61 protein-coding genes and 3 pseudogenes (1 of these 64 cut by a window edge) are annotated in these 55543 nt (G+C 62.9%); 42 read left to right on the top strand and 22 right to left on the bottom strand.

All coding sequences use genetic code 11. The features are described 5' to 3' along the window. From H0A72_RS00315 to radC, 3 genes are all read left to right on the top strand, one after another. Window positions 1–567 carry the end of a tyrosine-type recombinase/integrase gene (locus tag H0A72_RS00315; protein WP_023094592.1) on the top strand. It extends 636 nt beyond the left edge of the window, so only the last 567 of its 1203 coding nucleotides appear in the window; its start codon lies beyond the left edge, outside the window; it ends in the stop codon at window positions 565–567. Next, window positions 564–1628 carry a PDDEXK nuclease domain-containing protein gene (locus H0A72_RS00310; RefSeq protein WP_180152766.1) on the top strand — a complete coding sequence of 355 codons (1065 nt, stop codon included), beginning with the start codon at window positions 564–566 and terminating at the stop codon, window positions 1626–1628. The genes H0A72_RS00315 and H0A72_RS00310 overlap by 4 nt, the downstream gene beginning before the upstream one ends. A gap of 340 nt (window positions 1629–1968) precedes the next feature. After that, window positions 1969–2478, top strand: coding sequence for a RadC family protein (radC, locus tag H0A72_RS00305; protein WP_008643200.1), 510 nt, complete (start codon window positions 1969–1971; stop codon window positions 2476–2478). 41 nt (window positions 2479–2519) lie between these two features. Here the strand turns inward: radC and arsH are convergent, their stop codons facing one another. The 8 genes from arsH to H0A72_RS00265 are packed head-to-tail and all read right to left on the bottom strand — an operon-like array spanning window position 2520 to window position 8286. Next, on the bottom strand, window positions 2520–3242 hold the full coding sequence (arsH, locus tag H0A72_RS00300) for an arsenical resistance protein ArsH (protein WP_343060262.1): 723 nt from the start codon (window positions 3240–3242) through the stop codon (window positions 2520–2522). Continuing rightward, window positions 3235–3666 (bottom strand): arsenate reductase (glutaredoxin), encoded by a 432-nt coding sequence (gene arsC / locus H0A72_RS00295; RefSeq protein WP_180152756.1) that lies wholly within the window; start codon window positions 3664–3666, stop codon window positions 3235–3237. The genes arsH and arsC overlap by 8 nt, the downstream gene beginning before the upstream one ends. Before the next feature lie 14 nt (window positions 3667–3680). After that, entirely contained in the window at window positions 3681–4793 is a 1113-nt protein-coding gene (gene arsB, locus H0A72_RS00290; protein WP_008643204.1) for an ACR3 family arsenite efflux transporter, read from the bottom strand. Continuing rightward, window positions 4790–6556, bottom strand: a complete 1767-nt coding sequence (arsA, locus tag H0A72_RS00285; protein WP_008643205.1) for an arsenical pump-driving ATPase — start codon at window positions 6554–6556, stop codon at window positions 4790–4792. Before arsA ends, arsB begins: the two co-directional genes overlap by 4 nt. A 13-nt stretch (window positions 6557–6569) precedes the next feature. Next, window positions 6570–6929: an arsenite efflux transporter metallochaperone ArsD gene (arsD, locus tag H0A72_RS00280; protein WP_008643208.1), complete on the bottom strand. Its 360-nt coding sequence runs from the start codon at window positions 6927–6929 to the stop codon at window positions 6570–6572. Between the two features lie 41 nt (window positions 6930–6970). Continuing rightward, window positions 6971–7468, bottom strand: coding sequence for an arsenate reductase ArsC (locus H0A72_RS00275; RefSeq protein ID WP_008643209.1), 498 nt, complete (start codon window positions 7466–7468; stop codon window positions 6971–6973). An 11-nt stretch (window positions 7469–7479) separates the two neighbouring features. Further along, window positions 7480–7926 (bottom strand): ArsI/CadI family heavy metal resistance metalloenzyme, encoded by a 447-nt coding sequence (locus H0A72_RS00270; protein ID WP_023124804.1) that lies wholly within the window; start codon window positions 7924–7926, stop codon window positions 7480–7482. A gap of 12 nt (window positions 7927–7938) precedes the next feature. Beyond that, complete coding sequence (locus H0A72_RS00265) at window positions 7939–8286, bottom strand: ArsR/SmtB family transcription factor (RefSeq protein WP_020203137.1); 348 nt, start codon at window positions 8284–8286, stop codon at window positions 7939–7941. A gap of 351 nt (window positions 8287–8637) precedes the next feature. Here H0A72_RS00265 and H0A72_RS00260 point away from each other — a divergent pair, with 351 nt between their 5' ends. The 6 genes from H0A72_RS00260 to H0A72_RS00235 all read left to right on the top strand — a co-directional run bounded on the left by H0A72_RS00260 (window position 8638) and on the right by H0A72_RS00235 (window position 14607). Continuing rightward, on the top strand, window positions 8638–8988 hold the full coding sequence (locus tag H0A72_RS00260; protein ID WP_020203136.1) for a DUF2958 domain-containing protein: 351 nt from the start codon (window positions 8638–8640) through the stop codon (window positions 8986–8988). Window positions 8989–9185: 197 nt separating this feature from the next. After that, window positions 9186–9332, top strand: a complete 147-nt coding sequence (locus H0A72_RS22470) for a hypothetical protein (RefSeq protein ID WP_425502556.1) — start codon at window positions 9186–9188, stop codon at window positions 9330–9332. A gap of 703 nt (window positions 9333–10035) precedes the next feature. Further along, window positions 10036–10866, top strand: a complete 831-nt coding sequence (locus H0A72_RS00250; protein ID WP_180152754.1) for a DUF932 domain-containing protein — start codon at window positions 10036–10038, stop codon at window positions 10864–10866. A gap of 80 nt (window positions 10867–10946) precedes the next feature. After that, on the top strand, window positions 10947–12998 hold the full coding sequence (locus H0A72_RS00245; RefSeq protein WP_033476306.1) for a ParB/RepB/Spo0J family partition protein: 2052 nt from the start codon (window positions 10947–10949) through the stop codon (window positions 12996–12998). Between the two features lie 62 nt (window positions 12999–13060). Further along, the gene (locus H0A72_RS00240) at window positions 13061–13270 is read left to right on the top strand and encodes a hypothetical protein (protein ID WP_033476338.1); all 210 of its coding nucleotides are present in this window, start codon (window positions 13061–13063) and stop codon (window positions 13268–13270) included. Window positions 13271–14292: 1022 nt separating this feature from the next. After that, window positions 14293–14607, top strand: coding sequence for a DUF736 domain-containing protein (locus H0A72_RS00235; protein ID WP_023121644.1), 315 nt, complete (start codon window positions 14293–14295; stop codon window positions 14605–14607). Window positions 14608–14670: 63 nt separating this feature from the next. Here the strand turns inward: H0A72_RS00235 and H0A72_RS00230 are convergent, their stop codons facing one another. Then, window positions 14671–14976, bottom strand: coding sequence for a helix-turn-helix domain-containing protein (locus H0A72_RS00230; RefSeq protein ID WP_033476307.1), 306 nt, complete (start codon window positions 14974–14976; stop codon window positions 14671–14673). Between the two features lie 243 nt (window positions 14977–15219). Here H0A72_RS00230 and H0A72_RS00225 point away from each other — a divergent pair, with 243 nt between their 5' ends. From H0A72_RS00225 to H0A72_RS00185, 9 genes are all read left to right on the top strand, one after another. Next, window positions 15220–15570 (top strand): DUF2958 domain-containing protein, encoded by a 351-nt coding sequence (locus H0A72_RS00225; RefSeq protein WP_033476308.1) that lies wholly within the window; start codon window positions 15220–15222, stop codon window positions 15568–15570. A 310-nt stretch (window positions 15571–15880) separates the two neighbouring features. Further along, window positions 15881–16654: a DUF7011 domain-containing protein gene (locus H0A72_RS00220; RefSeq protein WP_033476309.1), complete on the top strand. Its 774-nt coding sequence runs from the start codon at window positions 15881–15883 to the stop codon at window positions 16652–16654. A gap of 83 nt (window positions 16655–16737) precedes the next feature. Beyond that, complete coding sequence (locus H0A72_RS00215; protein WP_003107109.1) at window positions 16738–17019, top strand: helix-turn-helix transcriptional regulator; 282 nt, start codon at window positions 16738–16740, stop codon at window positions 17017–17019. A gap of 26 nt (window positions 17020–17045) precedes the next feature. After that, window positions 17046–17903, top strand: coding sequence for a replication initiator protein A (locus H0A72_RS00210; protein WP_033476310.1), 858 nt, complete (start codon window positions 17046–17048; stop codon window positions 17901–17903). Window positions 17904–18156: 253 nt separating this feature from the next. After that, on the top strand, window positions 18157–18795 hold the full coding sequence (gene parA / locus H0A72_RS00205; protein ID WP_033476311.1) for a ParA family partition ATPase: 639 nt from the start codon (window positions 18157–18159) through the stop codon (window positions 18793–18795). Continuing rightward, entirely contained in the window at window positions 18792–19076 is a 285-nt protein-coding gene (locus H0A72_RS00200) for a hypothetical protein (RefSeq protein WP_033476312.1), read from the top strand. Before parA ends, H0A72_RS00200 begins: the two co-directional genes overlap by 4 nt. Then, complete coding sequence (locus H0A72_RS00195) at window positions 19073–19606, top strand: DUF2840 domain-containing protein (RefSeq protein WP_033476313.1); 534 nt, start codon at window positions 19073–19075, stop codon at window positions 19604–19606. The genes H0A72_RS00200 and H0A72_RS00195 overlap by 4 nt, the downstream gene beginning before the upstream one ends. Then, window positions 19603–20202 carry a S26 family signal peptidase gene (locus H0A72_RS00190; protein ID WP_033476314.1) on the top strand — a complete coding sequence of 200 codons (600 nt, stop codon included), beginning with the start codon at window positions 19603–19605 and terminating at the stop codon, window positions 20200–20202. Before H0A72_RS00195 ends, H0A72_RS00190 begins: the two co-directional genes overlap by 4 nt. A gap of 448 nt (window positions 20203–20650) precedes the next feature. Further along, window positions 20651–22645 (top strand): relaxase/mobilization nuclease domain-containing protein, encoded by a 1995-nt coding sequence (locus H0A72_RS00185; protein WP_033476315.1) that lies wholly within the window; start codon window positions 20651–20653, stop codon window positions 22643–22645. Here H0A72_RS00185 and H0A72_RS00180 read toward each other — a convergent pair. Next, window positions 22634–23086 (bottom strand): MarR family winged helix-turn-helix transcriptional regulator, encoded by a 453-nt coding sequence (locus H0A72_RS00180; RefSeq protein WP_213896505.1) that lies wholly within the window; start codon window positions 23084–23086, stop codon window positions 22634–22636. The two genes, H0A72_RS00185 and H0A72_RS00180, sit on opposite strands and share 12 nt — an antisense overlap. Next, a complete protein-coding gene (locus H0A72_RS00175) occupies window positions 23083–23763 on the bottom strand; it encodes a TetR/AcrR family transcriptional regulator (RefSeq protein WP_227003069.1) in 681 nt (226 codons plus the stop codon). The genes H0A72_RS00180 and H0A72_RS00175 overlap by 4 nt, the downstream gene beginning before the upstream one ends. A gap of 199 nt (window positions 23764–23962) precedes the next feature. Here H0A72_RS00175 and H0A72_RS00170 point away from each other — a divergent pair, with 199 nt between their 5' ends. The 22 genes and pseudogenes from H0A72_RS00170 to H0A72_RS00065 form a co-directional block, all read left to right on the top strand. Then, window positions 23963–25498, top strand: coding sequence for an efflux transporter outer membrane subunit (locus H0A72_RS00170; protein ID WP_033476317.1), 1536 nt, complete (start codon window positions 23963–23965; stop codon window positions 25496–25498). Next, window positions 25495–27066, top strand: a complete 1572-nt coding sequence (locus H0A72_RS00165; RefSeq protein WP_033476318.1) for an MFS transporter — start codon at window positions 25495–25497, stop codon at window positions 27064–27066. The genes H0A72_RS00170 and H0A72_RS00165 overlap by 4 nt, the downstream gene beginning before the upstream one ends. A gap of 7 nt (window positions 27067–27073) precedes the next feature. Beyond that, a complete protein-coding gene (locus H0A72_RS00160; protein ID WP_033476319.1) occupies window positions 27074–28126 on the top strand; it encodes an HlyD family secretion protein in 1053 nt (350 codons plus the stop codon). A 113-nt stretch (window positions 28127–28239) separates the two neighbouring features. Continuing rightward, window positions 28240–28626, top strand: coding sequence for a DUF4148 domain-containing protein (locus tag H0A72_RS00155; RefSeq protein ID WP_080709091.1), 387 nt, complete (start codon window positions 28240–28242; stop codon window positions 28624–28626). Window positions 28627–28773: 147 nt separating this feature from the next. Continuing rightward, window positions 28774–29085 carry a DUF3861 domain-containing protein gene (locus tag H0A72_RS00150; protein ID WP_080709092.1) on the top strand — a complete coding sequence of 104 codons (312 nt, stop codon included), beginning with the start codon at window positions 28774–28776 and terminating at the stop codon, window positions 29083–29085. A 36-nt stretch (window positions 29086–29121) separates the two neighbouring features. Further along, window positions 29122–30066 (top strand): LysR substrate-binding domain-containing protein, encoded by a 945-nt coding sequence (locus H0A72_RS00145; protein ID WP_033476321.1) that lies wholly within the window; start codon window positions 29122–29124, stop codon window positions 30064–30066. Next, a complete protein-coding gene (locus tag H0A72_RS00140; RefSeq protein WP_033476322.1) occupies window positions 30063–30341 on the top strand; it encodes an EexN family lipoprotein in 279 nt (92 codons plus the stop codon). Before H0A72_RS00145 ends, H0A72_RS00140 begins: the two co-directional genes overlap by 4 nt. A gap of 236 nt (window positions 30342–30577) precedes the next feature. Beyond that, the gene (locus H0A72_RS00135) at window positions 30578–32593 is read left to right on the top strand and encodes a conjugal transfer protein TraG (RefSeq protein WP_085371722.1); all 2016 of its coding nucleotides are present in this window, start codon (window positions 30578–30580) and stop codon (window positions 32591–32593) included. After that, entirely contained in the window at window positions 32590–33051 is a 462-nt protein-coding gene (locus H0A72_RS00130) for a ribbon-helix-helix protein, CopG family (protein WP_033476325.1), read from the top strand. The genes H0A72_RS00135 and H0A72_RS00130 overlap by 4 nt, the downstream gene beginning before the upstream one ends. Beyond that, entirely contained in the window at window positions 33048–34118 is a 1071-nt protein-coding gene (gene trbB / locus H0A72_RS00125) for a P-type conjugative transfer ATPase TrbB (RefSeq protein WP_033476327.1), read from the top strand. Before H0A72_RS00130 ends, trbB begins: the two co-directional genes overlap by 4 nt. Beyond that, window positions 34115–34513, top strand: a complete 399-nt coding sequence (locus H0A72_RS00120) for a TrbC/VirB2 family type IV secretion system protein (RefSeq protein WP_033476329.1) — start codon at window positions 34115–34117, stop codon at window positions 34511–34513. Before trbB ends, H0A72_RS00120 begins: the two co-directional genes overlap by 4 nt. Further along, on the top strand, window positions 34510–34782 hold the full coding sequence (locus tag H0A72_RS00115; RefSeq protein WP_008786754.1) for a VirB3 family type IV secretion system protein: 273 nt from the start codon (window positions 34510–34512) through the stop codon (window positions 34780–34782). The genes H0A72_RS00120 and H0A72_RS00115 overlap by 4 nt, the downstream gene beginning before the upstream one ends. A 12-nt stretch (window positions 34783–34794) precedes the next feature. Further along, window positions 34795–37260 (top strand): conjugal transfer protein TrbE, encoded by a 2466-nt coding sequence (gene trbE, locus H0A72_RS00110; RefSeq protein ID WP_033476330.1) that lies wholly within the window; start codon window positions 34795–34797, stop codon window positions 37258–37260. Beyond that, entirely contained in the window at window positions 37257–37982 is a 726-nt protein-coding gene (gene trbJ, locus H0A72_RS00105) for a P-type conjugative transfer protein TrbJ (protein ID WP_033476331.1), read from the top strand. The genes trbE and trbJ overlap by 4 nt, the downstream gene beginning before the upstream one ends. An 11-nt stretch (window positions 37983–37993) precedes the next feature. Next, window positions 37994–38278 (top strand): hypothetical protein, encoded by a 285-nt coding sequence (locus tag H0A72_RS00100; RefSeq protein WP_033476332.1) that lies wholly within the window; start codon window positions 37994–37996, stop codon window positions 38276–38278. Further along, complete coding sequence (gene trbL / locus H0A72_RS00095; protein ID WP_033476333.1) at window positions 38275–39645, top strand: P-type conjugative transfer protein TrbL; 1371 nt, start codon at window positions 38275–38277, stop codon at window positions 39643–39645. Before H0A72_RS00100 ends, trbL begins: the two co-directional genes overlap by 4 nt. 12 nt (window positions 39646–39657) lie before the next feature. Further along, the gene (trbF, locus tag H0A72_RS00090; protein ID WP_033470270.1) at window positions 39658–40362 is read left to right on the top strand and encodes a conjugal transfer protein TrbF; all 705 of its coding nucleotides are present in this window, start codon (window positions 39658–39660) and stop codon (window positions 40360–40362) included. Continuing rightward, a complete protein-coding gene (gene trbG / locus H0A72_RS00085; protein ID WP_033476335.1) occupies window positions 40359–41351 on the top strand; it encodes a P-type conjugative transfer protein TrbG in 993 nt (330 codons plus the stop codon). Before trbF ends, trbG begins: the two co-directional genes overlap by 4 nt. 2 nt (window positions 41352–41353) lie before the next feature. Continuing rightward, on the top strand, window positions 41354–42634 hold the full coding sequence (locus H0A72_RS00080) for a TraB/TrbI/VirB10 family type IV secretion system protein (RefSeq protein ID WP_180152752.1): 1281 nt from the start codon (window positions 41354–41356) through the stop codon (window positions 42632–42634). Next, window positions 42631–42876 carry a DUF2274 domain-containing protein gene (locus tag H0A72_RS00075; RefSeq protein WP_164170767.1) on the top strand — a complete coding sequence of 82 codons (246 nt, stop codon included), beginning with the start codon at window positions 42631–42633 and terminating at the stop codon, window positions 42874–42876. The genes H0A72_RS00080 and H0A72_RS00075 overlap by 4 nt, the downstream gene beginning before the upstream one ends. Before the next feature lie 270 nt (window positions 42877–43146). Then, window positions 43147–43329, top strand: a pseudogene (locus H0A72_RS00070) (transposase domain-containing protein); the annotation flags it as partial. A gap of 54 nt (window positions 43330–43383) precedes the next feature. Continuing rightward, a pseudogene (locus H0A72_RS00065) lies at window positions 43384–43488 on the top strand (transposase domain-containing protein); the annotation flags it as partial. Between the two features lie 254 nt (window positions 43489–43742). Here H0A72_RS00065 and H0A72_RS00060 read toward each other — a convergent pair. From H0A72_RS00060 to H0A72_RS00030, 7 genes and pseudogenes are all read right to left on the bottom strand, one after another. After that, window positions 43743–45551, bottom strand: a complete 1809-nt coding sequence (locus H0A72_RS00060) for a beta strand repeat-containing protein (protein ID WP_180152750.1) — start codon at window positions 45549–45551, stop codon at window positions 43743–43745. A 282-nt stretch (window positions 45552–45833) separates the two neighbouring features. Next, complete coding sequence (locus H0A72_RS00055) at window positions 45834–46163, bottom strand: helix-turn-helix domain-containing protein (protein ID WP_180152748.1); 330 nt, start codon at window positions 46161–46163, stop codon at window positions 45834–45836. Then, window positions 46132–46530, bottom strand: a complete 399-nt coding sequence (locus H0A72_RS00050; protein WP_180152746.1) for a type II toxin-antitoxin system RelE/ParE family toxin — start codon at window positions 46528–46530, stop codon at window positions 46132–46134. The genes H0A72_RS00055 and H0A72_RS00050 overlap by 32 nt, the downstream gene beginning before the upstream one ends. 82 nt (window positions 46531–46612) lie before the next feature. After that, the gene (locus tag H0A72_RS00045; protein ID WP_180152743.1) at window positions 46613–47812 is read right to left on the bottom strand and encodes a tyrosine-type recombinase/integrase; all 1200 of its coding nucleotides are present in this window, start codon (window positions 47810–47812) and stop codon (window positions 46613–46615) included. 264 nt (window positions 47813–48076) lie between these two features. Beyond that, window positions 48077–48520, bottom strand: coding sequence for a hypothetical protein (locus tag H0A72_RS00040; protein ID WP_180152741.1), 444 nt, complete (start codon window positions 48518–48520; stop codon window positions 48077–48079). Further along, window positions 48520–48771, bottom strand: coding sequence for a hypothetical protein (locus H0A72_RS00035; protein WP_180152740.1), 252 nt, complete (start codon window positions 48769–48771; stop codon window positions 48520–48522). The genes H0A72_RS00040 and H0A72_RS00035 overlap by 1 nt, the downstream gene beginning before the upstream one ends. A gap of 376 nt (window positions 48772–49147) precedes the next feature. Beyond that, window positions 49148–49420 (bottom strand): annotated as a pseudogene (locus H0A72_RS00030) (hypothetical protein); the annotation flags it as partial. A 223-nt stretch (window positions 49421–49643) separates the two neighbouring features. Here H0A72_RS00030 and H0A72_RS00025 point away from each other — a divergent pair. Then, the gene (locus H0A72_RS00025) at window positions 49644–50843 is read left to right on the top strand and encodes a tyrosine-type recombinase/integrase (protein WP_180152739.1); all 1200 of its coding nucleotides are present in this window, start codon (window positions 49644–49646) and stop codon (window positions 50841–50843) included. A gap of 49 nt (window positions 50844–50892) precedes the next feature. On the opposite strand, the gene H0A72_RS00020 is transcribed toward H0A72_RS00025, so the two are convergent. Further along, window positions 50893–51168, bottom strand: a complete 276-nt coding sequence (locus H0A72_RS00020; protein WP_180152738.1) for a BrnA antitoxin family protein — start codon at window positions 51166–51168, stop codon at window positions 50893–50895. Then, window positions 51137–51421 (bottom strand): BrnT family toxin, encoded by a 285-nt coding sequence (locus tag H0A72_RS00015; RefSeq protein ID WP_180152737.1) that lies wholly within the window; start codon window positions 51419–51421, stop codon window positions 51137–51139. The genes H0A72_RS00020 and H0A72_RS00015 overlap by 32 nt, the downstream gene beginning before the upstream one ends. Window positions 51422–51682: 261 nt before the next feature. Here H0A72_RS00015 and H0A72_RS22395 point away from each other — a divergent pair, with 261 nt between their 5' ends. After that, on the top strand, window positions 51683–53671 hold the full coding sequence (locus tag H0A72_RS22395) for a hypothetical protein (RefSeq protein ID WP_180152736.1): 1989 nt from the start codon (window positions 51683–51685) through the stop codon (window positions 53669–53671). Between the two features lie 247 nt (window positions 53672–53918). Here H0A72_RS22395 and H0A72_RS00005 read toward each other — a convergent pair whose 3' ends face one another. Both H0A72_RS00005 and H0A72_RS21980 read right to left on the bottom strand, forming a co-directional pair. Beyond that, entirely contained in the window at window positions 53919–54554 is a 636-nt protein-coding gene (locus H0A72_RS00005) for a hypothetical protein (RefSeq protein ID WP_180152735.1), read from the bottom strand. An 844-nt stretch (window positions 54555–55398) separates the two neighbouring features. Continuing rightward, a partial coding sequence (locus H0A72_RS21980; protein WP_246814988.1) for an ATP-binding protein occupies window positions 55399–55543 on the bottom strand: 145 nt, incomplete at its 5' end.

The following is a 55543-nucleotide window of genomic DNA, read 5'->3' as shown; positions in this document are numbered from 1 at the left end:
CTGTTCCGGCAGCTCGACAAGATCGAGGTCGAAGGGCTTGAGAACTACGTCATCCCTCTGGCGATTCGCCTGCAATTCGAGTTCGCCGCCCGCCGCTCCGAAATCGTCACGCTCGAATGGGAATGGGTCGATCTGGAGAATCGGCGCGTCGTCTGGCCCGACAGCAAGACCGGCGGCATGTCCAAGCCCATGAGCGAGGAAGCCTACCGGCTGCTTTCGACGGCACCGAGACAGGAAGGCAATCCCTATGTGCTGCCGTCGCCACGCCATCCGGCGCAGCACCTGACCACAGGCGAATATTACGGCGGCTGGTGCCGCGTGCTCAAGGCGGCGGGTGCGACGCACGTGGGGACGCATGGCATCCGCCATCGCTCTGCGACCGACATTGCCAATTCAGGTATCCCGGTCAAGGTCGGCATGGCGCTGACGGCGCACAAGACCGTCGTGATGTTCATGCGCTATGTCCACACCGAGGACGATCCAGTGCGCGAGGCGGCCGAACTGGTGGCGAACCGGCGCAAGGCGATTACCGGCGCCAAGCAGCCTCCTGCGGAGGCGACAGCATGACCAGGCGCCGGTCATCTGTGGCATCGCCCGCAGCGCCGTCGGCGCTGCTGGGCGACATTCGGGCACTGATCGAGGCGGCGCGTAAGCACGCCGCCTCGACGGTGAATAGCGAGCTGACGATGCTCTACTGGCGCATCGGCCAGCGCATCCACACGCAGGTCTTGGACGGGCGCCGGGGCGCTTATGGCAAGGAAGTCTTGCCTACCCTGGCGGCGCAGTTGGTGAAGGAGTACGGCAGCAGCTTTGCCGAGCAAAACCTGCGCCGCATGGTGCAGTTCGCCACCACCTTCCCCGACGAGCAGATTCTCGTATCACTGATACGAGAATTGAGCTGGACGCACTTCATTGCCCTGATCCCGCTGAAAGACCCGCTCCAGCGGGACTACTACGCGCAGATGGCGAGCGCCGAGCGCTGGAGCGTGCGCACGCTGCGCGAGCGCATCGACTCGATGCTGTACGAGCGCACGGTACTGTCCCAAAAGCCGGGCGAGACGATCGCGCAGGAGCTGGCGACGATGCGCGATGCGCAGCGCATGTCGCCCGCCCTGGTCATGCGCGACCCATACATCCTCGACTTCCTGGGACTGCGGGACACATGGCAGGAAGGCGACTTGGAGGCGGCGATCATCCGCGAAATGGAATCCTTCCTGCTGGAGCTGGGCGCGGGTTTCAGCTTCGTGGCCCGACAGAAGCGCATCCCGATTGACGACGATGATTTCCACCTTGACCTGCTGTTTTACAACCGCAAGCTGCGGCGGCTGGTGGCGGTGGAGTTGAAGGTAGGTGACTTCAAGGCGGCCTACAAAGGGCAGATGGAGCTTTACCTTCGGTGGCTCGACAAGCACGAACGGGAGCCGGAGGAAGCCTCGCCGCTCGGGATCATCCTTTGCACCGGCAAGAAGCGCGAGCAGATCGAATTGCTGGAGCTGGACAAGTCGGGCATCCACGTCGCCGAGTACCTGACCGCCTTGCCGCCGAGGGGCGTGCTGGTGGAGCGGCTGCAACAGGCAACGCAGCGGGCGCAGTTGCAGATCGAGCAGCGCAAGACCGACAACGAGTAGTCCTGCCCCAAGCAGTCGGGCGTCCCGGCGTGCCGCCGTCGGGTTCGCGGGCTGCGCCCCGCGCTTCGTGCCGAATCGCGGCCATCCGGCTTTGACCCCTGACGCCTCCGGCCCTCTCGGGCCTGCGTGCTCCGCTTGCCCCAAAAGCCGACTGTGTGCAGTGGGCGGGTGTGGGCGGTCTTGCTGTTACCTTCACCGTATCACGGCGTTCTCGCCGTCAAGGGCGGCGCGTGCCATGCACGCTTGCGTCCTGGCGGCCGTCTGCGACCCCTGACTGCTTGCGCTGCGCCGTGCTGGCCACGGTTCCGGGCAATTCCGCCCGAGCAACCGGAGCACGACTATGTCGCAACTGTCCTTTTCCTCGTTCGATGCCTCGCTGATGGTGCGCGATGCACAGGGCCGCTACCTGCTGGCGACAGCCGACCAAATTCTGGAGGCCGCACGCCAGGCCATCGAGTACAAGATGCAGCGCGGTGCGTCGTTCAGTTCGCCGGTGGCGGTCAAGGAGTACCTGAGCGCCAAGTTGGCTGGTTTCGAGCATGAAGTCTTCGCTGTGCTGTTCTTGGATACGCAGCATCGCCTGATCGAATACAGCGAGCTTTTCCGAGGCACCATCGACAGTGCATCGGTGTATCCACGCGAGCTGGTCAAGGAGGCGCTGCGGCTCAATGCGGCAGCGGTCATCGTTTCGCACAACCATCCGAGCGGCAACCCCGAACCGAGCGGCGCCGACAAGGTACTGACCCAGCGGCTCAGGGAGGCGCTGGCGCTGGTGGATGTCCGCACGCTGGATCACATCATCGTGGCGGGTGGCAGCACCATATCCTTCGCCGAACGCGGTCTGATTTGACCGAGGGGGCTTCGGCCCCCTTTTTGCTGCGATGGCGGCTCTCAGATCGCTGCTTGATTGACGCGCCGGCTCAGGGCTTCGGCGCTTTCCTTGCGTTCGCTGTAGCGATCTACCAGATATGGCGCCACGTCGCGCGTGAGCAGCGTGAACTTCATCAGCTCTTCCATCACATCCACGATGCGGTCGTAATAGGCCGAGGGCTTCATGCGTCCCGCTTCATCGAACTCCTGGTATGCCTTGGCGACCGAAGACTGATTTGGGACGGTCAGCATCCGCATCCAGCGGCCCAACACGCGCATCTGGTTAACGGCGTTGAAGGACTGCGATCCACCCGACACCTGCATCACCGCCAACGTCTTGCCCTGTGTCGGGCGCATCGCGCCGACCGACAGAGGAATCCAGTCGATTTGGGTCTTCATCAAGCCGGTCATGGCACCGTGGCGCTCGGGCGAACTCCACACCATGCTTTCGGCCCATTGCACCAGTTCGTGCAGTTCCCTGACCTTTGGGTGATCGTGAGGCGCGTCATCCACCAACGGCAGGCCCGAGGGGTTGAACATCCGTGTCTCACCGCCGAGCGCGCTCAGGATGCGTGCCGCTTCTTCGGCAGCCAGGCGGCTGAACGAGCGTTCGCGCAGCGAGCCGTAAAGCAGCAGGAAGCGCGGCGCGTGGGTGGCACGCTCAGGTGCCATCAACCGCTGGGCATCGGGTTGCTGGAACAGCGCGGTGTCGATATTGGGTAGGTCGATTCTGGATTCAGACACGGTGGCCTTCCGCATTCACGACGGCTTCGCCGTCTTCCTTGCTGAATGCACCGCGCTGCGGCTGGGGCAGGATGCCCAGCACCGCTTCCGAAGGTCTGCACAGCAGTGTGCCCAGCGGCGTGACCACGATGGGGCGGTTGATGAGGATGGGGTGCTGGAGCATGAAGTCGATTAAATGTTCGTCGCTCCATTTGGAGTCATCCAGGCCCAATTCCGCATAAGGTGTGCCTTTCTCGCGCAGCACCGCACGCACTGGCACACCCATCGCAGCGATCAGCGTTTTCAGCGTTTTCAGCGTCTCGCGGTCGGGCGGTGTTTTCAAGTATTCGATGATGGTCGGCTCTTCGCCGCTGTTGCGAATCAAGCCCAGCACGTTGCGCGACGTACCGCAGTCGGGGTTGTGATAGATGTTGATCTGGCTCATGCCATTGCCTCGGTTCAGGGATTCGTGGGGTTGGCGGAATACATGCTGGCGCCCTTGAGCCGCCACCGGCGGCCCAACCGCAAGGCGACATGCACCAGCAGGATGAGCACCGGCACTTCCACCAGCGGCCCGATCACCGTGGTGAAGGCGACAGGCGAAGCCAGGCCGAACGACGCAATAGCCACGGCGATGGCCAGCTCGAAGTTGTTGCCTGCGGCAGTGAAGGCGATGGCGGTGGTGCGTGGGTAGTCGGCCTGGATCAGCCGGCCCATAAAGAAACTGATGAGGAACTGGATCACGAAGTAGAGTGTCAGCGGCACGGCAATCTTTAGCGCGTCCATCGGCAGGCGCACCACGTCGGCACCTTTGAGGCTAAACATGGCCACGATGGTGAACAGTAGCGCCGCCAGCGTGATGGGACTGATCCGCGGCAGGAATGCACGCTCGTACCAGTCCTGGCCCTTGCGTCGAATCAGCGAGCGCCGGGTCAGGTAGCCGGCCAGGAACGGGATGCCCAGGTAAATCAGTACCGCCTCGGTGATCGTCCAAAAGCCCACGTCAATGACGCTGCCTTGCAGGCCGAACACAGGCGGCAGCACCGACAGGAAGAACCAGGCATAGGTCGAGAAGAACAGGATCTGGAAGATCGAATTGAAGGCGACCAGGCCCGCGACATACTGGTTATCACCACGCGCCAACTGGTTCCACACAAGCACCATAGCGATGCAGCGTGCCAGTCCAATCAGGATCAGGCCGGTCATGTATTCCGGCTGGTCGCGTAGGAAAATCACCGCCAGCACGAACATCAGCACCGGCCCGATGATCCAGTTTTGCACCAGTGACAGCAACAGCACGCGCCGGTCGGCGAAGACCTCGTGTAGCGTCTCGTAGCGCACCTTGGCCAGCGGCGGGTACATCATCAGGATCAGGCCGATGGCGATCGGGACGTTGGTCGTGCCGATCGAGAGCGCATTGAGCGCATCGGGCAAACCGTCGAAGAACGTACCCAATGCAACACCCAGCGCCATCGCGGCGAAAATCCAGACGGTGAGATAGCGATCTAGGAAGGACAGGCGCGATGGCGTGTTCAGCATCGAATGCCCGCTTTGGGGGCTGTCGTGATTCATGAGGTTTTCCTGTTTGCCAAAGCCCGCAGACGCTCCACTCCCACCGGCTCTTCGGTCAGAAGCGGCACGACAGCATGGCGTCGGGCATGTTGTGTGGCCACGGCGTCGATTTCCCGCAACTCGTTGCGTGCACGCTGGCGCAGCAGCGGGGAATGCGGATGTGCGGCCGCCACGCTGTTGTTAACGATCCAGGCCCACGGCTCGATGCCCGCGCGGCGCAGGTCGTCTTGCAGGTTGGCCGCTTCCAGCACGGGCGTGGTTTCGGCCAGGGTGACAATGAGCACCTTGGTCTGCTTCGGATCTTGCAACTGCATCATCGGCGTCGTGAAATGAACGCCCGTCTCACCCATCTGCCGGGCGATGTCGCGGTGGTATGCGCCGGTGGCGTCGAGCAGCAGCAAGGTGTGGCCTGTGGGCGCGGTGTCCATCACCACGAACTTTCTGCCCCCTTCGCGGATGGCACGGGAGAATGCCTGGAACACCGCGATTTCCTCGGTGCAGGGCGAGCGCAGGTCTTCTTCCAGCAAGGCGCGGCCTTCGGCATCGAGCTGCGCGCCCTTGGTGTCCATCACATGCTGGCGATAGCGTGCCGTGGCTTCCTGGGGGTCGATGCGGCTGAGAGCCAGATTGGGAAGCGAACCTTCCAGCGTGTCGGCCAGATGCGCAGCCGGGTCGGAGGTGGTCAGATGCACGGGCAGGCCCCGGCCCGCCAGCTCCACGGCAATGGCAGCGGCCAGCGTGGTCTTGCCCACGCCGCCTTTGCCCATCACCATGACCAGACCGTGCCCATCGGCAGCGACTTCATCGACCAGGGCGGATAAGTCCGGCGCATTGATCTGGTCGGGCAGCTCGATGGCATCGGCGCCATATGTGGCGTCGGTATCGACCAGCAGATGGCGCAGAGCGTCGAGGCCCACGAGGTTGAACGGCTTGAGCGCGATCTGATCCCGAGGCAACGCCTGGAGGACAGACGGAATGGCGGCCAGCGTAGCCTGCTCTTTTTCGTAGATGGCAGCGGCAAGCGTATCGGTTTCGGCCTCGCTGGCAGGAAATACGCCGTTGATGACCAGGTGTTGCTGTGACAGGCCGATAGCGGCCAGTTCTTCATGGGTGCGGGCCGCCTCGCGCAGCGTGGGGCGCTGCGCACGGGCAACCAGCACTAGACGAGTGCGCAAGGGATCGGCCAACGCCTCTACCGCAGCCTTGTACTGACTGCGCTGTTTTTCCAGGCCCGCCAGCGGCCCCAGGCACGACGCATCGCCTTTGCCTGCTTCCAGAAAGCCACTCCATGCGCCCGGCAGTTGCAGCAGGCGGATGGTGTGGCCGGTAGGGGCTGTGTCGAAAATGATGTGCGCGTAATCCTGCGTCAGCGCCGCATCGGTCAGCAGGGCCGTGAACTCATCGAAGGCGGCGATTTCCGTGGTGCAGGCACCCGACAGGGATTCTTCGATGCCATCCACTACCGCATCGGGCAACACGCCTCGCACTGGGCCGACTATGCGGTCACGGTACGCTTGCGCGGCTGCCTGCGGGTCGATTTCCAGTGCCCATAGATTCGGCACGGCGGCAATCATCGTGATGTGGTTTCCGATGCGTTCGCCGAAAACCTGCCCCACGTTGGAAGCCGGGTCGGTACTGACGAGCAGCACACGCTTGCCCTGGGTCGCCAGTTGCACGGCCGTTGCGCAGGCGATGGAGGTCTTGCCGACGCCCCCTTTGCCGGTGAAAAACAGGAAGCGAGGCGGCTGGGTCAGGAAGTGCATGGGATCTCCTTGTTCAGCAGCAGCGGCCGCCAGAGCAGCAGGCGTTTTGGGCTGGCGAGGCTTCGGGCGCCTCGATGCCAGCCCAGCGGGTCAATTCGCTTCGGCTGGGGTAGCGACCGGCCAAGGCCACCTCACCATCGACCAGAACCAGGGGCAGCGCCTCTTGGCCCGAGCGTTGTAAAAAGCCTTTCACTGTCGGGTTTTCGGCGAAAGCGAGGGGTTGCTGTGCCAGGTTGAAGCGTTCGACCTGAGCACCGTGTTGCTTGGCCCAATCCACATCGGCGGCGAAGTTCACCAAGTTTTGATCCACTTCAACGCCACATACGCCGGTGCTACAACATAGCGCCGGGTCGAAAATCTGGATGCTTGGCATGGGGTGTCCTTTCAAATTGGTTGTTGATGAAGTGACGCTCTTCACTCTTGGCCGATGTTTCGCAACTCGCGTTGCAGCGACATGGCGTCCAGGCGTTGCAGTGGCAGCGAGAGAAACAGCTCGATGCGGCGGCGCAAAATCAGCGCGGCATCCTTGAACGCTTTGAGTCGTTGTTCTTCGCTACCTTCGACGGCTGCCGGATCGGGCACGCCCCAGTGAGCCGATACCGGCTTGCCCGGCCAAAACGGGCAAGCCTCGCCGGCGGCGTTGTCGCAGACGGTAAAAATGAAGTCGAACACCGGCGCCCCCGGCGCTACGAACTCATCCCAGCTTTTGCTGCGGTAGCCAGTCGTTGGCATGTGCAGCCGCTCCAGCGTGGCGAGCGCCAGCGGATGCACTTCGCCCTTGGGCTGGCTACCTGCCGAGTACGCCCGAAAGCGCCCTTGGCCCAGTTTGTTGAGGATGCCTTCGGCGAGGATGGAACGTGCGGAATTGCCCGTGCAGATGAACAGTGCGTTGTATGCGGCCTCTGTGGTCATGGTGTGCTTTCTCAACAGCAGGAAGAACGGGGGCTTGCTGTGCAGCAAGCCGGTGCGGTGATCGGTGTCGTGACTGAAGCCGCTTCATGGAAGACCGGGATGCTGCCTAACGTGTGGAAGTGCTCCCAGGCAATACCCTGCGGGTCGGTGACCCAATGCTTCTCGCTGCGTGCGTAGCAGCAGGTGGTCGTGCCTTCGTCGAGCAACGCCATGTCGGCGGCTTGTGCGCGGAGTTTCAGGGCGGCCAGTTCCTCGGCGTCGTCGGTCTGGATACCCAGGTGGTCGATGCCCGGCTTGCTGCCGCGCGTGGAGATGGCGAAGTTGACCGGCGGGTCTTCGAGCATCCACTTCGCGTAGTCGCCTTCGACGCGCGCAGGCTGCGCCGCGAATAGTTGGGAATAGAAGCCGATGCTGCGGTTCAAGTCATCGACGTGCAGGTGGACGTGGAAGCGCTTCATGGAGAGTTCCTTTCAGCAGGAGGCACAGGTGGAGGGAGATTCAGTGACTTCGCATACGCCGCCCTGGCAGCAGTGCTCGGTCATGTAGCCAAGCAGACTGTTCATCTGCGCGAAGTCAGCGCGATAGATCAGGTTGCGCCCTTGCTGTTCGATGGTGACGAGGCCAGCGTGAGCCAGCTCCTTCAGATGGAAGGACAGAGAGTTGCGGGCCACGTCGAGCTGGTCGGCCAAGACGCTGGGCGTCAGCCCCTCGGGGCCTGCGACGACCAGGGCGCGGAACACGCGCAGGCGTTGGGTGTGGGCCAGGGCGCCGAGGGCGGAAACAGCTTGATCTTCGTTCATAGTTCGATAATACAACATTTATTGAATCATTGCGCAAGAAACCAGCAAACAGAACCTCGTAGCGCCCCGGCGTGCCGCCGTCGGGTTCGCGGGCTGTGTCCCGCGCTTCGTGTCGAATCACGGCCATCCGGCTATGCCCCCTGGCGCCTCCGACCTGGGTGCTCTGCTCGCCTAAAACCGACGCATATGGAGGTGCAAGGGAGGCGGTCTTGCTGTTCCCTTCATCGTGCCACGGCGTGCTCGCCGTCAAGGGCTGCGCGCCGATGGCGCTTGCGTCCTGGCGGCCGTCGTTGACCCCTGACTGCTTGCGCTGCGCCGTGCCACGGAAGGGTCGGGCAATTCCGCCCGGCAACCCTTCAGGAGTTCACCATGAACAACGCACTCATCACTGACGAGCAGCGCATCGTGCTGCTGGCCAACGGCCGCGAATCGCTGGAGAACCCGGACTTCGATCCGGCGCCCGTGGTCAAGCTGTTCACGCCGGATAGCGGCGCGACCTGGCTGCTAACCGAGATTGATCCCGACGACCACGACCACGCCTTTGGTCTTTGCGACCTGGGCCTGGGGATGCCGGAAATCGGCTGGGTCAGCCTGGGCGAGCTGGCGACGGTGCGCGGCGGGCTGGGCTTGCCGATCGAGCGCGACCTGTCTTTCCGCGCCGAGAAGCGGTTGAGCGCCTACGCACGCGATGCGCGGCTGGCCGGGCGGATCGCTGTCTGACTCGGCCCTGGGAGCGCCGCAAGGCGCTCCTTGTGCTTTCTCAACCTTTGCAGGAGATCCATGCCATGAGTAGCCATCACGACTAGATCATCGAAATCACGGCGCAGCACGATGCGCTCAAACCGTTCGCGCCGGAGAACGGGCAGCCGCTGTGCTTCAAGATCGGCGACGCGGTGATCTACACCAACGAGTTTGGTGTGCAGTTCTGGCGCCGCGTCACCGGGTTCTACCAGCCCACCGAGCCTTCGGGGTTGTATGCGCGTGGTAGGCGCTACTACCTGAACTCGACTTCGCCGTGGATGCCGGTTGCGGAATCCAGCCTGTGTCCTGACGACTCGGCGTGATGCCTTCGCGCCCCTGACGGGGCGCTGCGCTTGCCTCCAGGGGAAAGCCCTGCGGGCCACCCCCGCCGCGCGATGCTTAGCGCCCCTCAAAGACCGCCGAACCGGCTACGCGGGATCGGCCAGACCGAAGCAATCACCGGCACAACTGGCTCTGCTTCCCGATGCTTGGCGAATGAGCTTGTGCATCGAGCTTTGAAATCCGGGCGTCCCCGGCCAAGAAACATGGCCGGTCGCGCTGTCGTGCTGCGCATCGAACCCCCTGCGGGGTTTCGCCCCTGACGGGCTTCCATCGTTCCCTCGCTCCGCTCGGCTGACGCCTCCGGCCCGGCTTCCAGCTTCGGGCCTGCGCGCTTCGCTTGCCGTGCGGTTCGGCACACAGGGAAGGCCGTTGCCTTGTCGAGCCGTCTCCCCTGACTTCATCACCTTGTCCGCGACTGTAGCCCGCGCCCGTGCGCCGTCAAGGCGCGCAGGGCCGTGTCCTCGGCTTCGCCTGCGGGCCGCACCAACCCTGCGCTTGCCTCCTTGACGGCACCCGTTCGCGTGCTCCTGACCGTCGCGGGCGATGAACTCAGGAAAGACGGTGGCAACAGGGCCAACCGGGTTCCTCGTGCCGACCGCACCGAACAACCGAAAGGCTGGGCTCCGAATCTAGGAATCCGGTGTGCGGTTTGAACAGCAAACCCTTTTCGTCAGGAGAAAGACCATGCAACTCGCATCCCGTTTCGCTTCCCATTCCCCAGCACTGCGCAGCGACTACCCGCTGTCCGATGACCAGATTCGCAGGGTGGCCCCGTCCATCTTCGCGGATGCCCCGCATGAGAGCCGTTCCGAGCGGTACAGCTACATCCCCACCGCCACGGTGCTGACCGAGCTTCGCAAGGAGGGGTTTCAACCCTTTATGGTGACGCAGACCCGCGTGCGCGATGAAGGCCGCCGCGAGCACACCAAGCACATGATCCGCCTGCGCCACGCCAGCCAGATCAACGGCGCGGAAGCCAATGAAATCGTGCTGCTGAACTCGCACGATGGCACGAGCAGCTATCAGATGCTCGCCGGAATGTTCCGGTTCGTTTGCAGCAATGGCCTTGTGTGCGGCGACACCGTGGCCGATGTGCGCGTGCCCCACAAAGGCGACGTGGCCGGTTCCGTCATCGAAGGCGCTTTCGAGGTGTTGAGCGGCTTCGAGCGCGTGAAGGAATCCCGCGACCTGATGCGCGGCATCACGCTGGACGATGGCGAAGCCGAAGTATTTGCCCGCGCCGCGCTGGCCCTCAAGTACGACCCCACCGACAACAAGCCCGCGCCCATCACCGAATCGCAAATCCTGATGCCGCGCCGGTTCGATGACCGCCGCCCGGACTTGTGGAGCGTGTTCAACCGCACGCAAGAAAACCTGACCAAAGGCGGATTGCATGGCCGCAGCGCCAACGGACGCCGCCAACGTACCCGCCCCGTGCAGGGCATTGATTCCGATGTGCGCCTCAATCGCGCCCTCTGGATGCTGGCCGATGGCCTGCGCCAGTTGAAAGCCTGAATCCCCACGCGGCAGGGGCAGGCAGCAGCCCTTGCCGCATCCCTCTCTGCTGCATCCCTGAATCGTTAGGAGTTATCACCATGAACGCCGTAGCCCAAACCGAAGCCCGCGCCATCGAAACCGTCGCACCGCTGGAAATGGCCGACCCGTCCAAGAATCTGATCTTGGTTTCCCTCTCGCAGTTGCTGCCGCGCCGCTCCAAGCGCAACGCCCGCAAGATGCCGCGCCTGTCCATCCCCGAACTGGCCGCGAGCATCGCCCGTATCGGCCTGCTGCAAAACCTGATCGTGATCGCATCCGCCAATGGCGAGCATTACGAGGTGGTGGCCGGTGATCGCCGCTTGACCGCCTTGAAGCTGCTGGCGAAGAAGCACCGCATCCCCGCCGACTACGAAGTGCCGTGCCTGCTGGTGGCCGATGGCAGCGCCCGCACCGTCAGCCTCGCGGAAAACCTGATGCGCGAACAGATGCACCCCGCCGACCAGTTCGAGGCGTTCGCTGCGCTGGTCAAGGAAGGCCGACCCATCGAGGACATTGCCGCCGACTTCGGCGTGTCCCCGCTGGTGGTGCAACGGCGCTTGAAGCTGGCCCACATCGCGCCGCGCTTGATGGCCGACTACCGCGCCGGAACCGTCACGCTGGAACAGTTGATGGCCCTGACCATCACCGACGACCACGCCGCGCAGGAAGCCGCGTTCTATGGTGCGCCGGAATGGCAGCGCGGCCCATCCGCGCTGCGCGCACGCCTCACCGAGCGCGAAATCGACGCCACGCACGCGCTGGTGCGCTTCGTCGGGCTGGACACCTACCGGCAGGCAGGCGGCGGCATCCGCCGCGACCTGTTCGCCGAAGGCGATGCCGGAACCTACCTCACCGACGCCGCAGTGCTGGAAACGCTGGTGCGCGAGAAGCTGGCAACGCTGGCCGAGGACGTGCGCGCCGAGGGCTGGGCATGGGTGGAGGCCGTGCCGCATCTGGCCTACGAGGAACGGCAGGCGTTCCAGAACGCCCCGCGCCATCGCCGCGAGCCGACCGCCCGCGAGGCCCGCCGCATCGCCTCGCTGGAAAACCGCCTCGAAAAGATCGACGCCGAACTGGAAGAAGCCTGCGACGCCGAGGACGAGGTCAAGGCCGAGAAGCTGGAACAGCGGCGCGATCAGGTGGTCGGGGAACTGCAAGACGCGGAGGACGCCTTACAAGGCTATGCGCCCGAGGTGCGCGAGGTGGCCGGTGCCATCGTCACCATCGACCGCAACGGCGAGGCCGTCATTCATCGCGGCCTGCTGCGCGAGGCCGAGGCCAAGGCACTGCGCACGCTGGAAAAGCTGCGGCGCGGTTTCGGCAACGCGGAAGGCGAAGCCGACAACGACGAAGGCCACGACGCCGACGACGCGCCCAAGGCCGCGAGCCTGTCCGACCGGCTGGCGCAGCGGTTGAGCGCCCACCGCACGGCGGCGCTGCAAATCGAAGTGGCACGGCATCCGCAAGCGGCGCTGGCCGCGCTGGTGCATGGCATGGTGCAGAAGGTTTTGCAGCCCGACGCCTACGGCGACGACCTGCCGCTCGGCGTGCGCCTCAGCGTGCAAGACCGGCTGGAAGGCATGGCCCCGGATTGGCCGGAATCGTCCGCCGCCGTGGCGCTGCGCGAACTGCAACAGGTGGCAGGTGCTGGCTTGCCGCAGGACAGCGCCGAACTGTTCGCCGCACTGCTGGCGAAGTCGCAAGACGAACTGGTCAAGCTGCTGGCCGTGTGCGTGGCTTCCACGGTGGACGTGGTGACGCCCCGCGCCACGCCGCACCAGCCCGGCGCGGAACTGGCGCGGGCCGTGGGCCTCGACATGGCCGCGTGGTGGCAGCCCACCGCCGAGGGGTATTTCCGGCATGTACCGAAGGCCGCGATTCTGGAAGCCGTGGAGCAGTTCGCCCCGACGCAAACCGCCCGGCTGGCGAAGTTGAAGAAGGCCGACATTGCCAGCGAAGCGGAACGGCTGGCCGATGGCACGGGCTGGATGCCCGCCATCTTCAAGGCCGAAACGCCGGAAGCCACGCAGGCAGAACCGCAGGAGCAGGACGACGCCCCGGAGGATGCCGAGGCAATGGCGGATGAACCCGCCGAGGCGCTGGCCGCTTGACTCGCGCCGAAGGCAAGCGCCCCGGCCTCGACCGGGGCGCTTCGCTGGAAGGAGAACACCCCATGACCCGCACGACCACCAGCCGCCCACGCATGGCGGCGATCTACGCCCCCGGCGCGGTACGCGCCCGCCGCTGGCACGGCGACGGCGACGTGCGCGGCTACCGCCCGCCCTCGGGCTGGTCAGCCCGCGCCGACCTAACCGACATTCACCCCATCACGGGCCGCGCCTTGCCGCGTGCCGTGTGGTGGCTCATCGAGACGAAGGAATAACCCGAACAGCACCGCGCCCAGGCCGTTCCGTCCTGGGCGCGGTGAAACGCAAATCCGGGCGCGGCAGTGGCCGCGCCCGGTGTTCAAGGCCAACAGCCGCACCAGAACGTCGCCGCCTTCGCACTGGCTCAGGCGGCGGCGTTGATGCAGCCGGGTATCTGGCCCGGCAACGTCATGCGCGCAATGCGTGGCAACGGCGTCAGTTTCGAGTGTGCCGCGTGCATGGCCCTCAGCTTGGAAATGGCCTGGGCGTGTCGGTGCGATGCGCCGCCGGGCTTTCGGGCTTCGCCCCGTGCCGTCTTTGCCGTCACGGCCATTCGGCTTCAATCCCTCACCCCTTCGCGCCTGCGGCGCTGCGCGCTGCGCTTGCATCCAGGGGAAAGCCCTGCGGCCTATCCCCGCCGCGCACAGCTTGGCACCACTTGATGCAGCCGAACCGGCTGCGCCGGATCGGCCCGGCCAGCGCCCCGCCGCAATAGACGGCGCGCTGGCGAACACGCTGGCGCTTGCTGCGGCAGGTTGTGCAAATGCGTGCCGCCCTCAACGCTGGCGGTTCCTGCCTGTCACGTCACGAAGGACGGTTCACGGACAACCCGCCCGGCATCGCTATGGAGCTTCCACGCCACGCCTCAAGACCGGCACCGCAAGGTGCGGCAGGGGCGTTCTCTCCTGTCGTCGGGTGGTTGACCTGGCCCGCGTCAGCGGGCGAGCCGGAGCAGCCTTCATGCGGGGATGCCGAGCCGGCCCCATCTCCTTTCGGAGCGGTTCGGCCCAAGGCGTCCTTGTCTCGTTGTGAATCCTGGCGGGGGCGCAGCTGCGCCTCGGGCTTCATGACTGCAAGCGTCCGGCGAAAACAATTTCCCCGCCGCTGCGCGGCTTCCTCGCGCAGCAAACTCTTTTCACCTTCCGGTTCTCCACTGCGTTTCGACCGCAAGCGGTGCAGCCAGCCCGTCCCCCGCCGACCGGATCACAACAAGGACGCGATGGGCGCGAACCTTGTTCAACCGAAAGGAGAAAACATCATGGCCAACATCGGCACCTTCACCGCAGACAAAGACGGCTTCACCGGCACGCTTCGCACCCTGACGCTCAATGTCAAGGTCAAGCTGGTTCCCAACGACAAGGGCAGCAGCGAGAACGCTCCCGACTTCCGGCTCCAGGCCGCCGGTCACGACATCGGCGCGGCATGGAACAAGAAAAGCGAGGCCGGGCGGGATTACAAGTCCGTGAGCATTGACGATCCTTCGTTCCCGGCGCCAGTCTATGCCCGCCTGATCGAAGGCGAGGACGGCACGCACGACCTGATCTGGTCGCGCAGCAAGCCCCAGGCGGCGTGACCGCCGCAGCGCCCCGCCCATCGCGGCGGGGCGCTGTGCTGCTGATCGCAGCACATCACCGCATCACGCACGCGGCTTCGCCGCGTCGCGTTCGCTCAACACCGCCTCTAGCTCCTGGCGCACCTGCGCCAGCAGCTCGTCGGCCTTGCTCGGGCTGTTGCCCGCATAGGCCAGCGTCAGCAGCGTGAGCGGGTGGATCTCCATCACCTCGCACAACTCCGCCAGCTTGTGGAAGGTCGGGCTTTTCAGATCGCGTTCGAGGGTACTCATATAGGTGCGGCTGGACACGTCAGAGAAGGCTTCCTGGCTCAAGCCACGCGCCTTTCTGATCGTCTTTAACGCCTTTGCCAATGAATACCCAGCCGCCACCTATGGTTTCCCTTCAAAAACCAAGATGACAGCCCATTGCGCCCTATAGGACTACAATCTATAGTGTTCATTTGGTGTTGTTCTCCGTTTTCGTGCCTTTACGGAAATCCGCATCGGCGGGTTCCAGTAAAGCCACGGAACCGCATCCGTGCTTGCGCACGAAGGCGCAAATCCGGTTTGGCGGTTCTGCGCTTCGCCGTGAAACCGTGTTCGTGCAACATTGGATTTGTGGGATTGCCGACCATGCCCCAGCCACTCACCACCGCCCCGGAGCGCGCGCAACTGCTCGCCAACGGCGAGGCCCGTGCCGCTGGCCGGGCCATCGACCCGGTGCCCGTGGTGCGGCTGTTCACGCCGGACGCGCATGTGACCTGGCTGCTGGCCGCGCTCGACCCCGCCGACGGCGACACCGCCTGGGGCCTCATTGACTTGGGGTTAGGGATGCCGGCACAAGGCACCGTCAAACTGTCCGACCTGGCATCCATCGTCGGGCCGCTCAAGCGGCCCGTACTGCGTGACCTCTATTTCCGGCCCAAGCGCACGCTGTCGGAATACACCCGCTTGGCCGAGCAGGACGGGGCCATCCCGGACTGAACCCCGCGCACTGTGACTATTTCAGTCTGGTGTCATACCGGGCAAGTCTCAATCGGGATTCTTGCGGCATAGCCGCGCCAGTCTGATCCAAATAGACATGATGCCCCGCGCGGGCTGCGGCAGGCTGGACGGTACGGCGTCCCACGGCCGGGGCGCTGCTGCCCCGCCATTGAGACGACTACCGCAACGCATCGGAGCCAATCGGTCTTGACAGCCCCATCCATCTTTTTAACCCATGACGTTCTGACGATACCGATGTAGCGCGTAGTTCTTCCGTGGCGGCCCGTCCTGTTCGCAGGGAGGTTGCGTCATGGTCGATCGCAGCGCCGAGCCTTGGTATCCGACTGCCGCGTACCTGTACGCGCTGCACTTGGACGACCTTGCGCTCGCCTGGGAATACCTGCGCAGGCACCCCGACTACCGGCTCGACTGGCTGCGCCGTCATCGCCGGCCGCAGGCGGCACAGGACGCGGCACATCGCTGGGGCTTGCGCCTTCTGGAAGACCCGGTGCTGGATGCGCGCGACGCGCATCCAGCCTGGCTGCCCGGCCACGCTGCCGTGGTGCAGCTCTATCCCGACGCCGACCCGCCGCTCGATGCGGCGGTCTTTGCCTTCTGGCACATCCCTGGGCACAAGCAACTGCTGCATGACGGTAAAGGGCTGGCGCTGATCGCGCGCAGCCCTGGCCGATGCGCGCGCTTCGCGCTGGCGCCTGGCCTGGAGGACGGCATGGCTGTCGCCTATGCCCACCGCGGCGGCGCTACTGCGCTTGCACGCGGGTATGTGCCCAGCTCAGACCTGGCCGATGCCAAGCCCCGGCCGACACTCGCCGCGCTGCTGGAACTGCACACCTTGCAGGCGCTCGACGCAGCCCTGGCGGGCGCGTCCTTGCGCGAAATCGCCGAAGGGCTGTTCGGCGCCGATGCCGTGGCGGCCGACTGGCACGCCGACGGTGATCTGCGCGCCCGCGTGCGCCGTCTGGTACGGCGCGGCGATGCGCTGATGCGCGGCGGCTATCGCCGCCTAGCACAGCTTGCGCCGCTTGAGAAGGGACGTTTTGCAGCCGACGCAAAACGTCCCTGATCGAAAACCCCTCGTTTCTTGAGACTGCCTCTATCCGGTCGCGCTGTGTGGCCGGGCGTTTTCAAACGATGGAGGTTCACACCATGCGTCCCGCTCCCTTGCGGCCTGCCGCCACTGTCTCGACCGCTGCCGCGCAGCCGCAGCGTTACCTCACCAACGACGAAGCCGCCGAGTACCTGCGCCTGTCGCCGCGCACGCTGGAAAAGCAGCGCGTGATCGGCGGCGGCCCACGCTTTCGCAAGTTCGGCCGGCGCGTCATGTACGCCGTGGCCGACCTTGATGCTTGGGCCGCCGACCGCAGCTTCGAGACGACTTCCGATCCCGAGTACGCCGAGCACCACTCGGCGGACAGCCGTGCGCGCTGATCGCTGGCGCGCGTCAGGCCATCGCCATGTCCAGCCCCGCGCTGCCCGTGCGGCAGCGGCCGATGCAAGAGCGCGAACAGCTCGACCTGTTCCGCGCCTTGCCGGGCGACATGGCGCCGCGCGACAGCCAGGACTTGATGGCCTTTCCGTTCTTCTCGCTGGCGAAGTCTCGGCGCGTTGCGCCAATCGACTTCCGGGCCGGCAACGTCACGATCCGCGTGGAGGGCACAGCCGAGCACGGCATCGCCACGATTTGGGACGCGGACGTGCTGATATGGGCAGCCTCGCAGATCGTGGAAGCCCGCGACGCGGGCCTGCGCCCGTCGCGGCTGATGCAGGCCACGCCCTACGAGATCCTGCGTTTCATCGGCCGCGGCACGTCGCTGCGCGACTACCAGCGCCTCAAAGCGGCCCTGGATCGCCTGCAATCGACGACGGTAGCCACATCCATCCGCGAGACGACCGGGCGGCGCCTGCATCGCTTCTCATGGATCAACGAATGGAAGGAACTGGCCGATGCCAGCGGCACGCCGCTGGGCATCGAACTGATCCTGCCGGACTGGTTCTATGCGGGCGTGATCGACGCCGCCCTGGTGCTGACCATCGACCCGGCGTATTTCCGATTGACCGGTGGCATAGAGCGGTGGCTGTACCGCCTGGTGCGCAAGCACGGCGGCAAGCAGGAACACGGCTGGCAGTTCGACTTTCAGCACCTGTACCGCAAATCGGGCAGCGTGGCGCGCTACTACGACTTCGCCGCCGACCTGCGGGCATTGGTCGGGCGGCAGTCCTTGCCCGGCTACCACTTGGGCATCGAGCACGTCTCCGGGCTTTCGTCGCCGCTGCTCACGTTCCGGCCCGTGCCGTCCACGGCACGGGGATAACTGCGGGAGAGCCTGTGGACGGACTCGTGCTATCGGGCAACAGAAGTATCGTGCTATCAGGCAACGAACTATCGTGCTATCAGGCAACAAAATCGGCCGCAAACCCGCGCCAGCACTGGGTTTCCGCGCCCTCTAACTTCCCTAACTTAAATTCTCTAACTTTTAGTAGGGAAACGCCGCTGCGGTGGATAACCGCCGCGCGGCCACCAACGCAGCAGCGACAGCCGGGCTTTCCAGCAAGGAGGGCCAGGCCATGATCGTCGCGCTGCTCAATCAAAAGGGCGGCGTGGGCAAGACCACGCTCGCCACCCACATCGCCGGCGAGCTGGCGATGCGCGGCCAGCACGTCGTGCTGCTGGACGCCGACCCGCAGGGTTCATCGCTGGACTGGACGCAACGCAGAAGCCAGCAGGGCTTGCCACGGCTTTTCAGCGCCGTGGGCCTCGCACGCGAAACGCTGCATCAGGAAGCGCCAGAACTCGCCAGGCGGGCCGATCACGTCGTCATCGACGGGCCGCCGCGCATCGCCGCCTTGGCGCGCTCCGCGCTGCTGGCGGCCGAGCGCGTACTGATCCCGGTGCAACCCAGCCCGTATGACCTGTGGGCCAGCGCCGAGATGGTCGCACTGATCCGCGAGGCGCAAGTCTTTCGGCCTGCGCTGCGCGCGGCCTTCGTCATCAACCGGCGCGTCAGTACCACCGTGATCGGGCGCGAAGCGCGCCAGGCGCTCGCTGACCAGCCACTTCCTGCGCTGCGCGCGGAAGTGCATCAGCGCATCGTGTTCGCCGACAGCGTGGCCGCTGGCCGGCTTGCACGCGAGACGGCGCCGGACAGCGCCGCCGCACGGGAAATCACCGCCCTTGTGGATGAACTGCTGCGGTTGACGACATGACAGCGAAGCCACCACCGAACAGCAAACGTGCGGCAAAGCGCGTCGGCATCGGCGCGCGTCCGCCCGCGAATCCGCACGCCGAGGCGTGGATTCGGCAAGGCGATGCCGATGCGCTGGGCAAGGGCGACCTCTACACGGCCCGCCTCACCCTCGACATCACGCCCGCCATGCGGGCACGCATCAAGGTATCGGCCTTCACGCAAGGCGTGACCGTGGCCGACCTGCTGCGCGGCCTGCTGGAGCGGGAGTTTCCCGAGAACCACAGGGAGAACACACCATGACCGCATCCGCTTCGCCTGCCGCCGTCGCGGCCACGGCTGCGCTGGCTGCGCCTGTCGGCCAGCCCGCCAGCGCGCCGCTGACGCGCGTGGCGCTGGCCTACATCGAGGCCCGTTTCAAGCTCTACCTGCGCTTCGGCGAACCCGCGCGCACGCACCAGCTCGACCGCTGGCGGCGCAGCGCGGTGTTCCTGCCGGGCGCGGTGTTCTGCCGCGTGCGCTGGCAGTCCAACGATTTCGGCACCGTGCGCTGGCAGCTCATGGTGATGCAAGCCTGCACACCGCTGGACGCGGCGCAGCGCATCCCCGGCGTGCAGCCCGGCGCGCGCCTGCTGCTGCACGCCGAGGGCGACGGGCAAGTGCGCGCCGTGCTGGAGCGCATCGACGCCATCGAGGCGCTGGGCATCGCGCCTGTCGCCGTTTCGCCCGCGTACTGGCGCACGCTCGCCAACCGGCTCGCCGCGCGCCTGCCGCTGCCCGAATACACCGCCGAGCGGCACGCCGCCTGGCTGACCGGGAGGGCGCTGCCATGACCGCCGTTTCCACTGGCGGCACCGCGCCGCGTCCTCGCTCGCACGCCCGCTCACGCTTGCGCGCTCGCATCGTGCTCGCGGGCCTCGCCGCCTGCGGCCTCGCTGCGCTGGCCTGGGCGTCCTTCGTGCAGCCGCTGCCGCGCCTGATCTACAACCCGTCCGACAGCGTTCCCGTAGGCTGGTATCGCGTCGATCCGCTGCACCATCGGCCCGGCTCGCTGCCACGTCCGTTGTCCGTGGACAGCATCGTCCTGACCACGCTGCCGCCAGACACCGCCGCGCTGGCCGCGCAGCGCGGCTACCTGCCGGCGCGCGTGCCATTGCTCAAGCGCGTGGGTGCAGTCGCGCCACAGCACGTTTGCGTTTTCGATGCGCTGGTGTGGATCGACGGCGTGCCGGTGGCTGCCGTTCGGCCCGCCGACCGGCTGGGCCGCCCGCTGGCATCCTGGCCGCAGTGTCGGCAGCTTCGGCCTGGTGAACTGTTCCTGCTCAGTGTGACCAATCCGGCGTCGTTCGACAGCCGGTATTTCGGGCCGGTCAGCGCATCCGCCGTGATCGGCGTCGCGCGCCCGATCTGGCTGGAGGCCCGCCCATGATGGCCGCCGACTCGCTGCACGTTGCCGTGCATCTTGTCGTGCCATCGGGCGTGCCGATCCCGTGGCTTTCCGCATGTCGTCGCGCGTGCAGTGCAAGCGCCGATCCTTCGTATCGGGCGCCGCATTTCGCGCTGCATTCCCATGTGCAGGCGTCTTGCCTCGAACGCGCCCGACCTATGGCCGTCGCCGCGTTCGCCGGCGCGCTGGCTGCTCGCGCAGCAGCGCCGCCGGGCCGCCGCTGCCCGGAGCGCCAGCGAGGGGCAAAGGCGGAAGGCAAGACAAAAGGACGCGGCACCGGGCCGCGTCGAAAGCCAGTCTGCACGTGGGGTTGGCGCGGCACGCAGCGGCTTCGCCGCCGTGCCGCGTGGGGCGCGAGGCCCGCGCCAATGCAGGCATGTCCGCGTGCTTCGCACGACAGGACACGCCAGAGCTTGCAGGAAGCGCAGCCATGAGCGGCCGCCGCGACGACGATTTCCGCGTGCGCCCCAGCGCCCCGAAGAACCGGGGCAAGGGCCAGGGGCAGAGCTTCGTTTCCAAGGTGCTCAAGCAGGCGGGCAAGGCCGGCAGCGGCAAGTCCACGGTGCGCCGTCCTGGCGCGACGGGTGGCACCGGCCAGCGGCCCGGATCGCGCTTGGGGCGCGGCCATACGGCGGCGCGCTTTGCCGGGGCGAAGCTGACGCCCATGTCGCGGCGCGTGACCATCAAGACGCTGCTGGTCAATCACCAGCGGGCCAGCTCGCAATCGCTCGCCAAGCACCTGCGCTACATCGAGCGCGACGGCGTGGGCCGCGACGGCGAGCCGGGCCAAGCCTATGGGCCACAGACCGACACCGCCGACCTCGACGCCTTCAAGGAGCACTGCGCCGACGACCGGCACCATTTCCGCTTCATCCTCTCGCCCGAGGATGGCGCGGAGCTGGAAGATCTGCGCACCTACACGCGGCACCTCATGGGCCGCATGGAGGCCGACCTGGGTACCGGCCTCGATTGGGTGGCGGTCAACCACTGGAACACCGACAACCCGCACACGCACATCGTCGTGCGCGGGCGCGACGACACCGGCAAAGACCTCATCATCGCGGGCGACTACATCGCCGATGGCTTCCGGCACCGGGCCTCCGAACTGGCGACCGAATGGCTGGGGCCGCGCACCGAACTGGAGATCCAGCAGACCTTGGGGCGCGAGGTGGAGCAAGAGCGGTGGACGAGCCTGGATCGCACCCTCAAACGTGAGATAGGCGAGGCCGGCGGCGATGGCCTGGTGCATGTCAAACGGCTCAACGAACCCCGGCTGCAACGCCAGCGCCTGCTGCTGATCGGCCGCCTGCAACGCTTGCAGCGCCTGGGCCTGGCCGACGAGACGCAGCCGGGCACCTGGGCCATCCATGCCGATGCGGAAAAGACCCTGCGCGCCCTGGGCGAGCGTGGCGACATCATCCGCACGATGCAGCGGGCCATGCGCGGCGAGCCGCGCGAGCTGGCCGTGTTCGAGCCGGGGGACGATGGCCGAACCATCCTCGGCCGCGTGGCCGCGAAGGGGCTGGCCGACGAGCTGCGCGACCGGGGCTATCTGGTCATCGACGGCGTGGACGGCAAGGCCCATTACGTCGCGCTCAACGCCCACGATGAGCTGGCGAACTACCCGACTGGTGCCGTAGTGGAGGTGAAAGGCTCGGCCGACGTGCGCGCAGCCGACAAGAACATCGCCGCGCTGGCGAGCGATGGCCTGTACCGCACCGACCACCACCTGGCCGTGGCACAGGGCCAGGCCGTCCCCGGACGCGACCCGCAGGAGGTCGTGGCCGCCCATGTCCGCCGGCTGGAGGCCCTGCGCCGTGCCGGCATCGTTGAGCGCGTGGCCGAAGGGCTATGGAAGGTGCCGGGCGACCTGCCCGAGCAGGGCCGCCGCTACGACGCGCAGCGCCTGGGCGGCGTGGCCGTGGAGCTGAAATCGCACCTGCCTATCGAGCGGCAGGCCCGCGTGATCGGGGCCACCTGGCTCGACCAGCAGTTGATCGGCGGTGGCTCGGGCCTGGGCGACCTGGGCTTTGGTGGCGAGGCCAAGCAGGCGATGCAGCAGCGCGCCGACTTTCTCGCCGAACAGGGGCTGGCCGAGCGGCGTGGTCAGCGCGTGATTCTGGCGCGCAACCTGCTGGGCACGCTGCGCAATCGGGAACTGGCGCAAGCCGCGAAGGACATAGCCGCCGATACCGGCCTGGAGCATCGCCCGGTGGCCGACGGCCAGCGTGTGGCTGGCATCTACCGCCGCAGCGTCATGCTCGCCAGCGGGCGCTACGCGATGCTCGATGACGGCATGGGTTTCTCGCTGGTGCCGTGGAAGCCGGTGATCGAGCAGCGGCTGGGGCAGCAGATCGCCGCCACGGTACGCGGTGGCGGGGTGTCGTGGGAGATTGGGCGGCAGCGCGGTCTATCAATCAGTTAGTGCCAACCCATGTATTTCGCTTTGTTTGAACGCCTCCGTCAGTTCCGAGAGTGCGGATTGCCAATGTGGATTCAACTCACGCATCACGTTGATCCCACGTTCAGTCAAGACAATTTCGATAACTCTACGATCTTGCGTGCGATCCACACGCTCCTGTGTCGCTCTTTGAATCATGCCCTTGTTGTCGAGACGGTCCAACAGCCTGGTCACCGAAGCCGAATCGACTGCCAGATTGCGAGCCAAATTGCTGGGCGTAGATGCTGGAGTGACTGACACATGGTGTAGTGCCATCATCTGCACGGCGGTCAAACCAAACGGAGCAGCCATGCGATTCAGCACTTGATTCCTGGCCGTGGAAAGCCGCGTGATGGCTGTAGAAAGCTCCATCACCCGAAGGGCATCGCTTGCTTTCCCCGTTTCGGTTGACCGATTCGGCATCATGATCGGGAACGTTTACTGGTCGCTTCCTCGCCTCGGCCGTAGGCACGCATGAATGTCACCACGGCTGCGTTCGCCCACTGGTCAATCTGCGCCGAGGAAGGCGCGGCATCCGGATGAGTCAGGCACTGAAGCTGAGGCTCGCCCCGAACCAGGTTGATGAACAGATTGGCGGCCGTCTCGCGGCCAATCTCGCCAAGATCGACCTCACCGGATGCCGCCGCATTGGCCAGTTGTTCGGCCACCATCGTCGTCATGACCTGCGGGCCGGCCAGGTAGAACGTCCGTGCCAGCCTAGGGAAGCGCTGCCCTTCGGCGATGACGACGCGGAATAAGGCCAGCCCGCCAGGGGAAAGCACAATGTCCAGATAGGCCTTGGCGAGCATGGTCAACGTCTCCCGCAGCTTTCCGGGGCGGAACTCGATGCCATGCACCGTGTTCGTGAATGACGCACATTCGGCCTCGATCACCGCGGTGAAGAGGGCCTCCTTGTTTGCGTAGTGCGCGTACACCGTGGACTTGGACACCCCAGCCTCGCGCTGGATCATGTCGGTGGTTGCTGCGCTGAACCCATGGGTCAGGAAGACGTTGCGCGCAGCGCGCAGGACGGTGAGAGCCTTGGCGTTCAGCTCGTTGCTGCTCGGCGTCGGGGCGGTCATGGCTTGGTTGGTGCGTGGCATCTGCTTGGCCTGGAAGTTTTGACACGGTGGCTTGATTTCGGTATAGTACCAAACCGCTCGGTACGAATCAACTTAGCCAACCATCTCATGGGTAGCTGCGCTTAGCAGTTACTGAAATCCCCTGTGAGTTGGTGGCCTAAATTTTGTTGTCGTAGTAAACCGAGCGGTTCGGTACTATTCGCATATTGGATGAGCCTTCATGACGTCACAACCGCTGCTCTCACAACTGCTGCGACAAGCAGGCACGGCGCTCTGCACGATCTCCCTGGTCGGCTGCGCGGTTGGTCCTGACTTCGTGAAACCCGACGACAGGCTCGCAGCCGTCCAACTGTCGCCCAGGGCGGACTACACGCAGGCTCAGGAAACATCCGCCGCGAGCTTCCCATCTTCATGGTGGACGTTGTTCAACGATGACGTGCTGGCGGATCTGCAAGTCCGTGCGCAGGCGGGCAACCTGAACCTGCAGATGGCTTCCGAGCGCATCGAGCAAAGCCGGGCGCAGTTGGGGATTGCCTCCTCGCTGCTGCTGCCCAGCGTGGGTGCCTCGGCGGGCTATTCCCGCGAGGCCCTCAGCGAGCACGGCAAGTTTGCCGCGCTGGGCGCACCGACGAGTGCGAGCGACTTCTGGCAGTTGGGGTTCGACGCCAGTTGGGAACTTGACCTATGGGGCCGTGCGCGGCGATCGCGCGAAGGTGCTGCGGCCGCCTTCGAGGCCACGGTGTATGAGCGCGAGGCGGCACGGGTGGCCCTGTCCGCCGAGGTGGCCCGCGCGTATCTCCAGTTGCGCGGTACGCAAGCGCAACTGGACATCACCCGGCAGAACCTGGATGTCGCCGATCGCACCCTCCGCCTTGCCGAAAGCCGTGAGCGCAATGGTGTCGCCACGCGCTTTGAAACCGCCTCGGCGCGCGCGCAACTGGCAACGGTCGAGGCGCTGGTGCCCGAACTGGTCCAGCGCCGCAACACGCTGATGAACGCCTTGGCACTGCTGCTGGGGGAGCAGCCGCGCGCCCTCGATGCGCAGTTGCTTGAAGCGATGCCCCTGCCGTCGCTTCCTTCCAATGTGCCGGTGGGCCTGCCTTCCGAATTGGCGCACAGGCGACCGGACATACAGCGCGCCGAAGCCCAACTGCACGCTGCGACGGCGGCCATCGGCGTCGCCAAAGCCGATTTCTACCCACGAATCGGCCTGAAAGGCAGGGTCGGCGTCGAAGCCTTCGAGTTCAACGACCTCGACAGTTGGGATTCCCGGTTCTTCTCCGTCGGCCCGACGGTCTATCTTCCTATCTTCCAGGGCGGGCGTCTGAAGCAGCGCCTTGCGCTGAACGAGGCACGGCAAAGAACTGCCGCCATCGCCTACCGGCAGACAGTGCTGCAAGCCTGGCATGAAGTGGACAACGCCCTGGACGCCTGGGCTGCCCAGCAGAACCGCCATACTGAACTGCTGGTTTCGTATGAACAGAACAAGCAGGCGCTGCATGCTGCCGAGCGCGGCTATCAGGAAGGTGCTGCCGACTACCTGAATGTCCTGGCCGCGCAGCGTGGCGTTCTTGCCAGCCAGACCAGCCTCAATGCCAGCGCCACCAACGCCGCGCTCACCCTGGTCAATCTCTACAAGTCGCTGGGCGGTGGCTGGGACCCCGACGCACTCACATCCGAGCGGCAGGCCGGCGGCGATGCGCCCCTGACGACCGCCGCATCGTCGGCCATCTCGCAACCCAAGGTTGAGCAATGAGTGCCGCAGCGTTACAGCCGACAGCGGCGCCGCCCGCACCTGCTGCTGCGGCAGCCCCGCCGAAGCGGGCGATTGCCGGGCTGGTCGGCATCCTCATCGCCGCCATGATGGCCGGACTGAACAACCGCGTGGGCGCATTGGCCCTGGCGGACGTGCGCGGCGCGCTGGGTTTCGGTCTGGACGATGCCTCCTGGCTCACCACCGTCTATAGCGCGGGTGAAGTGATCGCCATGCCGTTCTCGGCATGGTTCGCCATCACCCTCTCGGTGCGCCGATTCGAGCTGTGGATGATCGGTGTATGCACCTTGCTGGCGGTGTGCATCCCCTTCATCCATGACCTCGATCTGCTGCTGGCCATGCGCTTCCTGCAAGGCATCGCCAGCGGCACGATGATTCCCGTGCTGATGATGGCGGCATTGAAATTCCTGCCGCCTCACATCCGGCTGCACGGACTGGCGCTGTATGCGCTGACGGCCACCTTCGCGCCGAACCTTTCGATCTGGCTGGCGGGGCAATGGACCGATGGCCTGTTCGATTGGCGCTGGGTGTACTGGCAGATTCTTCCTCTGGCCGCCATTGCTGCCTTGCTGATCGGGTGGGGTCTGCCGAAAGACCCGATCCAGACAGACCGTTTCCCGCAGGCCAACTGGCCCGGTATGGCTTTCGGCGTGCCGGCATTCGCCCTGATTACCGTCGCCTTGGATCAGGGCGTGCGGCTGGACTGGTTCAATTCACCCCTCATCGTCGTCTCGCTGGTGGCTGGGCTGACGCTTCTGGGGGCCTATCTGCTGACGGAGTGGTATCACCCGGCGCCGTTCATCAAGTTGCAGATGCTCAGCCGCCGCAACCTGGCGCTGGGTTTCACCCTGTTCATCTGCCTTCTGGTTGTGCTGACCTCTGGCGTGATGTTGCCGATGACCTTTCTCGGGCCGCTACAGAGCTACCGACCACTTCAGATGGCACCGATCGGTCTGGTCGTCGCGCTGCCTCAACTGATCCTGGGTTCCGTGGTGGCGCTATTCCTGTACCGGAAATGGGTCGATGCCCGATTCGTGTTCGCGGGCGGCCTATTGCTGATCGCCCTGGCGTGCTTCTTTGGCGCACAACTGACTTCTGACTGGAACCGCGACCAGTTCGTGCTGACGCAGACGCTGCAAGCCTTCGGCCAGCCCATGGCTGTCGTCTCGCTGCTGTTCCTGTGTACCAGCGTCGTGCACCCCAGCGAAGGCCCGTATGTGTCGGGAAACATCAACACGCTGCGCGCCCTGGGCTCGGTATTCGGCGGCGCAATGGTCGGGCAGCTCGTGACCGTAAGGCAACGGTTCCACGCGGAAATGCTGCTGGATCACGCCGCGTCCGTAGGCAACTCCGTTCCGCTTGTCCCGGAGCCCGCTCAACTGATGGGAATCATCGGCCAGCAGGCATTGGTGCTGTCGGTCGCGGATGCCTACCGCGTGCTGGGCGTTCTGGCGCTGGTGATGGTCCCCTTCGTATTGCGGCTGACCTACATTCCCGCCCCCGATTTGCAGCCCGCTGCCCCTCATTCCACATCGTCGTCCCAAGGATAGTTCCACCATGGCCATGCCGAAGAAAGCCAAGATCACCAGTGCCCTGCTACTGCTCGCAGTGGCAGTGGGCTGTGTCATTTATCTGAATCGCCCCGAATCCAGCGCATCGACCCAATCCACGGACGACGCCTATGTACAGGCCGACTTCACCCTCGTCGCACCCCAGGTGTCGGGCGTAATCGGCAAGGTGCTGGTCGAAGAAAACCAGCCAGTGAAGGCTGGCGATCTGATCGCCGCGATCGACGATCGGGATTTCATCGTTGCGGTGGATGCGGCAAAGGCGCAAGTCGCTGCCGCCGAGGCCAGCGTCGCGGGGCTTGCCGCACGTGTGGCGCAGCAGGAAACAGCGATACGTCAGGCGCAGGCGGCCGTCGCGGTGGACGACGCAGAACTCAAGCTGGCAGAGGCCAACCAAAAACGCTACCGGAACCTCGCTTCAGACGGATCAGGCTCGATCCAGGCACAGCAGCAGGCCGAGGCGCAGTTGGCCATTCGGCTGGCCAGCCGCGACAAGAACCGCGCGGGCCTGCAAGCGGCGCGACAGCAGACGGACATCCTGAAAGCCGATCTTGAAAAGGCCAAGGCTGCACTTTCCCAGGCGCAGGCGGCGCAAGCCGCTGCGGAGTTGAAGCTCTCCTATACCCAAATCACGGCGCCCATCAACGGCGTGATCGGTCAGAAGTCGGTGCGCGTCGGCGCATTCGTGAATGCCGGCAAGCCATTGGTGGCGGTGATCCCGCTCGACGCGGTTTACATCACGGCCAACTTCCGCGAAACGCAATTGGCGCGTGTGCAGCCAGGGCAATCGGTGGACATCAAGGTGGACGCCTTGCCGGGTGCCGTACTGAAGGGGACCGTGGAAAGCCTGGGGCCCGCCAGTGGCGTCAGCTATTCGGCCGTCGCGCCGCACAACGCTACGGGCAACTTCACCAAGATTGTCCAGCGCCTGCCCGTGCGTATTCGCATCGACCCAGATCAGCCTGACGCCGAGAAATTGCGTGTCGGAATGTCGGTAACTCCAACGATAGAAATAGGGGGTGGTCATATCGCATCTAAATGAATGCCGTAATCATCGAACGAAATATGGAAGATCGACTTGCTATCAGACCCCAACTTTCAGCGAGCCTGAAAGCGAATCGATATTTGTCTGTGCATTTACACGGAGGTTGAATCATGAAAGCACAAACAGCGCTAATCGGTTTTGTCATTCTGGCAAGTTCGTCCCTATGTTGGGCAGGTTCCAGCAACCAAACCACAGGAGGTCAGTCACTAACCCGCGAACAAGTGAGGGCTGAACTGGAGGAGGCACGCCGCCAAGGTCTGCTGATGGAAGGTGATGTTTATCCGGTCGAGATACCGAAAACAGGCCGCAGCAAAACGCGCGCAGAGGTGCTGCAAGAGCTTCAGGAAGCTCGTGAGCAGGGCTTGCTGTATCTCCATGAGGGCGAATATCCGGGCAAATTTCAGCGTGATACGGGTCCGGGGAAAACACGTGCCGAAGTGTTGCGCGAACTTGAGCAAGCGCGCCAAGACGGCACCTATGTTGTGAATGAGCCTTGATGCCGGTGAGGTTGCAACTGTAATTCAAGAAACGGGTGTGCAAGTGCGCACCCGGGTCCGAGGCACCCATGGAGAGCGGAAACCAAGGGTCTGCCATGTCGGCCTATGAAACCCAGCTTCAATTGCTAACAGATGGGACTACATGACATGAAGAGACATCGCTATCGCTTGACCGTGGAGCATATTTCCGATTCCAGAGGTGGCCCTGTTCACAACAAGCCGCTGCAATTTGAAGTCATGAACCACGACGACATCATCGCCGTCGTAACGTGGCTTCGTGAAAGAGGAGATTTCAGCGACAAGGAATCAGCAGCGGCCCTTGGTGTCGGGCTGAAACTGCTTGGAGGCGTCCTGCTAGATAACAAGGACAACCCGCTGTTCTCTTCATTTCTGCCGCACCTATATCAGTTCGTGAAAGAGCTCAAAGCGGGAACAACCGACAGCCAAGGAAATGATTGATTCGGCTTCTTAGCGCGACACGGGGTATGAATCACTATGGAGCTTCGTCACCTTCGATACTTCCTGGCTGTGGCCGAAGAACTCCGTTTTGCTCGTGCAGCGGAGAAGCTACATATTGAGCAATCGCCGCTGTCGCGAGCCATCAAGGAATTGGAAGAAGAACTCGGTGTGTTGTTGTTTGCTCGAACCACGCGCAGCACACGACTAACTCATGCCGGAACACTGTTCTTGGAGCACGTGCGCCGCGTGCTGGCGGCCTTGGAACAAGCACGAGACAGCGTGAAGGCAGCGGCCAACGGCTTTCATGGGCAGTTGCGTGTGGCGCTGTCCGATGGCATCACGCCGTCGCGCCTATCTGCCTTGCTCGCGCTTTGTCGCCAGGAAGAGCCCGAAGTAGAAATCCGCTTCTTCGAAGTGCCGCTATCGCAGCAGATCAAAGGGCTTCATAACGATCTGTACGACGTGGGATTTGCCCAATCCAACGAGGTTGGCGATGGCATCGTCGCCATGCCTGCCTGGAGCGATGCGCTGATGGTGGCGGTGCCTGCCAGGCATCCGCTGCTGGCCCACAAGCGCATTCCATTAGACGAACTGCTGCGCTATCCGCTCGTCTTGTGCGATCCGCAAGTATGCGAAGGCCATGCCAAGCATGTCGAACGGGTGCTGCGCCGTACCGAAATGGAACCTCTGATCGCAGAGCGCGTCGCGTCCTGCGATCTGATGATGGCCTTGGTGTCGGCCGGGTTCGCGCTCGGGCTGGCTGGCGCTGCGCACATTGCCGCCAGCCGTGAGCCAGGTGTCGTGGCCCGACCGCTGGCGTTGCGCGTGCCGCCGTTGACGACCTACTTGCTCCACCTTGACGGCGATCCGTCCGACGAACTGGCGCGGTTCATTGAGCGCGTGCAGACCATCGAATCGCTGGAGCCTCCCAGGCCCATACGAGGTCGCAATCCCGATCAATCGGAGGAACTAACGCCATGAAGAAGATCGTCTCGTTCTTGCTGGTGGCCGCGTTGACTGCCTGCGGCCAGTCTGAAACGCCACAGAAGCCCGCTGATTCCGCAGCCAACATCCCGACGGTGGAAGAACTCGCGGCTAACCCCGAGCGGCTCAAGGAACTGCGCCAGCAGTGCAAGACCGAGCGCCCCAAGCTGGGCGACGTGCTGTGCAACCGGGTGGCCGAGGCCACGCGCAAGCGGTTCTATGGCGACGGCGAAACCCCGTACACACCGCCGAAAGAAGCGCCCAAGTTCTGATTGTTGGCGGTTCGCCGCATCACCTTCATTTTTCTGCCCGACACGCCGCAGCGCGCCCGCGCTTGCGGCGTTTTTCGTTGGCTCGCTACCGCGCTAATTCTTTCTTTTTCCTCGATCTTTCTGCTTAAAACGGTCTTTGACCGGCACTGACCCGGCACCGATCCTGACGCCTGCGGCACGTCCTTGTGCCGCTTTTTCCATGAGGAATCAGCGCAGGAGAAATCGGAGGCCAGGTCATGCAAGGGACGAACGTGCTGTTCGGTCAGATCGCCGTGGTATTCGGCATCGTGATCGCCGGAGTGTGGGGCGCCACACAATGGACAGCAGCCGCCCTTGGTTATCAAGTACGCCTTGGCTCGCCCTGGTTCGATCTTCTTGGCACGCCGATCTATCACCCGTGGAAGCTGTTTGAGTGGTGGTTTTCTTACGGCGCCTATACCCCGGAAATCTTCGACACCGGCGGAGCCATCGCTGGCAGCAGTGGCATGGTCGCCGTGGCCGTCGCCATTGCTATGTCGGTCTGGCGCTCGCGGCAGGCACGCCTTGTCACGACCTACGGATCGGCCCGCTGGGCGAACGCGCAGGACATTCGCAAGGCGGGACTCACGCAGCCGGCCGGCGTGTTCCTCGGTCAGCACGACCGCCAGTACCTGCGCCATGAAGGGCCAGAGCATGTCCTGACGTTCGCGCCCACGCGCAGCGGCAAGGGCGTCGGCCTAGTGGTGCCCACGTTGTTGAGCTGGCCGGCTTCGGCGGTCATCCACGACATCAAGGGCGAGAACTGGCAGATCACCGCTGGCTGGCGCAGCCGTTTCAGCCACTGTCTGCTGTTCAACCCCACGGATGCGAAGTCGGCGGCCTACAACCCGCTGCTGGAGGTGCGGCGCGGCGCGCATGAAGTGCGCGACGTGCAGAACATCGCGGACATTCTGGTTGATCCCGAAGGCGCGCTGGAGAAGCGCAACCATTGGGAAAAGACCAGCCACGCGCTGCTGGTCGGCGCCATCCTGCATGTGCTCTACGCGGGCGAAGACAAGACGCTGCGCGGCGTCGCCAACTTCCTCAGCGACCCGGCCAGCCCGTTCGAGCTGACCTTGCACCGGATGATGACCACGCCACACCTCGTGAACGAGGAAGGTGGTGGCCCGCATCCGGTCGTCGCTTCGGCCGCGCGCGAAGTGCTCAACAAATCGGACAACGAGCGTTCCGGCGTGTTGAGCACCGCCATGTCGTTCCTCGGCCTGTACCGCGATCCCACGGTGGCCGAAGTCACGTCGCGCTGTGACTGGCGCATTGCCGACCTCATTTCAGCCGCGCATCCGGTGTCGCTGTACCTGGTGGTGCCGCCTTCGGACATTAGCCGCACGAAGCCCTTGATCCGGTTGATCCTCAACCAGATCGGGCGACGCCTCACCGAATCGCTCGACGGGAGCGACGGCATCGAGCGCCGCCACAAGCTGCTGCTGATGCTCGACGAGTTCCCGGCCCTGGGCCGGCTCGACTTCTTCGAGACGGCCTTGGCCTTCATGGCGGGCTACGGCATCCGCAGCTTCCTCATCGCGCAGTCGCTCAACCAGATCGACAAAGCCTACGGCCAGAACCATTCGATTCTGGACAACTGCCACGTCCGCGTGACGTTTGCGACCAATGACGAACGCACGGCCAAACGTATTTCCGAGACGCTGGGCACCGCCACCGAACTGCGCGCACAGCGCAACTACGCGGGCCACCGGCTCGCGCCGTGGCTGGGGCACCTCATGGTGTCGCGCCAGGAGACGGCCCGCCCGCTGCTGACGCCGGGCGAGGTGATGCAGCTACCGCCGGACGAGGCCGTGGTCATGGTGTCCAGCGTGGCCCCGATCAAGGCCCGGAAGCTGCGCTATTACGCCGACGCCAATTTCAAGCGGCGCGTGCTGCCGCCGCCGGCGCTTGCGGGCGGACAGTACGCCGACGCGCCGCCGCTGCGCCCGGACGACTGGAGCGGGCTGGCGATTCCTGCCGTGCCCGCCGCGCCTGCGGCCGATGCCGCCGAAGGCTTCGGCGCGTCGGCCGACGACGGCGGCCCGCGCCGTCAGCCCGAGCTAACGGAGGCCGTCGCCTACGCCCCCGAGCTGGCCGCGCCCGCGGCCGACCTGGCGTTGCTCGATGACGACGACGACCTGCCGCTTCCCCTTCCTCGCCAGCTTGATCCGGCCATGCAGCGCGTGGCCCGGCTGGCGTCCCTCGATCCCAACGACGGCATCGACCTATGACCTACCGCCTGAATCTCTTTATCCAGCCCGAGCACGCCAAGCGGCTCGATGAACTGGCCGCCAAGAAAGGCGTGTCCAAGTCCAGCATCGTCGCCGCTGCCTTGGCGTCCTGGCTGTCGCCGGACGCGGCCGACCAACGTGAGGCGGCGATCGCCAAGCGGCTGGATCGACTGTCGCGCCAGGCCGAGCGCATGGAGCGTGACCAGAGCATCGCCATCGAAACGCTCGCGCTGTTCGTCCGCTACTACCTGACCGTCAGCACGCCGGTTCCCGAGGCGCACCAAGAGGCGGCCCGCGCTCAGGGCAAGGCGCGCTTCGAGCAGTTCGTGGAGCAGCTTGGCCGCCACCTGCTGCGCGGGCGCAGCCTGGTGCGCGACGTGGTGGAGGAACTGCACCCCGACCCGGTGCGGATGGAAGACGCGGCGGCAGCAGCCCAGGCGCGGGAGCGTGCGTCATGAGCGCCGTTCCGCAACTCCCGCCCGAGCCACGCTCATCCGCTGCGGCTTCGCTCGACCGGCGCATCCAGATGCTGCGCACGGCAATGGGGCCGCTGATCGCCACCGCGCTCGAAGACCCCGACGTGGTGGAAATCATGCTCAACCCTGATCGCACCCTTTGGCTGGATCGCCTGTCGTCGGGCCGCGCGCCTATGGACGTAGAGCTGCCCGAGGCCGATGGCGAGCGAATCATCCGCCTGGTCGCCGCCCACGTCGGCGCGGAGGTGCATCGCGGCCAGCCGCTGCTATCCGCCGAACTGCCCGAAACCGGCGAACGCTTCGAGGGCATCTTGCCGCCCGCTGCGCCGGGGCCGGCCTTCGCGCTGCGCAAGCGCGCCATCGGCGTGATCCCGCTGGAGCGGTACGTCGTGGACGGAATGATGACCGCCGCCCAGGCGGGCTTTCTGGTGCGCGCCGTGCGCGAGCACCAGAACGTCCTGATCGCCGGGGCCACCAGCAGCGGCAAGACCACGCTCGCCAATGCCTTGCTCGCCGAAATCGCCGCCACCGGCGACCGCGTGCTGGTGCTCGAAGACACGGTAGAGCTGCAATGCGCGGCCCGCGACCACGTGCCGCTGCGCACGCGCGCAGGCGTGGTGTCCATGACCGAACTGGTGCGCTCGTCCATGCGCCTGCGGCCGGATCGCGTCGTCGTCGGCGAAGTGCGCGGTGCCGAGGCGCTGGATCTCATCAAGGTGTGGGGCACGGGCCACCCCGGCGGCATCGCCACGATCCACGCGGGTTCCGCGCTGGGCGCACTGCTGCGCATCGAGCAACTGATTCTCGAAGTGGCGGTGAACCCGCCGCGTGCGCTGATCGCCGAGGCGGTCAACGTGGTGATCCACATCGCCGGACGCGGGCGCAAGCGCCGCATCGAGAGCATCGCCCGCGTCGTCGGCTTTGACGGCGTGGGCTACCAACTGGCGGACGCGCTGGAGACGCCGTTTCCCGAACTGCCGCCATTTCCCAACGCCGCACCCGCTGCGGCGACTTCACCATCCCTCGACCTTTCTGGAGAACTTCCATGACGACGCACGCCCATGCTTTCCGTGTTTCCGTAAATCCGCATTTCAGCCTGTCCGGCCCCGATGGCCTCTCGCGGCTGCACAGCCTGGCCCGTCCTGCGGCGCAAGGGCTGATGCTGGCCGCGTTGCTGCTGTTCCTGGCCGGAACCGCGCAGGCCGCCGGTTCCTCGATGCCCTGGGAAGGCCCGCTGCAATCCATCCTCGAATCCATCCAGGGGCCGGTGGCGCGCATCGTGGCCGTCATCATCATCATCGCCACAGGCCTCGCGCTGGCCTTCGGCGACACGTCGGGCGGCTTCCGAAAGCTGATTCAGATCGTGTTCGGCCTGTCCATCGCGTTCGCAGCTTCGAGCTTCTTCCTGTCGTTCTTTTCGTTCTCGGGCGGGGCTGTCGTATGAGCGGCCCGGATAGCTTCGCGGCCGGGTTCGAGGTGCCTTTGCACCGCTCGCTCACCGAGCCGATCCTGCTGGGCGGCGCGCCGCGTACCGTGGCGATCGCCAACGGCACGCTGGCCGCCGCCGTCGGGCTGGGCCTGCAACTGTGGATTCCGGGCGTCGTGCTTTGGATCGTCGGCCATTCGCTGGCGGTATGGGGTGCGCGCGTCGATCCGCAGTTCATGGCCGTGTTCGCCCGGCACATCAAGCACCGCCCGCTGCTGGACGTGTGAGGGGATGCCGCCATGCTGAACCTCGCCGAATACCGCCAGCGTCCGGCCTTGCTCGCCGACTGGCTGCCCTGGGCCGGACTGGTCGCGCCGGGCGTCGTGCTGAACAAAGACGGCTCATTTCAACGATCGTTCCAGTTCCGCGGCCCCGACTTGGACAGTGCGACACAGGGCGAATTGATCGCCACAGCGGCGCGGCAGAACAACGCGCTTCGCCGCACCGGCTCTGGCTGGGCCTTCTATATCGACGCCGAGCGGATGCGGGCATCGCGCTATCCGCAGTCCTCGTTTCCCGAGCCGCTGTCCTGGCTGGTGGACGAGGAGCGACGTGCGGCGTTCGAGGAGTCGGACAGCCATTTCGAGAGCATCTACCACTTCACGCTGCAATACCTGCCGCCGGAGGAGTCGCGCGCCCGGGCCGCCAAGATGCTCTACGAGAACACGCCGACGAATGGCGTGGACTGGCGCGAACGGCTGCAATCCTTCGTTGCGGAAACGGATCGGGTCTTTGATCTGCTCGATGGCGTGATGCCGGAAGTCTCCTGGCTGGACGACAGCCAGACACTGACCTATCTGCACTCGACCATCTCGACGCGACACTACCGCATCGGCGTGCCTGAAGTGCCGTTCCACATCGACGCACTGCTGACCGACTCGCCGCTGGTCGGTGGCCTCGCGCCCATGCTGGGCGACCAGCACCTGCGCGTGGTGTCGGTGCGGGGCTTTCCGACCTCGACCTGGCCGGGGATTCTGGACGACCTCAACCGCCTGGGATTTGGGTATCGCTGGAGTACGCGCTTTCTGTGCCTCGACAAATCCGAGGCGGAACGGGAATTGGGGCGTCTGCGCCGCCAGTGGTTCGCCAAGCGCAAGAACGTCATCGCGCTGCTGCGCGAAACGATCTTCCAGCAGGAAAGCCCGCTGGTGGATACCGACGCCAACAACAAGGCCGCCGATGCCGATGCCGCCTTGCAGGAGCTGGGCAGCGATCAAGTCGCCTTCGGCTACCTGACGGCGACCGTCACCGTCATGGACGAGGACGCCGGCGCAGCCGACGAGAAGCTGCGCATGGTGGAGCGCGTCATTCAGGGGCGCGGCTTCGTCACCATCCCCGAAACGCTCAATGCCGTGGATGCGTGGCTGTCCTCGCTTCCGGGCAACGCCTATGCGAATGTCCGGCAGCCGATCATCTCGACCCTCAATCTGGCGCACATGATGCCGGTGTCCGCCGTGTGGGCTGGCCCCGAGCGCAATGCCCACCTCGACGGCCCGCCGCTGATCGTCACCCGCACCGATGGCGCGACGCCGTTCCGGCTGGTGACGCACATCGGCGACGTGGGCCACACGCTGGTCGCCGGCCCGACCGGCATGGGCAAGTCGGTTTTGCTCGCCACGCTGGCGATGCAGTTTCGCCGCTATCGCGGCTCGCGCATCTTCGCGTTCGACATGGGGCGTTCGATGCGCGCCACCATCCTCGGGCTGGGGGGCGAGCACTACGACCTGGGCATGGATGGAGAAATCGCCTTCCAGCCCTTGGCCCGCATCGACCGCGAGGGCTACCGCACCTGGGCCGCCGAATGGATCGAGGGGCGCTTGCTGCACGAAGGCGTGGCGGTCGGCCCGGACGAGAAGGCGGCCATCTGGTCGGCGCTGCAAAGCCTTGCCGGTGCGCCGGTGGAGCAGCGCACGATGACCGGGCTGTCCGTGCTGTTGCAGAGCAATGCGCTGCGCCAAGCGCTCGCGCCTTATGTGCTCGGCGGCGCGCACGGCAAGCTGCTGGACGCCGATCACGACCGGCTGGGCATGGCTGACGTGCAGTGCTTCGAGATGGAGGAGCTGATGCACAGCAAGGCCGCCGTCATGGCCGTGCTGCACTACCTCTTTGCGCGCTTCGATGAACGCTTTGACGGTGCGCCCACGCTGCTGATCCTCGATGAAGCGTGGCTGTTCCTTGATGACCCGGTGTTTGCCGCGCGCATCCGCCAGTGGCTCAAGACGCTGCGCAAGAAGAACGTCAGCGTCATCTTCGCCACGCAGTCGCTTGCGGACATCAAGGATTCGAGTATCGCGCCCGCGATCATCGAAAGCTGCGCAAGCCGCATCTTCCTCGCCAACCCACAGGCGACCGAGCCGCAGATTCGCACGATCTACGAGGGCTTCGGCCTCAACAGGCGGCAGATCGAGATCGTCGCCACCGCGCAGCCCAAGCGCGACTACTACTACCAATCCCGCCTCGGCAACCGCCTGTTCGACCTCGACCTGGGGCCGGCGACGCTGGCCTTTGCGGGCGCTTCCACGCCGCAAGACCAGCGCGCCATTGATGAAGTTCTTGGCCGCGTGCTGCTGGACGCCGGCACGCCCGGCTTCGCGGGCGCCTGGCTGCGCCATCGCGGCCTCGATTGGGCGGCTGACCTGCTGCCCTCGTTCCCCGGCCTCGCGCCGGGTTCCCTCGCTGACCAACCCCTGGAGAACCTGCCATGAAGAAGCGCCTTGTCGCCGCTGCCATCGCGGCCATGCTTTGCACCGCCACCGCCCATGCGCAATGGGTCGTGATCGACCCTACGAACCTCGTGCAGAACACGATGACCGCGATCCGCACGTTGGAGCAGATCAACAACCAGATTCGCCAGCTCCAGAACGAAGCGCAAATGCTCATGAACCAGGCGCGCAACCTCGCCAGCTTGCCGTCCAGCGTGGTCGGCCAGTTGCGCGCCAACCTGGCAACGACCGAGCGGCTGATCGCTCAGGCCCGAGGATTGGCCTACGACGTGACGAATCTGGATCGGGAGTTCGCCCGCCTGTACCCGGAGCAGTACGCCGCCACCGTCAGTGGCGACCAGATGTACCGCGATGCCCAGGAGCGGTGGAAGAACACGCTCAACGGCTTGCAGACCACCATGCAGATGCAGGCGCAGGTGTCGCAGAACCTGGGCGAAGACGAAAGCGTGCTGGCCGATCTGGTCGGCAAGAGCCAGTCGGCGCAAGGCGCGTTGCAGGCGATGCAGGCCATGAATCAGTTGCTCGCCTTGCAGGCCAAGCAGTCGATCCAGTCGCAGCGGCTCCAGATCACGCAAGACCGGGCCGCCTCGCTGGAACTGGCGCGGCAGGCGGCGGCCACCGAGCGCGCCCGCGAAGTGCGGCGGCGCTTCCTCGGGGAAGGCACGCCGTACACGCCGCAGTCCGTCAACTTCTACCGCGACTGACGGGGGCCGACATGCGATGCGTCCTCGTCCTTGGTGCCGTGCTGCTGGCCGCTTGCGGCGAGCAGCCGGCCGACAACCTTGCCGATGCCTTGGCCGCCGATCCCGTGCGGCTCAAGGCATTGCGCGCGCAATGCGCGGCCGACCGGCAGGCCACGGGCGAGGACGCTTGCCGCGCCGCCGCCGAAGCCTTCCGGCGGCGCTTCTTTTCCGGCGAGGCCGGGCCAGATGAATACCAGACGCTGGCCGACCTGCCGCCGATCCCGCCCAGCTTCGAGGAACCGGAGGGCACGCCATGAATGACGTGACCATCATCGACCAGTTCCTCAACACCTTCGCCACCTACATCGACTCGGGTTTCGGGCTGCTGCGCGGCGAAGTGGCGTTCCTCACGGCCACGCTCATCGTCATCGACATGACGATCGCCGGCCTGTATTGGGCCATGAGCCACGCCACCGGCCAGGGCGAGGACGTGATCGCCAAGCTGCTGCGCAAGGTGCTCTACGTCGGTGCCTTCGCCTACATCCTCAACAACTTCAACTGGCTGGCCAGCATCGTGTTCCGCTCGTTTGCGGGATTGGGCATCACCGCCACCGGCTCGGCCATCACGATGGAGAACTTCTTGCAGCCGGGCCGGCTTGCCAAGACCGGCATCGACGCCGGAGCGCCGATTCTGGAACAGATCGGCGAGATGGCGGGCTTCCCCGAAGTGTTCGCCAATCTCGATCCAATCGTGGTGATGTTCCTCGCGTGGCTGGTCGTGGTGCTGTGCTTCTTCGTGCTGGCGATCCAGCTTTTCATCACGCTGATCGAGTTCAAACTGACCACGCTCGCAGGGTTCGTGCTGGTGCCGTTCGCGCTGTGGAACAAGACCAGCTTTCTCGCCGAGAAGGTGCTGGGCAATGTCGTGGCCGCCGGCATCAAGGTGCTGGTGCTGGCCGTGATCGTCGGCATCGGCTCGGGCCTGTTCTCGCAGTTCCAAGTCCATCCCGCCGAGCCGAACATCGACCACGCGCTGGTCATCATGCTGGCCTCGCTCACCTTGCTGGCGCTGGGGATCTTCGGCCCTGGCATCGCCACGGGCCTCGTGTCCGGTGCGCCCCAGCTCGGCGCGGGCGCGATGGCTGGTGCCGCTGTCGGCGCAGCCGGAACGGCGGTGGCTGTGGGTGCGGCGGCTACTGGCGTCGGCGGTGCGGTGGCCGCTGGTGCCCGCATGGCCCCGGCCGCCGCCAAGCTGGCCGGCAGCGGCGCGCGTGCCGCCACGTCGGCGGCTGGCAGCGCGAAGTCGGCGTTCCAAGCGGGTTCCGCCGCAGCAGGCGGCGGTGCCAAGGGTGCGATGGCCGGCTTGGGCAACGTCGCCAAGACCGGCGCGCAGTCTGCCGGACGCGCTGCCGCATCCCGCGCTTCCGCTGCTGGGCAGCGCATGGCCGCACCGTTCCGCGCCGGCTGGAACGGCGACGCCGGCGCGTCAGCCGGTCAGACCGCCACCAGCGAAGCCCCCGCAGGCGCTGCCGCTGCACAGCCCCCCGAGCAGCCTGCCTGGGCCAAGCGGCTGCAACGCCGCCAGCAACTCACCCACGCCGCGACCACCACCGCCCACACGCTGCGCGGTGGCGATGGCGGTGGCTCCGGCCAGGGGCCGAGCCTGCGCGATTCCGATTCATAAGGAGAACTGACCATGCGATTCAAGAAGCCGCAGGTGCGCTACGCCGACACGCCGCAGCCTGCCACGCCGTACCAAGCCGCCGGCCAGGTGTGGGACGACCGTATCGGCTCGCCGCGCGTGCAGGCGAAGAACTGGCGCTTGATGGCGTTTGGGTGCCTGACGCTCGCGCTGCTGATGGCCGGCGGCCTGGTGTGGCGCTCGGCGCAGTCCATCGTCACACCCTACGTCGTGGAGGTGGACAACGCGGGCCAGGTGCGCGCCGTCGGCGAAGCCGCTACGCCATATCGGCCCAACGATGCGCAGACGGCGCACCACATCGCGCGCTTCGTGACGCTGGTGCGCTCGCTGTCCATCGACCCCATCGTCGTCCGCCAAAACTGGCTGGACGCCTACGACTACACGACCGACAAAGGCGCAGCCGTGCTCAACGATTACGCGCGGGTCAACGACCCGTTCGCGCGCATCGGCAAGGAGTCGGTGACGGTGCAGATCACCAGCGTCGTGCGCGCCAGCGACACGTCTTTCAACGTGCGCTGGACGGAACGCCGCTACGTCAACGGTGCCGCGGCGGGCTTGGAGCGGTGGACGGCGGTGGTGTCCATCGTGCTTCAACCGCCGCGCACCGAAGAACGCCTGCGCAAGAACCCGCTGGGCATCTACGTCAACGGCCTGTCGTGGAGCCGCGAACTGGATTCTTCCGAAGGAGCAAAACCATGAACCTGTCTTTCCGCTTTCACGCTTTGCCGTTGATGCTTGTTGCCCTGGCGGGCTGCGCCACGCAGGGCAAGCCGCCGCCGACCATCTCGCTCGATGAGCCGGTGCAGGCCCAGCCGCTACCGGAGCCGCCCGCGCCGGTGGAAGTCGTGGCCGTGCCCGAAGTGCTGCCGATGCCGGCGCAGTTGATGCCGGTGCCGGAAGCCGAGGACGCCAAGCCCGCGCCCGAGCCGGCCGACGAGAAGGTGCGCGTCTCGCGGGCCAATGCCGAGGCCCGCGTCGCGCCGACGCGCGAGGGCTACGTCAACGCGATTCAGGTGTGGCCCTTCACCGATGGCGCGCTCTATCAGGTCTATGCGGCCGTGGGCCGCGTGACCGTGGTGTCGCTCCAGCCCGGCGAGGAGCTGGTGACGGTGGCCGCCGGCGATACCGTGCGCTGGATCGTGGGTGACACGTCCAGCGGCAGCGGTGCCGACTTGCGCGTGAACGTGCTGGTGAAGCCCATCCGCTCGGGCCTGAAAACCAATCTGGTCATCACCACCAGCCGCAGGACGTACCTGCTGGAATTGACTTCCACGGACAAGACATGGATGGCGTCGGTGTCCTGGGAGTACCCGCGCGACCGGATGCTGGCCTTGCAGCGCCAGGCGCAGGCGGCCAGCGCCGCCGCGCCGGTCGATAGCGGCCTGTCGCTGGAGAACCTGCGCTTCCGCTACGCGATCAGCGGCAGCAATCCGCCGTGGAAGCCGCTGCGCGCCTTCGACGATGGCGCGAAGGTCTATATCCAGTTTCCCGCCGGCATCGCGCAAGGCGACCTGCCGCCGCTGTTCGTGATCGGGGCCGAAGGTGACGGGCAACTGGTGAACTATCGCTTCCGCTCGCCGTACTACATCGTGGATCGCCTTTTTGGCGCGGCCGAGCTGCGCCTGGGCGGTGACAAGGGCGACGTGGTGCGGATCGAGCGCACGGATGGCGTGGCACGGAGGAACTGACAATGAGCCAGGACGACACCCCCGACCTCGCCACGCCGCAGGCGGGCAAGGTCGCGCCCGAGGCGGTGGCGCTGCGCGCCCAGCCGCGTCCGGTCACGCGCCTGAACCGGCGCACGCTGGCCATCCTCGCCGGCGGCCTGTCGGTCGCCGTGCTTGGGGCCACGATCTGGTCGCTGCAACCGCAGCGGCGCGGTACGGGCGAGCAAACAGAGCTTTACAACGTCGATCGCGTCTCGAAGTCCGAAGGGCTGGATGCGCTACCGACGGACTACTCGAAGCTGCCGCCAGCCTTGCCGCACGATGTACCCGAGCTGGGGCCGCCGCTGCCGGGCGATCTCGGCCCGGCCATCGTGAAGTCGCAGCAGCCGGTGACAGCCGCCTACGCGGCTCCCGGCCACGACCCGAACGATGCGCTGCGCAAGGAAGCCGAAGCTGCCGCAGCATCGTCCGTGTTCTTCCGCTCGGGTGCGCAGGCGGCCGCGCCGGTCGCGCAGTCGCAGGCCGCCACCGCGCCGGGCTTCGCCGCCAATGCGGCGTTCGACCCGATGGCCGCCGGGCCGGCCTCAACGGCGGCCCAGCCTGCCGATCCGACCGCCGTGCAGAACCGGCAAGACCAGAAGGAGGCTTTCCTGAAAGGCGGCTCTACGGAAACCCGCAATTCCGGCAACCTGACCCTGCCGGCTTCGCCGTATCAGGTCATGGCCGGAACGGTGGTCGCCGGAGCGCTGGTGACGGGCATCAAGTCGGACTTGCCCGGCGACGTGATCGCCACTGTGACAGAGCCGGTCTATGACACGGCCACCGGGCGTTTCCTGCTGATCCCGCAGGGTTCGCGCATCCTGGGCAAATACAACAGCCAGGTCAGTTACGGGCAGAGCCGCGTTCAAGTCGTCTGGAATCGGATCATTCTGCCGGACACGTCTTCGTTGACGCTCGACAATCTGGCCGGCGCAGATCCGGCCGGCTATGCCGGCCTGGAAGACGATGTGGACTACCACTGGGGCCGCATCTTTGCCGGTGCGGCGCTGACGACCCTGCTGGGCGTTGGCGCCGAGCTGGCCGCGCCGGAGAATCGACAAGATGGCGATCGCGTCATCATTGCCGGGCGTGACAGCTTACAGGACACGGTGAATCAAATCGGCCAGGAAGTGACCCGGCGCAACCTCAACATCCAGCCCACCTTGACCCAACGGCCCGGCCTGCCGGTGCGGATCATCGTCAACCGCGACTTGGTGTTACGGCCGTACCAGCCGCTATTCTTCAATCGGGGGACTTCACGATGAGCACAACCAAGAAGCTGCGGCTGGGGCCGCTGCCCAAGACTGAAAGCGTCAAGCTCACCTTTGCCTGCCCGGCCAGTCTTAAAACCGACCTCGACCGCTACGCCGCGCTGCACGCGCAGGCGTATGGCGAGGCAGTCGATGTGGCGACGCTGATCCCGCACATGCTGGAAGCGTTCATGGCGGGGGATCGGGGATTCAGAAAAGGAGGGGCAGGCAAGGCCGCCCCTCCGAAGCCGAGTTGACGATGCGGACGCCTCTACCATCCGCCCACGATGAAAGCGCAGCCCAAGGGCTGCGCTTTCGCTTTGAGCGGTGGCTTGCGATAGGCCGGGCTATGATGGCGGTGCGACCTTGCCCGCTCCGCCGCTCCTAGGCTTGCTACCGCGAAGCGCCTATGCGGCACCTAGCTCAAAACGCGGTAAGAGCACACCGAGGCCGAAATCTGGCCTAACCTATTGCCCCACAAGACCTTTCGTACCGTTGCATGTCCGCACTAACGACTTGACAGCGGACATTTTTTATTCTTGGGCTCGGATGCCGGTGGTGAGCGCGCCGCCACGATGTACAGCCTGCTGGGCACGGCAAAGCTCAACGGCGTCAATCCCGAGGCGTATCTCGGGCACGTCCTGGAGCGTATTGCCGACCATCCCGTCAATCGGGTCGACGAACTTCTGCCCTGGAACGTCAAGCTGTAAAGCGCAAAAGACTCAGCATGCTGTCGTCAAGACGGTAATAGCCGGGCCGTTACTCCGTATGCCTATCTGAAGGATGTGCTCACGCGCCTGCCGACGCATCCAAATAACCGGATCGAAGAGCTCTTGCCGCATAACTGGGCACCGCTCACCACCGCCTAAAAGATATCGGCCGCTTACGCGGCCGAATCAATGTGGGATGCCCGGACGCTTACGGAGCAACGTCGTTATTCCATTCGTGCTGAGACTCAGAATGCCGAAATCGGCTTCATTCGACAGCGCTGCAGAACAAAATCGGCTACTTCAGCCTTGTTTCTAAGCGGTTTTCTGCTGTTTTCCCCTGGACCCTTCCCCTTGCGGGAAAGAGCTCAGGTTCTTGTCACGGAAAACTTTACTTAGTTACCCAAGATCTCGCCTTAGATAAATGCGATATCGCTTGCGTCCAGCGTACCTGTTACGCCAGTGATCTTAACTAAGTGATCTTCGCCTGCTGTAAATGCAGCAGTTGCTGTCACACCATTGACCAACAGATAGGTGTTAGCACCGTAGGAAAACTGCGCCACGTTACCAGCTGCATTCGCGATGCCCAAGACAACATCAGCAGCTGCAGCCAAGTCAGCAGCAGCAGCAACTGTAGCCTGTTGAGCCTCGCTCAAAGAAACGATAGCTGGCCCTGCAGTAACCGCTGCAGCAGAAACGTCGAATGTAAGCGTATCAACTTGACCGGCAACCACTGCAGTACCCAAATTAAGGTCAGTGATGGTGTTAAAGCTCGTTGTGGTCGCACCAAGGCCGAAACCAAAAGAGTCGTTACCCGCTCCGCCGGTTAGAATGTCTGCAGCAGTATTAGCGGCTAGCGCAGTAAAAGCCCCAGCAGCGATCGTTGCCCCAGCACCAGAAATCAAGTCGTTGCCTGCGCCACCGTCGATAATATCAGAGGCAGCACTACCTTGAATAGTATCAACGCCGTTAGAGCCGGTAATCTTAACACCAGTGGTTCCGCCTGCAGCGATTGCAACGCTCAAACCGGCTGCAGTTGTTGCAGACAACACCAATCCTGAAGCGTCTACCTCACGAATAGTATTGGTCAAGGCTACGCCATCAATATCCAACGCCAAGTTACCCGTCACAACAATCTTGTTCAAAGCGGTCGAAGTGTTTGCAATGTCAATTTCGTTGCCTGTTGCTGTACTGGTAGCCGATTTGGTGCTATTGATATTGAGAAAATCAACACAGACGGCATTCAGCACCCCATAGTCGGTTACAGCAGCACCGCCACCCGCAACTGTATCATTCAACTTCAGATTCAACTCATCGGAATCATGGCCCGCCAGAGTTGCGTCAATAATTTGAACAGCTAGGACGTTAGTCGCAGCACCAGCGTCGGCATTAATCTCAACAGATACGCCAGACGTCACTTGAGACAGTGTTGCTGTACCAGCAGCGTTATTTCCACCGGCGAATACGAAGCTATTGATATTGTCGAAACGGCTGGCATCGACATTGCTTGTCAGGGCGTCGGTGACTTTGAGAACTTCCAAATTAGCCAGATTTGCGTTGACTTCAGCTTTCTCTGTCGCCGTGTAACCATTAACAGTAGTGATGCTCGCCTGCGTTAGTTCCAGTGTGTCAGTACCATCGCCACCATCAACTTTGTCAGCTTTGGTAAACAGAGCGCCAAGGTTAATCGTGTCATTGCCCTTACCGCCAGTAACAGTAATATTATTCGCTGCAGTAGTGGCATTCAATGTGATATTACCAGTAGCACCGGAGGCATCAACTTTCGTCAGCGCTGCAAGACCCTCGGTAACAGTCAGGTTTTTATCACCAGAAATATTTAAAGTAGCAAGCTTAGTACCAACCGAATTAGCTAGCGTAATGGCGCTGTTAGCGCCATTGGCATTCAGATTTAACGTAGCAAGAGCGGCGCCACGGACGTCCACGGTACCGGCAGTAACGTTATTCAGAGTAACACTAGCGGCGGCATCAGTAGCACCATAGATCAAGTTCTGACCAAAAGTAGTATTGGAAATCTTCAGATCCTGAGCTGCTTTCAAAGTCAGAGTCCCGAGTGCGGTCTGACCATCAAGCTCGATGCTTTTCAGGTCAGCAATCGTCGAAACGTTGTCTGTAATTGCAGCGCCGCCCTTAACATACAAGTTCTCAACGCTCGTCAGCTGAGGCAAGGACAAGGAAGTAGCTGCGACCGCTGCGTAAAGCTTCAACGTGTCGTTACCCGCGCCACCATTAATCTGATCACCAACTGTAGCAGTCAATGCAGAACCAGTATTGTCACCGATAAATGTGTCGTCACCGGTCGTGCCAGTCAGGTTATCAATATTCGCAGTGAGCGTAAGATGCTCATAAACCTAACATACTGAATATAAATATTTTTTCATATCCCACCCAACCATATCAGCACATAAAAAAGCACAGCCGCCTCATTGCCCCCGTTTTTACGGGGTGCATGCTCGTATCAGCATATCAGCAACTGGCACGGGTATGGCTTAAACAAAGGCATCAATGCCCTTGTGGTCGAGGATGCTGAGCAGCTTTTGCGACGGACCACCGGGCCGTTTGTCGCCCGCCTCCCACTGACGAACCGCAGAGAGGCTGGTATTCAGCAGGGACGCAAGAACGGACTGGCTTAGCTGGTAACGCTCGCGCAAAGAGCGGATTTTCTGGGCATCATAGTCAGTAACAGGCTCCAGGCACATCAAGTCGTATTTGCGCATCCTGCGCTGGTCAATAAACCCATGCCTGTGCAGATCAGCGGCCGCTTCGTGCACGGCTTCCATGATGGGGCTACGTGCTGGTGTTTTTTGGGTCGTGCTCATGACAAATCTCCTGTAAAGCACCATCAGAAACAAGGGCGGTCAATTCGACCGCTGTTTTGCTCAGATAGTCATGCGCCAATTCCTGCAAGGCTTCTTTCTCGGCATCGCTGATATTGGCGCGTTCGTTTTTTGGAAACCCAAACATGAAGAACCAGCGGTCACCTTTGTTTGTTGCCACCAGGGTTCTCATCCCGCCGCTCTTGCCTCGGCCAGGGGTCGCAATCCTCTTCTTGACCACGCCAGCGCCCAGGTCAGCATCGATTAGCCCTTGTGACATTTCATGGACGGCCTGACACAGCATGGCATCTGTCAGCTCAGTCTTGCGCATCCAGCGGACAAAATGTCGCAATTTGAAAACCCGATTCATGTCGCAATGGTACCACTTAGTGTATTGTTTTTCAATAAAAAGGCCCGCCGAAGCAGGCTATGAATCATGGGGTACATGCTTATCAGGCGAACAAGCCAGTGGCCTGGGCGGCGGCATTGGCGTTGTGCCTTTTCCGGCCTTCGGTCAGGTGTAGATAGCCTGCAGTGGTTTTCAGCTGCGTATGGCCCAGGGCATGCTGAACGTCAACGATATCGGAGCCGCTGTCGAGCATCATGGACGCATACGTATGCCGCAGGTCGTGCATCCTCAAACTCGGCAAGCCAGCGGCTTCACGGGCCGTCACCCAAGCGTTGCGACAGGAATGATAAGGCTTGCCAGTTTTGGGGTTCGGGAAGACCCACTCCGACTCGCTGGCTTCCAACCGACCTCGCAAAATGGCGAGCACGCCAGCTGATAGATGCAGGACGAAGCCCTTCTTGGCCTTATCTTCTTCCGCCGGAACGCTCAGTGTCGCTCGAGCCTCGTCAAACCACGACCAGCGCATCGCCAATACGTTGTCCCGGCGAAGACCGGTAGCACCCATGACGCGGATGATATCGGGAAGGTCAGCATTCTGCGACTCTTCTGCTGCCTTGAGTAGCGCCTTCAGTTGCCCCCGCGTCAGGAACTTGCCCACGATTTTACGTACCGTTGTCAGCTGGATGGCATGAGTGGGGTTTTCTTTCACGTTCGTGCTCTTGGTACGGATGGCTTCGTTGAATATGTGGCGAACAAGAATGAGGATGCGCTTGACTGTGCCCTCGGACAGTGTGCGCGTTGACGATTTCGCCCAGCGACCACCCGACACCTGCTTCTCGCGCAACCGACCGGCAAAATCCACGATCTCGTCACCGTCCACCTCGTTCATGCGGCGTTGGCCGAATTCAGCCTGGATGTGGTTCCGGTAAATCGAAGCATGGGTCTCGTACGAACGGCTTTCAATTTTCACTTTTGGAAGAAAGGTCTTGAAGAAAAACTCGTCCATTGTCGGAGCCTGTACCATGCGGCCCCGGGGCAAGCCTTGGTTTTTTTCCTTCAGGTTCGCCAGGAAGGCTCGAGCCAGGGCACGAGCCGCATTGGAAGAAATCTCACCGACACCCCCCAGCTTTTCCTGCCGCTGCTTCTTGAATTCGTTCCTGTAAAGCACAACAAAGCTCATGTTGCCAGTGGCTGTTTTTTGTACAGCAAAGCCGGTCTGCTCAGTGTCGAAAATCAGAAATGACTTTTTGCCCTCGGGTACAACGGCTTCTTTGACGGCTTTTTCGGTAATGTGAAGTTTCATTTTCAAGTGTCCTGTACCGCACACCTAGCCAGTACGGCTGACCTTCGGATAACCCTTCTCGGTCGGGCTGAGCGGTGCGAAGCGCTCGAACTTGAAACGTCTAGTGATGCAGTCCAAAATTTAAAATTTTGCGCAAGCAAAATTTCTGAATTCCGGTGTTTAGTCGTAAAAAAACCACCTAGAAATCGAGGTGGTCAGGGTGGAAAAATCAATTAAATCATCAGGTTATTATTTAAGACTTAAAGTCGCGGCAAAGTCTTAAGCCTAAAATGACGGCACTTCAATCAGCTTCAGCCATACATCTTCAGCCGTCAGGGGATGTCCAGAAAGCACCAATGCAAACAAAGCAACTTCTCCAGACGTGTTGGCCAGTTCGGGCCACCGCCTCCGGGCCTGTCCGATGAGATCGCTGCGCGACTCATCGGACACAAAAGACGATAGCGACAATTCACCACTCAAGAAATAGGCCTGCCAGACGCCAAGGCCCAGGACGCCCGCAGCGATTTCGATATGTCGCCGTGGCAAGTCAGCAAGGCCGCTACCGCACAGCCAGGCATCGCAGAGCTCATCATCAAGCAGTTCTAGCGTCCATGCGAGGCCTCTCAGCCCCCAACCCTGAGCCATGGCGTGTGCGGCCAGCCGTTGACCCAGCACATCATGATTGAGTGCCAGCAACGGCATCCACCGGGACAAGTCATCCTGAGTCATCAATGCAGCCTCCCGTCAGCAAGGCGTTCGGCATCCACTTGATGGTCATCGTGCTCCATCTTTTCAACAGCCCGCTCTATACCAGCCAACAATGCGGGCAATTGCCTTGGCGGAATTCTCCCCGCATTTTTCGCATCGTCATAAAGTGAACCCAGCAGCACCTTGACGTTATCGGGCGCATCAAAAAATTCCGGGGGAACGATTGGCCCGAGAACAAGGTCGTCTTGCAGAAACGGACTCCTGGGCATCAAGTCATGGGCCTTAGCGTCACTCCTGGGTATCGAAAAATCCGCCCTTTGTAACTTTCCGGAAAGTAGCCAAATGGCTATTGGAGGTAGTACGTGATACCTAGCTCTCTCGCGAGCTCGTGACGCGTTTGACCCCGTTCGTCAGCTTTGCGATGCAGCAACCAAACGAGCCTTGGTCGCGTACTGCCCTGCACAGGGTTCTGAGCTTCCTCATCCGGCAGTGAGCCTTTTCTGATGTCGTTCATCGTGGTGTCCTCATAAGAAGTTTCCTGAAATGAAGGCTTTGCTTTGCCTTCCTCTCTGTGTAGTCACCACGCGCTTGTCGCACTTGGCCGAGCCCACGCGCCTGCGTTCGCGAGGCGTGTCTCGTTGCCCGGGGTCATGTGCCGAAAGCAGTTTTGTCGACAAAACTTGGAATCTTTATTTGTTTGCGCGCGATCGCGCGCGAAGGGGTGGTCGCTACACGCTGAAAAGCGCGTGTAGCGGTCGTTTCGCCCAGTTTGGTTCGTGCCGAAGCGTTCTGCACAAAAAACGCGCTCAATTCAACTCCAACGTCACCTTCTTTTTCTGGGTCGCTGATGTTGGCGCGTTCATTCTTGGAAAAACCAAACATGAACAACCAGCGACCGCCTTTATTAGTCGCGACCGGGGTTCTGAAGCCACTAGCCTACAAGCGCACGCGACGCCACGTCGCTTGGGAGTGGTTTTTTTACGACTAAGCACGCGAAATCAGAAATTTTGCTTGCGCAAAATCTTAAATTTTGGACTGCGTCACCAGAGGTATCAAGTTCCAGCGCTTCGCACCGCTGAGCCCGCCTCGAGGAGCACCTCGGGACAGCCATATCGGCTAGGTGTGCGGCACAGGACACTTGAAAATGAAGCTCCACATTACCGAGAAAGCCGTCAAAGAAATCAGCGTTCCTGAGGGCACGAAGCATGTGCTTATATTCGACATGGAACAAATAGGATTTGCTGTCCAGAAAACCCGAACCGGCAACATGAGCTACATCGTCATGTACCGCAACGAGCTGAAAAAGCAACGGCAAGAGAAATTGGGCAAGGTAGGGGAGATTTCAACCAATGCCGCCCGGGCCTTAGCCCGCGCTCGTGTGGCAAGCATAGAGGAACAGAAGAAAGGTCTTCCTCGTGGCCGCCCCATGGTTGCTCCGACCATGGACGAGTTCTTCTTCAAAACCTTTTTGCCCAAGGTCAAGCTGCAAAGCAGGTCATACGAAACGCACTCCTCCATTTACCGAAATCACGTTCAGTCGGTATTCGGAGCCCGCAGGCTCAATGAGATTGACGGTGACGAGATCGTGGCATACGCAGGCATGCTTCGTGAAAAACCTGTCTTGGGCGGGCGTTGGGACAAAACATGTACCAAGCGCCTCGCTGAAGGAACGGTCAAGCGGATTCTTATTCTTGTCCGTCATATCTTCAACGAGGCGATGCGGGACAAAGGCAACCATGTGACAGAGAACCCTACCCACGCCATTCAGCTAACCACAGTACGAAAAATCGTCGGCAAGTTTCTCACGCGTCAGCAACTGGCTTCTTTGCTACAAGCCGCCGGGCAATCCGACAACACAGACTTGCCAGAAATTATCAAGGTGATGGCGGCGACGGGCTTGCGCCGGGAAAATGTACTGGCGATGCGGTGGGCATGGTTTGACAGTGAACGCGCCACCCTCGGCGTGCCGGCTGAGGCAGACAAGGCGAAAAAAGGTTTTGTCCTGCATCTGTCTTCCGGCGTACTGGGCATTTTGCGTCGGCGCCTGGACGAGTCCGAGTCTGAGTGGGTGTTTCCGAATCCCAAAACCGGACTGCCCTATCACTCGTGCAGGAATGCCTGGGTGACGGCACGCGAAAGGGCTGGGTTGCCCGGCTTGCGCATGCACGACCTGCGCCACACTTACGCGTCAATGATGCTCGATAGTGGCTCTGATATTGTGGATGTGCAGCAAGCCCTTGGCCATACGCAGCTTAAGACAACGGCTGGCTACCTGCATTTGACCGAGGGCCGGAAACGTCGAAATGCAAATGCCGCCGCTACGGCGACAGGGCTCTTTGCTTGAGTTGCTGCACAATCTGATCTTTAGCTCGCTTCGGCGAGCTTTTTTACACCTACGCCCGATGGTGGGATCGTAGCCAATCACGCAACGCATCATTCATACGCGTTTGCCAACCAGGGCCGTCGGCCTTGAACGCTTCAAGGATGTCAGCGTCGTACCGTACGGCAGTCTGTACCTTTCGGGGTGATTGCTGCGGGCCACGTGCACGGCGTATAGCTTGCTGAAAATCAGCCGGCATATCGGACAGCCTCTTGGCTGATTTGAAGTCTTCCGCGCCCCACTCTGGGGCGTCGTCATCAATGCGGGTTGGGTCGGGTTTCTTGTTCATAAAAACGCACCTCTCTGGCGTTGGCCTTGCGCAGGCTGATAACCCGCACGGCATTGCCACGTAAAGAAAAGGCCAAAAAATAGAGCCTGTTGTCAATGAGACCGAACGCCTGGTATCGAGGTTCCCCGTAGTTGCGGCGGGTATCGGGCCTGATGACTGCTGTGTCGAAATCGAACCGCTCAGCCATATCGAATGGTAGCCCGCGTTCCTGAGCGTTTCGCTCGCTCTTGGCTGCGTCGAATTCGATGTTCATGGCTTTATTGTAGATGCAATTAGATAGTATGTCTATCAGCACCCCGTTTTCGGCCAGATGCTGGCCTACTATCCAGCCTATTATGGAAAACGCTTGTACGCTTGTACGAGAGGTGTCATGGTAGGAAGCGAGTGGTAAGCGTGGCGCTGTACTTGTTTGGCTGCTTGCACCGACCCTGCAATGAAATAAATCTTTTTATTATTAGCAGGTTAGAGTGATGACCAACGCACGCTCACTGTCAATGCGGACGCTCCGGGTGCGGTGGCGCCTGCGGTCAACACTCTTGGCACCAGTGGTGACGACGTTTACAACGCCGTTGATACTACGCTCAACTCTGCTGACTCCCTCGATGGGCAAGGTGGAAACGATACGCTGAATGTTCGCGCAACTGCTGCTGCGACCGCGACGCCTGAAATCAAGAACATTGAGAACATCAATATCTCGAACCTGTCCGGAGGTCTCTACACGCTCAACCTGGCAAGCGCCTCGGGCGTGGAGCGTGTGGCTTCCACGAATCAATCAGGTGCAGGCTCGGTTACTGAAGTCACTAATATTGCAGCAACTGGCGTTACTGTTCGTCTCGATAATGCCGACCAAACCAGTGACTTCAACTTTGCTGGTGCAGCTACGCGTACCGGCACATCGGACGCTGTGTCGGTAGAGATTGCTAACGGTAGCGGCAGTGCTACAACGGCAGCCACTTTCCGTATTACTGACGGTGCGGGTGCTGGAGCAGTAGCAGACGCTACATTCGAGAATGTAAATATCCTCACATCCGGTGCAGCATCGTTTGTTAACACGACATTGGGCAATGCGAGTTTTCGCGTGGTTAATGTGTCTGGTACGGCCGATATTGGAGTGGCCGTCGCCGGTGGAATTCAAGGTTACGGTTTGAGCTTGACCGATACGGGCGCAACGGCTACCAACATTCGCACCATTGACGCTAGCGGAATGAACGGCACCGGTGGTTTGAGCATTGACGCTGGGGCCAGCACGCAAAGCACTTTGAAGTTTACAGGCAGTGCGTCGAACGATCGAGTGGTCGTGAATGGTGGGGTTGCTGCTGCAGCGAACACGATGTCGCTTAACGGCGGAGAAGGTTCGAAAGACGTGCTGGCCGTCAACACGAATACCACTTTTACCGCAGCCGGTGCAGCGGTGTTGGTTCAAACGATTAATGCCGCTACTGGCTTCGAAGTTTTGGAAGCAACCGCAGCCAACGTTACAGCACTCAATGCAAGTGACTTTACGAAAATCGACAGTTTTGTTTTCAGTGGGGCACAAGCGGCAGGTAATGCTGTCACAGGTCTTCGTACTGGTGACTCTGTTGCATATACGGTTGACAGCACCCGTGCAGGCGACGTCGTTACTTTGTCCGGCGCAGTGGCCGGTCAGAAAGTAGGCGTGGAACTGACTGGAGGTGTTGACATTACAGCAACTGCAGCTGGTAACGCATTGACCGTCGATAACGGCATCACCGAGGTCACAATCACCTCTAGCAACGTCGGCAACTTGGCAACGGCTGCTGCTGTCAATACTATCACTGCGGCTACAACCGTTGCCGCTATTGATAATGCAACGGCATCTTCTTTCATCGCTAAAGGTGACGCAGGCCTGACCATTGGCGCAGTCGCCGGGCTGGCTGCACCGCTGGGCTTTACAAACGCCGTTACGTTTGACGCTTCAGAGCTTACAGGTGTACTGCGCATCGCTGGGTCCGCTTCCGCCGACGTTATCATTGGCGGCAAGGGTGCGGATATAATTTACGGTGGTGCAGGTAATGATGAGCTAACCGGCAATGCCGGAGCTGATCAGTTCCGCTTCTTGACTACCGGCGACGGAGTGGATGTCTTGAAGGACTTCACCGTGGGTACAGATAAGGTCGGTATCATTGATGCCATTACTAACTTTGCAGGTACTGCGGGTACCCAAGCGGGTGCTACCATTGCCGCGACTGACTACGAAGCCTCACGTAATGACATTACTGGCATTACAGCTGGCGACGCAGCCAAGGTTGTAGAACTGCAGACTTCACTGACAACTGCACAAATTACGTCGCAAGTTGGTGCCGCTGCAGCGAATGCATTGGTACTCGTGTTCAACAGCACTACCGGTAAAGGTGAGCTCTGGCATGATACAGACTGGTCGGATGCTGGTACGCGTGTTCAGCTGGCCACTTTTGATAATATCATCGACTTGGCCGGTGTGCAGTCGTTCACAAATACTGATTTTGTGAACTACGTGGTGTAAGGTTAGATAACTAGGATAACTAAGAAAAGTTTTCCGCCGGTCTATCCCCCGCAAGGGGGGTAGACCGGGTTAAAAAGCGGTAAACACTTAGTGAAAAAAGGCTGAAGTAGCCGAAATTGGTTCTGCAGCACTGGCGAACGAAGCCCGAACAGGCATTCTGAGTCTCAGTGCGAATGGAATAGCGACGCTGCTCCAGCACCAAAAGCCCCGTTCTGCGGGGCTTTTGCTATTGGGCCGATGGTTTCTCTTAGAGCAGCGGAAGCGTTGTACCGCTTAGAATCCGCACCCAAGGCCGGGACGCGGGTTGCCGTTTGGGCATGGGCCCGAAGATTACCAACGGCGTAAAGGACGTCGGTGTTCCTTCCGGCGATTTTTCTTTTTTCTTGGGCTTTGGCACCGGCACGAGCTCCCACTCATACAGGCGCGTCTTCACCGCCGCCATGACCCTTTTCACCGTGCGCAAGGCCATCTTGGCCAGCACTTCACCGGTCTGCTTCACGATACGTTGACCCACCTGTATCTTCTTACGCTCACGCTCGACCAGGGTCACACCGCGTGTACCCTCGACGGTTTCACCATATCGATTAACCTTCTCGTCGGTCAGGCGTCCGATGCTCAGAACTGGTGCTGCTTTGGTCTGAGCACGACACGCGGCAAGGCCGCCCAGGAGCGTCAGGAAACCTTTCGCGTCGCCCTGTATCTCGTCTGCTCCTGCAATATACCCTTCTTTGTCCGTGCCTCGGGCAAGCACCCAAAGCTTGTGCAGCTGCGGGTGCCGGGGAGCCGTAGTCAGTCGGCGCAGTTCATCCCACGTCGTTAAGCATTTTGACACACCGAAAAGCTGTCCGGCATTGATACCCCAAACGCCACGATATGCGTCCACACGCTTGCGGGCTTGCTGGTGCGCGTCCTAGGCCTCTTTCTTGTTGTCATCTTCCGGCATATAAGAGCCATTCTGTTTCCGGCATATACAAGCCACCGATTTTTCGGCATTTAGGAGCCAGAGAAATTTCGGCATATAGAGGCCACTCTTTTTCCGGCATATAGGAGCCTGTGGGGTCGAAGCGGACATTGCAGTCCGCAGCGCCCCGGTGCGGCCGCGCCAGCGCAATTACGCGCACGCGGCTACCGCAGTCTGAACCCGCTTGGCGAGCGGGGGTGTGACGTCATCCGACGTCGGCGTCTTGTGCAGCTGAGAGGTGGCAGCCTCTCCAGTACTTGTCAGTGGCAGGCCTCCGTCTCTCTAGTATTTGTTTGGCAGTACAAGAGGTCTTCATTCCTGTGTAGTGACGTCGCCCGTGTCTATAGTGCGTTGCTGGCACACCCACGCAGATAGCGTGATTCCAGACTGCGGCAGGCGCTGCACATACCCGATGCGTGCCGGGTAGCTAACCGTAGTGGCGGTTGCGCCAAGGCGGCGCCGGGCCTCAGAGCGGGCAAGCTGCAGCAGTTTGCGGACTTGAGACCGGCACCCAGCAAAACCAGGGGTACGGGCCAACTCTGCGAGCTGCCCCGACAGAGCTTCAGGGCTTCGCCGGGCACTGCGCAAGACTCGCTCTCGCCACGCTTCATATGTCTCACTGCTCATCCGCCACGTCCAGGCCGGGTGCTCGATGCCCTGGCGTGGCACCTGCACGAGTTCGTAGCCGGTAACGACGATCCGCCTGTCAAGGGTCATCCAAATTTCCCCATCCATGGTCATTCAATTTTCCCCACCCTAGTTCCCGTCATTCGACGGAGGGGGGTTCAGCGGGTCTGACCAGGCCCGCTTTGAGCTTGTCTTTCAGGCGGTAAGAATTTCCTCGTATGTTCATAGTGATGGCATGGTGCAGGACCCGGTCCAGAATCGCGGTGGCTATCACCCGGTCCCCG

The sequence above is a fragment of the Parapusillimonas granuli genome, assembly GCF_013416525.1.
Taxonomy (GTDB): domain Bacteria; phylum Pseudomonadota; class Gammaproteobacteria; order Burkholderiales; family Burkholderiaceae_B; genus Parapusillimonas; species Parapusillimonas granuli.
Note: the sequence above shows the minus strand (reverse complement) of the source record. Positions and strands in the feature narration are given on the sequence as shown.

Coding starts and splice junctions, on each gene's coding strand:
- H0A72_RS00075 (WP_164170767.1), top strand. CDS start 42,631: ATGAGCACAACCAAGAAGCTGCGGCTGGGGCCGCTGCCCAAGACTGAA.
- H0A72_RS00115 (WP_008786754.1), top strand. CDS start 34,510: ATGAGCGGCCCGGATAGCTTCGCGGCCGGGTTCGAGGTGCCTTTGCAC.
- H0A72_RS00050 (WP_180152746.1), bottom strand. CDS start 46,530: ATGAATCGGGTTTTCAAATTGCGACATTTTGTCCGCTGGATGCGCAAG.
- H0A72_RS00170 (WP_033476317.1), top strand. CDS start 23,963: ATGACGTCACAACCGCTGCTCTCACAACTGCTGCGACAAGCAGGCACG.
- arsD (WP_008643208.1), bottom strand. CDS start 6,929: ATGCCAAGCATCCAGATTTTCGACCCGGCGCTATGTTGTAGCACCGGC.
- H0A72_RS00150 (WP_080709092.1), top strand. CDS start 28,774: ATGAAGAGACATCGCTATCGCTTGACCGTGGAGCATATTTCCGATTCC.
- trbE (WP_033476330.1), top strand. CDS start 34,795: ATGCTGAACCTCGCCGAATACCGCCAGCGTCCGGCCTTGCTCGCCGAC.
- H0A72_RS00020 (WP_180152738.1), bottom strand. CDS start 51,168: ATGAACAAGAAACCCGACCCAACCCGCATTGATGACGACGCCCCAGAG.
- H0A72_RS00245 (WP_033476306.1), top strand. CDS start 10,947: ATGAACGCCGTAGCCCAAACCGAAGCCCGCGCCATCGAAACCGTCGCA.
- H0A72_RS00175 (WP_227003069.1), bottom strand. CDS start 23,763: ATGCCACGCACCAACCAAGCCATGACCGCCCCGACGCCGAGCAGCAAC.
- H0A72_RS00185 (WP_033476315.1), top strand. CDS start 20,651: ATGAGCGGCCGCCGCGACGACGATTTCCGCGTGCGCCCCAGCGCCCCG.
- H0A72_RS00240 (WP_033476338.1), top strand. CDS start 13,061: ATGACCCGCACGACCACCAGCCGCCCACGCATGGCGGCGATCTACGCC.
- H0A72_RS00235 (WP_023121644.1), top strand. CDS start 14,293: ATGGCCAACATCGGCACCTTCACCGCAGACAAAGACGGCTTCACCGGC.
- H0A72_RS00275 (WP_008643209.1), bottom strand. CDS start 7,468: ATGACCACAGAGGCCGCATACAACGCACTGTTCATCTGCACGGGCAAT.
- H0A72_RS00220 (WP_033476309.1), top strand. CDS start 15,881: ATGGTCGATCGCAGCGCCGAGCCTTGGTATCCGACTGCCGCGTACCTG.
- H0A72_RS00145 (WP_033476321.1), top strand. CDS start 29,122: ATGGAGCTTCGTCACCTTCGATACTTCCTGGCTGTGGCCGAAGAACTC.
- H0A72_RS00140 (WP_033476322.1), top strand. CDS start 30,063: ATGAAGAAGATCGTCTCGTTCTTGCTGGTGGCCGCGTTGACTGCCTGC.
- H0A72_RS00210 (WP_033476310.1), top strand. CDS start 17,046: ATGTCCAGCCCCGCGCTGCCCGTGCGGCAGCGGCCGATGCAAGAGCGC.
- trbF (WP_033470270.1), top strand. CDS start 39,658: ATGCGATTCAAGAAGCCGCAGGTGCGCTACGCCGACACGCCGCAGCCT.
- H0A72_RS00310 (WP_180152766.1), top strand. CDS start 564: ATGACCAGGCGCCGGTCATCTGTGGCATCGCCCGCAGCGCCGTCGGCG.
- arsC (WP_180152756.1), bottom strand. CDS start 3,666: ATGAGCCAGATCAACATCTATCACAACCCCGACTGCGGTACGTCGCGC.
- trbB (WP_033476327.1), top strand. CDS start 33,048: ATGAGCGCCGTTCCGCAACTCCCGCCCGAGCCACGCTCATCCGCTGCG.
- H0A72_RS00080 (WP_180152752.1), top strand. CDS start 41,354: ATGAGCCAGGACGACACCCCCGACCTCGCCACGCCGCAGGCGGGCAAG.
- H0A72_RS00165 (WP_033476318.1), top strand. CDS start 25,495: ATGAGTGCCGCAGCGTTACAGCCGACAGCGGCGCCGCCCGCACCTGCT.
- H0A72_RS00120 (WP_033476329.1), top strand. CDS start 34,115: ATGACGACGCACGCCCATGCTTTCCGTGTTTCCGTAAATCCGCATTTC.
- H0A72_RS00265 (WP_020203137.1), bottom strand. CDS start 8,286: ATGTTGTATTATCGAACTATGAACGAAGATCAAGCTGTTTCCGCCCTC.
- H0A72_RS00015 (WP_180152737.1), bottom strand. CDS start 51,421: ATGAACATCGAATTCGACGCAGCCAAGAGCGAGCGAAACGCTCAGGAA.
- H0A72_RS00160 (WP_033476319.1), top strand. CDS start 27,074: ATGGCCATGCCGAAGAAAGCCAAGATCACCAGTGCCCTGCTACTGCTC.
- arsB (WP_008643204.1), bottom strand. CDS start 4,793: ATGAATCACGACAGCCCCCAAAGCGGGCATTCGATGCTGAACACGCCA.
- H0A72_RS00045 (WP_180152743.1), bottom strand. CDS start 47,812: ATGAAACTTCACATTACCGAAAAAGCCGTCAAAGAAGCCGTTGTACCC.
- H0A72_RS00055 (WP_180152748.1), bottom strand. CDS start 46,163: ATGAGCACGACCCAAAAAACACCAGCACGTAGCCCCATCATGGAAGCC.
- trbG (WP_033476335.1), top strand. CDS start 40,359: ATGAACCTGTCTTTCCGCTTTCACGCTTTGCCGTTGATGCTTGTTGCC.
- parA (WP_033476311.1), top strand. CDS start 18,157: ATGATCGTCGCGCTGCTCAATCAAAAGGGCGGCGTGGGCAAGACCACG.
- H0A72_RS00225 (WP_033476308.1), top strand. CDS start 15,220: ATGCCCCAGCCACTCACCACCGCCCCGGAGCGCGCGCAACTGCTCGCC.
- radC (WP_008643200.1), top strand. CDS start 1,969: ATGTCGCAACTGTCCTTTTCCTCGTTCGATGCCTCGCTGATGGTGCGC.
- H0A72_RS00155 (WP_080709091.1), top strand. CDS start 28,240: ATGAAAGCACAAACAGCGCTAATCGGTTTTGTCATTCTGGCAAGTTCG.
- H0A72_RS00195 (WP_033476313.1), top strand. CDS start 19,073: ATGACCGCATCCGCTTCGCCTGCCGCCGTCGCGGCCACGGCTGCGCTG.
- H0A72_RS00180 (WP_213896505.1), bottom strand. CDS start 23,086: ATGATGCCGAATCGGTCAACCGAAACGGGGAAAGCAAGCGATGCCCTT.
- H0A72_RS00100 (WP_033476332.1), top strand. CDS start 37,994: ATGCGATGCGTCCTCGTCCTTGGTGCCGTGCTGCTGGCCGCTTGCGGC.
- H0A72_RS00200 (WP_033476312.1), top strand. CDS start 18,792: ATGACAGCGAAGCCACCACCGAACAGCAAACGTGCGGCAAAGCGCGTC.
- arsA (WP_008643205.1), bottom strand. CDS start 6,556: ATGCACTTCCTGACCCAGCCGCCTCGCTTCCTGTTTTTCACCGGCAAA.
- H0A72_RS00025 (WP_180152739.1), top strand. CDS start 49,644: ATGAAGCTCCACATTACCGAGAAAGCCGTCAAAGAAATCAGCGTTCCT.
- H0A72_RS00135 (WP_085371722.1), top strand. CDS start 30,578: ATGCAAGGGACGAACGTGCTGTTCGGTCAGATCGCCGTGGTATTCGGC.
- H0A72_RS00215 (WP_003107109.1), top strand. CDS start 16,738: ATGCGTCCCGCTCCCTTGCGGCCTGCCGCCACTGTCTCGACCGCTGCC.
- H0A72_RS00040 (WP_180152741.1), bottom strand. CDS start 48,520: ATGACTCAGGATGACTTGTCCCGGTGGATGCCGTTGCTGGCACTCAAT.
- H0A72_RS00250 (WP_180152754.1), top strand. CDS start 10,036: ATGCAACTCGCATCCCGTTTCGCTTCCCATTCCCCAGCACTGCGCAGC.
- H0A72_RS00270 (WP_023124804.1), bottom strand. CDS start 7,926: ATGAAGCGCTTCCACGTCCACCTGCACGTCGATGACTTGAACCGCAGC.
- trbJ (WP_033476331.1), top strand. CDS start 37,257: ATGAAGAAGCGCCTTGTCGCCGCTGCCATCGCGGCCATGCTTTGCACC.
- H0A72_RS00130 (WP_033476325.1), top strand. CDS start 32,590: ATGACCTACCGCCTGAATCTCTTTATCCAGCCCGAGCACGCCAAGCGG.
- trbL (WP_033476333.1), top strand. CDS start 38,275: ATGAATGACGTGACCATCATCGACCAGTTCCTCAACACCTTCGCCACC.
- H0A72_RS00260 (WP_020203136.1), top strand. CDS start 8,638: ATGAACAACGCACTCATCACTGACGAGCAGCGCATCGTGCTGCTGGCC.
- H0A72_RS00190 (WP_033476314.1), top strand. CDS start 19,603: ATGACCGCCGTTTCCACTGGCGGCACCGCGCCGCGTCCTCGCTCGCAC.